The sequence below is a fragment of the Ramlibacter sp. genome, from assembly GCF_035548915.1.
Classification (GTDB): domain Bacteria; phylum Pseudomonadota; class Gammaproteobacteria; order Burkholderiales; family Burkholderiaceae_C; genus Ramlibacter.
On record NZ_DASZSE010000008.1, the window covers coordinates 1 to 54,415 of the forward strand.

General features: G+C 68.0%; 54 protein-coding genes (1 of these 54 cut by a window edge). 24 read left to right on the top strand and 30 right to left on the bottom strand.

Translation table 11 applies throughout. The annotated features are described in order from the left end of the window. Positions 1–56 precede the first annotated feature (56 nt). Both clsB and VHA82_RS01885 read right to left on the bottom strand, forming a co-directional pair. Entirely contained in the window at positions 57–1,322 is a 1,266-nt protein-coding gene (gene clsB, locus VHA82_RS01880; protein WP_325539689.1) for a cardiolipin synthase ClsB, read from the bottom strand. Then, positions 1,319–2,086, bottom strand: coding sequence for an endonuclease/exonuclease/phosphatase family protein (locus tag VHA82_RS01885; protein ID WP_325539691.1), 768 nt, complete (start codon positions 2,084–2,086; stop codon positions 1,319–1,321). Before VHA82_RS01885 ends, clsB begins: the two co-directional genes overlap by 4 nt. Positions 2,087–2,243: 157 nt before the next feature. Between VHA82_RS01885 and VHA82_RS01890 the strand changes: the two genes are divergently transcribed. Both VHA82_RS01890 and VHA82_RS01895 read left to right on the top strand, forming a co-directional pair. Then, a complete protein-coding gene (locus VHA82_RS01890; protein WP_325539693.1) occupies positions 2,244–2,798 on the top strand; it encodes an acyloxyacyl hydrolase in 555 nt (184 codons plus the stop codon). Between the two features lie 130 nt (positions 2,799–2,928). Continuing rightward, positions 2,929–3,339, top strand: coding sequence for a hypothetical protein (locus tag VHA82_RS01895; RefSeq protein ID WP_325539695.1), 411 nt, complete (start codon positions 2,929–2,931; stop codon positions 3,337–3,339). 90 nt (positions 3,340–3,429) lie between these two features. Here the strand turns inward: VHA82_RS01895 and VHA82_RS01900 are convergent, their stop codons facing one another. Beyond that, positions 3,430–3,936, bottom strand: coding sequence for a Spy/CpxP family protein refolding chaperone (locus VHA82_RS01900; RefSeq protein ID WP_325539697.1), 507 nt, complete (start codon positions 3,934–3,936; stop codon positions 3,430–3,432). A gap of 200 nt (positions 3,937–4,136) precedes the next feature. Between VHA82_RS01900 and VHA82_RS01905 the strand changes: the two genes are divergently transcribed. After that, positions 4,137–4,517 carry a hypothetical protein gene (locus VHA82_RS01905; RefSeq protein ID WP_325539699.1) on the top strand — a complete coding sequence of 127 codons (381 nt, stop codon included), beginning with the start codon at positions 4,137–4,139 and terminating at the stop codon, positions 4,515–4,517. Positions 4,518–4,570: 53 nt separating this feature from the next. Here VHA82_RS01905 and VHA82_RS01910 read toward each other — a convergent pair whose 3' ends face one another. Together VHA82_RS01910 and VHA82_RS01915 are read right to left on the bottom strand one after the other, a co-directional pair. Beyond that, a complete protein-coding gene (locus VHA82_RS01910) occupies positions 4,571–5,434 on the bottom strand; it encodes a glycosyltransferase family 2 protein (RefSeq protein WP_325539701.1) in 864 nt (287 codons plus the stop codon). A 73-nt stretch (positions 5,435–5,507) separates the two neighbouring features. Beyond that, positions 5,508–5,705: a heavy-metal-associated domain-containing protein gene (locus tag VHA82_RS01915; protein WP_325539703.1), complete on the bottom strand. Its 198-nt coding sequence runs from the start codon at positions 5,703–5,705 to the stop codon at positions 5,508–5,510. Positions 5,706–5,800: 95 nt separating this feature from the next. Here VHA82_RS01915 and VHA82_RS01920 point away from each other — a divergent pair, with 95 nt between their 5' ends. Together VHA82_RS01920 and VHA82_RS01925 are read left to right on the top strand one after the other, a co-directional pair. Continuing rightward, a complete protein-coding gene (locus tag VHA82_RS01920) occupies positions 5,801–7,990 on the top strand; it encodes a heavy metal translocating P-type ATPase (protein WP_325539705.1) in 2,190 nt (729 codons plus the stop codon). Positions 7,991–8,047: 57 nt separating this feature from the next. Further along, positions 8,048–8,650 carry a hemerythrin domain-containing protein gene (locus VHA82_RS01925; RefSeq protein ID WP_325539707.1) on the top strand — a complete coding sequence of 201 codons (603 nt, stop codon included), beginning with the start codon at positions 8,048–8,050 and terminating at the stop codon, positions 8,648–8,650. Here VHA82_RS01925 and VHA82_RS01930 read toward each other — a convergent pair. Together VHA82_RS01930 and gstA are read right to left on the bottom strand one after the other, a co-directional pair. Further along, a complete protein-coding gene (locus VHA82_RS01930; protein WP_325539709.1) occupies positions 8,632–9,738 on the bottom strand; it encodes an alkene reductase in 1,107 nt (368 codons plus the stop codon). The two genes, VHA82_RS01925 and VHA82_RS01930, sit on opposite strands and share 19 nt — an antisense overlap. A gap of 33 nt (positions 9,739–9,771) precedes the next feature. Further along, the gene (gene gstA, locus VHA82_RS01935) at positions 9,772–10,383 is read right to left on the bottom strand and encodes a glutathione transferase GstA (RefSeq protein WP_325539711.1); all 612 of its coding nucleotides are present in this window, start codon (positions 10,381–10,383) and stop codon (positions 9,772–9,774) included. A 112-nt stretch (positions 10,384–10,495) separates the two neighbouring features. On the opposite strand from gstA, the gene VHA82_RS01940 reads away from it, so the two are divergent. Beyond that, positions 10,496–11,767: a hypothetical protein gene (locus VHA82_RS01940; protein ID WP_325539713.1), complete on the top strand. Its 1,272-nt coding sequence runs from the start codon at positions 10,496–10,498 to the stop codon at positions 11,765–11,767. Positions 11,768–11,788: 21 nt separating this feature from the next. Here VHA82_RS01940 and VHA82_RS01945 read toward each other — a convergent pair whose 3' ends face one another. Together VHA82_RS01945 and VHA82_RS01950 are read right to left on the bottom strand one after the other, a co-directional pair. Further along, positions 11,789–12,544: a class II aldolase/adducin family protein gene (locus tag VHA82_RS01945; protein WP_325539715.1), complete on the bottom strand. Its 756-nt coding sequence runs from the start codon at positions 12,542–12,544 to the stop codon at positions 11,789–11,791. A gap of 94 nt (positions 12,545–12,638) precedes the next feature. Continuing rightward, a complete protein-coding gene (locus tag VHA82_RS01950; RefSeq protein ID WP_325539717.1) occupies positions 12,639–12,890 on the bottom strand; it encodes a YkgJ family cysteine cluster protein in 252 nt (83 codons plus the stop codon). Between the two features lie 154 nt (positions 12,891–13,044). Between VHA82_RS01950 and mnmG the strand changes: the two genes are divergently transcribed. The 6 genes from mnmG to VHA82_RS01980 are packed head-to-tail and all read left to right on the top strand — an operon-like array spanning position 13,045 to position 18,671. Further along, entirely contained in the window at positions 13,045–14,988 is a 1,944-nt protein-coding gene (mnmG, locus tag VHA82_RS01955; RefSeq protein ID WP_325539719.1) for a tRNA uridine-5-carboxymethylaminomethyl(34) synthesis enzyme MnmG, read from the top strand. A 55-nt stretch (positions 14,989–15,043) separates the two neighbouring features. Next, positions 15,044–15,691: a 16S rRNA (guanine(527)-N(7))-methyltransferase RsmG gene (gene rsmG, locus VHA82_RS01960; RefSeq protein WP_325539721.1), complete on the top strand. Its 648-nt coding sequence runs from the start codon at positions 15,044–15,046 to the stop codon at positions 15,689–15,691. 31 nt (positions 15,692–15,722) lie between these two features. Then, positions 15,723–16,337, top strand: coding sequence for a LysE family transporter (locus VHA82_RS01965; RefSeq protein WP_325539724.1), 615 nt, complete (start codon positions 15,723–15,725; stop codon positions 16,335–16,337). A 4-nt stretch (positions 16,338–16,341) separates the two neighbouring features. Beyond that, complete coding sequence (locus tag VHA82_RS01970; RefSeq protein ID WP_325539726.1) at positions 16,342–17,112, top strand: AAA family ATPase; 771 nt, start codon at positions 16,342–16,344, stop codon at positions 17,110–17,112. 40 nt (positions 17,113–17,152) lie between these two features. Then, positions 17,153–17,692, top strand: a complete 540-nt coding sequence (locus VHA82_RS01975; RefSeq protein WP_325539728.1) for an RBBP9/YdeN family alpha/beta hydrolase — start codon at positions 17,153–17,155, stop codon at positions 17,690–17,692. Between the two features lie 52 nt (positions 17,693–17,744). Further along, positions 17,745–18,671, top strand: a complete 927-nt coding sequence (locus VHA82_RS01980) for a ParB/RepB/Spo0J family partition protein (protein WP_325539730.1) — start codon at positions 17,745–17,747, stop codon at positions 18,669–18,671. A gap of 72 nt (positions 18,672–18,743) precedes the next feature. On the opposite strand, the gene VHA82_RS01985 is transcribed toward VHA82_RS01980, so the two are convergent. From VHA82_RS01985 to VHA82_RS01995, 3 genes are read right to left on the bottom strand one after another with little or no spacing between them, the layout of a single operon-like run. Further along, complete coding sequence (locus VHA82_RS01985; RefSeq protein WP_325539732.1) at positions 18,744–20,171, bottom strand: FAD-binding oxidoreductase; 1,428 nt, start codon at positions 20,169–20,171, stop codon at positions 18,744–18,746. A 46-nt stretch (positions 20,172–20,217) separates the two neighbouring features. Continuing rightward, positions 20,218–20,577, bottom strand: a complete 360-nt coding sequence (locus VHA82_RS01990; protein WP_325539734.1) for an EF-hand domain-containing protein — start codon at positions 20,575–20,577, stop codon at positions 20,218–20,220. After that, complete coding sequence (locus tag VHA82_RS01995; protein ID WP_325539735.1) at positions 20,558–21,172, bottom strand: EF-hand domain-containing protein; 615 nt, start codon at positions 21,170–21,172, stop codon at positions 20,558–20,560. Before VHA82_RS01995 ends, VHA82_RS01990 begins: the two co-directional genes overlap by 20 nt. A gap of 160 nt (positions 21,173–21,332) precedes the next feature. On the opposite strand from VHA82_RS01995, the gene VHA82_RS02000 reads away from it, so the two are divergent. Then, positions 21,333–21,929: a cob(I)yrinic acid a,c-diamide adenosyltransferase gene (locus VHA82_RS02000; protein ID WP_325539737.1), complete on the top strand. Its 597-nt coding sequence runs from the start codon at positions 21,333–21,335 to the stop codon at positions 21,927–21,929. Here VHA82_RS02000 and VHA82_RS02005 read toward each other — a convergent pair. The 3 genes from VHA82_RS02005 to VHA82_RS02015 all read right to left on the bottom strand — a co-directional run bounded on the left by VHA82_RS02005 (position 21,926) and on the right by VHA82_RS02015 (position 25,086). Further along, positions 21,926–23,272 (bottom strand): solute carrier family 23 protein, encoded by a 1,347-nt coding sequence (locus VHA82_RS02005; protein ID WP_325539739.1) that lies wholly within the window; start codon positions 23,270–23,272, stop codon positions 21,926–21,928. The two genes, VHA82_RS02000 and VHA82_RS02005, sit on opposite strands and share 4 nt — an antisense overlap. 120 nt (positions 23,273–23,392) lie before the next feature. Further along, entirely contained in the window at positions 23,393–24,292 is a 900-nt protein-coding gene (locus tag VHA82_RS02010) for an alpha/beta fold hydrolase (RefSeq protein ID WP_325539741.1), read from the bottom strand. Positions 24,293–24,483: 191 nt separating this feature from the next. Continuing rightward, positions 24,484–25,086 (bottom strand): TetR/AcrR family transcriptional regulator, encoded by a 603-nt coding sequence (locus VHA82_RS02015; RefSeq protein ID WP_325539743.1) that lies wholly within the window; start codon positions 25,084–25,086, stop codon positions 24,484–24,486. Positions 25,087–25,247: 161 nt separating this feature from the next. On the opposite strand from VHA82_RS02015, the gene VHA82_RS02020 reads away from it, so the two are divergent. Continuing rightward, positions 25,248–27,266 (top strand): acetoacetate--CoA ligase, encoded by a 2,019-nt coding sequence (locus tag VHA82_RS02020; protein WP_325539745.1) that lies wholly within the window; start codon positions 25,248–25,250, stop codon positions 27,264–27,266. Positions 27,267–27,287: 21 nt separating this feature from the next. Here the strand turns inward: VHA82_RS02020 and VHA82_RS02025 are convergent, their stop codons facing one another. The 5 genes from VHA82_RS02025 to VHA82_RS02045 form a co-directional block, all read right to left on the bottom strand. After that, positions 27,288–28,193, bottom strand: coding sequence for a DMT family transporter (locus VHA82_RS02025; protein WP_325539747.1), 906 nt, complete (start codon positions 28,191–28,193; stop codon positions 27,288–27,290). A gap of 58 nt (positions 28,194–28,251) precedes the next feature. Further along, a complete protein-coding gene (locus tag VHA82_RS02030) occupies positions 28,252–29,379 on the bottom strand; it encodes a fatty acid desaturase family protein (protein ID WP_325539749.1) in 1,128 nt (375 codons plus the stop codon). Positions 29,380–29,390: 11 nt separating this feature from the next. Beyond that, complete coding sequence (locus VHA82_RS02035) at positions 29,391–30,218, bottom strand: hypothetical protein (RefSeq protein WP_325539751.1); 828 nt, start codon at positions 30,216–30,218, stop codon at positions 29,391–29,393. Positions 30,219–30,465: 247 nt separating this feature from the next. Continuing rightward, the gene (locus VHA82_RS02040; RefSeq protein WP_325539753.1) at positions 30,466–30,984 is read right to left on the bottom strand and encodes a MarR family transcriptional regulator; all 519 of its coding nucleotides are present in this window, start codon (positions 30,982–30,984) and stop codon (positions 30,466–30,468) included. Beyond that, positions 30,981–31,529 (bottom strand): flavin reductase family protein, encoded by a 549-nt coding sequence (locus VHA82_RS02045; RefSeq protein ID WP_325539755.1) that lies wholly within the window; start codon positions 31,527–31,529, stop codon positions 30,981–30,983. The genes VHA82_RS02040 and VHA82_RS02045 overlap by 4 nt, the downstream gene beginning before the upstream one ends. Positions 31,530–31,546: 17 nt before the next feature. On the opposite strand from VHA82_RS02045, the gene VHA82_RS02050 reads away from it, so the two are divergent. From VHA82_RS02050 to VHA82_RS02075, 6 genes are read left to right on the top strand one after another with little or no spacing between them, the layout of a single operon-like run. Beyond that, positions 31,547–32,584, top strand: coding sequence for a peptidase M29 (locus tag VHA82_RS02050; protein WP_325539757.1), 1,038 nt, complete (start codon positions 31,547–31,549; stop codon positions 32,582–32,584). After that, positions 32,581–33,366, top strand: a complete 786-nt coding sequence (locus tag VHA82_RS02055) for an alpha/beta hydrolase (RefSeq protein WP_325539759.1) — start codon at positions 32,581–32,583, stop codon at positions 33,364–33,366. The genes VHA82_RS02050 and VHA82_RS02055 overlap by 4 nt, the downstream gene beginning before the upstream one ends. Further along, positions 33,366–34,604: a serine hydrolase gene (locus VHA82_RS02060; protein WP_325539761.1), complete on the top strand. Its 1,239-nt coding sequence runs from the start codon at positions 33,366–33,368 to the stop codon at positions 34,602–34,604. Before VHA82_RS02055 ends, VHA82_RS02060 begins: the two co-directional genes overlap by 1 nt. 38 nt (positions 34,605–34,642) lie before the next feature. Then, a complete protein-coding gene (locus tag VHA82_RS02065) occupies positions 34,643–35,905 on the top strand; it encodes an acyl-CoA dehydrogenase family protein (protein ID WP_325539763.1) in 1,263 nt (420 codons plus the stop codon). Between the two features lie 9 nt (positions 35,906–35,914). Then, the gene (locus tag VHA82_RS02070; protein ID WP_325539765.1) at positions 35,915–36,799 is read left to right on the top strand and encodes a M14 family murein peptide amidase A; all 885 of its coding nucleotides are present in this window, start codon (positions 35,915–35,917) and stop codon (positions 36,797–36,799) included. Between the two features lie 36 nt (positions 36,800–36,835). Further along, complete coding sequence (locus tag VHA82_RS02075; RefSeq protein ID WP_325539767.1) at positions 36,836–39,175, top strand: xanthine dehydrogenase family protein molybdopterin-binding subunit; 2,340 nt, start codon at positions 36,836–36,838, stop codon at positions 39,173–39,175. Between the two features lie 27 nt (positions 39,176–39,202). On the opposite strand, the gene VHA82_RS02080 is transcribed toward VHA82_RS02075, so the two are convergent. Then, positions 39,203–40,531, bottom strand: a complete 1,329-nt coding sequence (locus tag VHA82_RS02080; protein ID WP_325539769.1) for a D-amino acid dehydrogenase — start codon at positions 40,529–40,531, stop codon at positions 39,203–39,205. 74 nt (positions 40,532–40,605) lie between these two features. Between VHA82_RS02080 and VHA82_RS02085 the strand changes: the two genes are divergently transcribed. Then, positions 40,606–41,520: a LysR family transcriptional regulator ArgP gene (locus VHA82_RS02085; protein ID WP_325539771.1), complete on the top strand. Its 915-nt coding sequence runs from the start codon at positions 40,606–40,608 to the stop codon at positions 41,518–41,520. A 1-nt stretch (position 41,521) separates the two neighbouring features. On the opposite strand, the gene VHA82_RS02090 is transcribed toward VHA82_RS02085, so the two are convergent. From VHA82_RS02090 to VHA82_RS02105, 4 genes are all read right to left on the bottom strand, one after another. Next, positions 41,522–41,662, bottom strand: a complete 141-nt coding sequence (locus tag VHA82_RS02090) for a hypothetical protein (protein WP_325539773.1) — start codon at positions 41,660–41,662, stop codon at positions 41,522–41,524. Between the two features lie 156 nt (positions 41,663–41,818). Further along, entirely contained in the window at positions 41,819–42,634 is an 816-nt protein-coding gene (locus tag VHA82_RS02095; RefSeq protein ID WP_325539775.1) for a metallophosphoesterase, read from the bottom strand. A 49-nt stretch (positions 42,635–42,683) separates the two neighbouring features. After that, the gene (locus VHA82_RS02100) at positions 42,684–44,624 is read right to left on the bottom strand and encodes a PAS domain S-box protein (protein WP_325539777.1); all 1,941 of its coding nucleotides are present in this window, start codon (positions 44,622–44,624) and stop codon (positions 42,684–42,686) included. Between the two features lie 22 nt (positions 44,625–44,646). Beyond that, positions 44,647–45,606, bottom strand: a complete 960-nt coding sequence (locus VHA82_RS02105) for a LysR family transcriptional regulator (protein ID WP_325539779.1) — start codon at positions 45,604–45,606, stop codon at positions 44,647–44,649. Positions 45,607–45,720: 114 nt separating this feature from the next. Here VHA82_RS02105 and VHA82_RS02110 point away from each other — a divergent pair, with 114 nt between their 5' ends. Then, a complete protein-coding gene (locus VHA82_RS02110) occupies positions 45,721–46,170 on the top strand; it encodes a hypothetical protein (protein ID WP_325539781.1) in 450 nt (149 codons plus the stop codon). A gap of 9 nt (positions 46,171–46,179) precedes the next feature. After that, positions 46,180–46,383 (top strand): hypothetical protein, encoded by a 204-nt coding sequence (locus VHA82_RS02115; RefSeq protein WP_325539783.1) that lies wholly within the window; start codon positions 46,180–46,182, stop codon positions 46,381–46,383. A 56-nt stretch (positions 46,384–46,439) separates the two neighbouring features. Here VHA82_RS02115 and VHA82_RS02120 read toward each other — a convergent pair whose 3' ends face one another. The 4 genes from VHA82_RS02120 to VHA82_RS02135 all read right to left on the bottom strand — a co-directional run bounded on the left by VHA82_RS02120 (position 46,440) and on the right by VHA82_RS02135 (position 50,355). Further along, on the bottom strand, positions 46,440–48,290 hold the full coding sequence (locus tag VHA82_RS02120; protein WP_325539785.1) for a phosphoenolpyruvate carboxykinase (GTP): 1,851 nt from the start codon (positions 48,288–48,290) through the stop codon (positions 46,440–46,442). Between the two features lie 235 nt (positions 48,291–48,525). Beyond that, the gene (locus VHA82_RS02125) at positions 48,526–48,699 is read right to left on the bottom strand and encodes a hypothetical protein (RefSeq protein WP_325539787.1); all 174 of its coding nucleotides are present in this window, start codon (positions 48,697–48,699) and stop codon (positions 48,526–48,528) included. A gap of 52 nt (positions 48,700–48,751) precedes the next feature. Next, the gene (locus tag VHA82_RS02130) at positions 48,752–49,159 is read right to left on the bottom strand and encodes a PaaI family thioesterase (RefSeq protein ID WP_325539789.1); all 408 of its coding nucleotides are present in this window, start codon (positions 49,157–49,159) and stop codon (positions 48,752–48,754) included. After that, a complete protein-coding gene (locus VHA82_RS02135; protein ID WP_325539791.1) occupies positions 49,156–50,355 on the bottom strand; it encodes a threonine ammonia-lyase in 1,200 nt (399 codons plus the stop codon). Before VHA82_RS02135 ends, VHA82_RS02130 begins: the two co-directional genes overlap by 4 nt. A gap of 140 nt (positions 50,356–50,495) precedes the next feature. On the opposite strand from VHA82_RS02135, the gene VHA82_RS02140 reads away from it, so the two are divergent. After that, positions 50,496–52,793, top strand: a complete 2,298-nt coding sequence (locus tag VHA82_RS02140) for an ATP-binding protein (RefSeq protein WP_325539793.1) — start codon at positions 50,496–50,498, stop codon at positions 52,791–52,793. Here the strand turns inward: VHA82_RS02140 and recQ are convergent. Next, positions 52,790–54,415 carry the 3' portion of a DNA helicase RecQ gene (gene recQ, locus VHA82_RS02145; protein WP_325539795.1) on the bottom strand. The gene runs 228 nt beyond the window's last position, so the window shows 1,626 of its 1,854 coding nt (coding positions 229–1,854); its start codon lies beyond the right edge, outside the window; its stop codon occupies positions 52,790–52,792. The genes VHA82_RS02140 and recQ overlap by 4 nt on opposite strands.

Here is a 54,415-nt window from a genome sequence, read left to right on the forward strand (position 1 = left end):
GGGCCGCACCGCGCGCGGCCGCGCCAGCGCGCTGCGCGCGAGGCTGCGCGTGCCCGTCATCGCCGGCCCTTCGCATCCGCCAGCGCTGGGCGCAACGCCCCCGGCACCGCCGGCAGGAGGCGCGGCGCGTGCTCGGGCAGCCACGCGGCCCACGTGGGATAGCGGCGCGTGAAGTGATAGGCGAGGAAGCTGCGCACGAGTCCCCAGCCCTTCAGGTCGGTGAGTTCCTCGAGCCTGACTTCGCGGCAGCTCGTGCGCATGAGGCGGTCCATGCGCTCGTGCAGCGCCCGGTTGAATTCGCGATCGCGGATGACGACGTTGGCTTCGAGGTTCAGCGCGAGGCTCAGCGGGTCGAGGTTGCTCGATCCGACCGTGGCCCACTCTTCGTCGGCGAGCGCGACCTTGCCGTGCAGCGGCCGCTTGCAGTATTCGAAGATGCGCACGCCGGCGCGCAGCAGGTGCGGGTAGAGCATGCTGCCGGCCGTCTTCACGATCGCCATGTCGGGCTGGCCCTGCAGGATCAGGCACACGTCGACGCCGCGGCGCGCGGCGCGTCTGAGCTCGTGCAGCAGGCGGTTGCCCGGAAAGAAGTAGGCATTGGCGATCACGATGCGCTTGCGCGCCGAGCGGATCGCAAGCCGGTAGTGCTGCTCGATGTCGTCCGTGTGATTGCGGTTGTCGCGCACGACGAGCATCGCCGCCGCACCGCCCGCGTGCGGCAGGTTTTCGGGCGGAGAGCGCAGCTGCGAGCGCGAACGCCACCAGCTGCGCTGCCCGCGCTGGTGGCGCTGGCCTTCGGCGAGGGCGGAATGGCAGAAGCGCTGGATGTCCGCCACGAGCGGGCCGCGGATTTCCACCGCGTAGTCCTGCTTGGCGGCCGGGCCCCAATCCTGCAGATGGTCTTCCGAATAGTTGATGCCCCCGACGAACGCGGTCGTGCCGTCGATCACCACGATCTTGCGGTGCATGCGGCGCAGCACCTTCGGCCGCCAGCCGAAGGGACGCGGCCCCGGATCGAACACGTGCACGCGCACGCCGGCTTCGGCGAGCGTCGTGAGAAAGCGCTCGGACAGATCGGGCGAGCCCCAGCCGTCGATGGTGACGTCCACCTGCACACCCCGCCGCGCGGCGGCGACCAGCGCCTCGTGCAGCTGCACGCCCACCTTGTCCTCGAACAGGATGAATGTCTCGAGGATCACCTCGCGCGTCGCGTTCGCGATGCACGCGAAGACGCGCGGAAAGAATTCCTCGCCGTTTTCGAGGATGCGGATGTCGTTGCCCTCGATCCAGCGGCCGGCGGGCGGACGGGCCATGAAAGTCATAGGTGAATCTCCGCCGCGAGCGGCGCGTGGTCCGAGAGGTGCGACCAGGGCCTGCGCGGCAGCACCACGGGCAGGTGCACCGAGCATGCGCGCACGTAGATGCGGTCGAGCGAGAGGAGCGGAAAGCGCGCCGGGAAGGTCTTGGCCGATTCGCCGTACGCCGTCACGAACACTTCGCGCAGCTGCACTTCGCGCCAGAGGAAGTCGTGCGCGCGGCCTCGCCAGTCGTTGAAGTCGCCCGCGACCACGAGCGGCGCGTTGTCAGGCACTTCGCTGCGCACCATCGCACAGAGCAAGTCGAGCTGCTGCTGCCGGTGGCTTTCGGCGAGCCCCAGGTGCACGCAGATCGCATGCACGTCCATCGCGTGCCCCGGCAGCCGCAGCACGCAGTGCAGCAGGCCGCGTTTTTCCGGACCGGCGATCGAAACGTCGTGATTCTGGTAGCGAACGATCGGGAACTTCGACAGGATCGCGTTGCCGTGATGGCCCTTCGGATACACCATGTTGCGGCCGTAGGCGAACTGCGGCCAGATGCTGTCGGCCAGAAACTCGTACTGCGGCGCGTCGGGCCAGTCCTCGTACTTCTCGCCATGCGCCTCGTGCGTGCCGAGCACCTCCTGCAGGAACACGACGTCGGCGCCCACCTTGCGCACCGCATCGCGCAGCTCCGGCAGGATGAAGCGGCGGTTGAAGCTCGTGAAGCCCTTGTGGGTGTTCACCGTCATCACGGTCAAGGGCGGTGCGGGGGCGGACAGGTCGCTCATGGACACTTCTTGTACGGCCCAGTTCGCGCCCGGGGTGTAGGACGGGGGAAAGAGTTCGTGTCTTCGGCGGACGGCTCGCGCGAGACATGCCTCACGTTTTGCCGCACACTCCGGCCTGCGCGGCAGTGGTTGGCGCGCGAGGACAACGACAAATTCCATGAAAAAAAAGGCAATCCCGCTCGCGGCGGCAGCCGCACTGTGCATCGGGGCCGCGCTGCCCGCCCGTGCCGAGGGGCTGAAGCCCGCCGGCTGGTTCGCCGAACTGGGCGCCGGCCGCGAAGCGACCGAGAGCGTCACGCTCGGCCTCACCTGGCCCTGGCACTGGCGAGCGCAATTCGCCGGCGGCGAGTTCACGGGGCTCACCGAAGCCTACGTGAGCGGCTGGAGCGCGCATGACTTCGGCGGCGGCCGGCAGACGCTGGGTCAGGTGGGCGTCGTGCCGATCTTTCGCCTGCGCCCGGCCGAGGGCCGTTCGGACTGGTTCGGGGAAATCGGCATCGGCCTCAGCTGGACGAGCCGGATGTTTCGCACGCCGGATCGGCAGTTCGGCAGCACGTTCAATTTCCACGACACGATCGGCTTCGGCTACAGCTTCGGCGCGAACCGTTCGCAGGAAGTCGGCTTGCGCGTGGTGCATTTCTCCAACGCCGGGTTCAAACACCCGAATCCCGGCATCGAGTTCGTGCAGCTGCGCTACGCGTCGAGCTTCTGAGAGCGTCCGCCGCGCGTGTCCGGCGCGCGCGCTCGCGCGCGTCCGCCTACGCCCGCCGTCGGGCGCGTCCGATACGGCTGCGCAGGCGCGCTCCTAAGGTGGTCCGTGAAGAGACCCAAAGGAGCAACTCATGAAGAAGACCTCTCTCATCCCCATTCTGTGCGCGGCGGGCCTCATGGCCGCGGGCGCGGCGGTGCGGGCTCAGACGTTCGATTCGCCGCAGCAAGCCGGCGAGGCGAGCACGATGACCCACGGCGTGCCCAACGCGCTCACCACGAACTCGCCCTTTCCGGACGGGACGCCGGTGTACGCCACGGTCGTGCCGGCCTACTCGTACGGCTACGGCTACGTGGCGCCCGCTGTGGTGGCAGCAGCGCCCGTCTACGGGTACATCGACGCGGTGCCGCCGCATGCGTACGACTACGGACGCGCGAACCTCACGAGCGACGTTCCCACGCGCGCCGGCGAAGCGAGCACCTATACGGGCGGCGTCCCGAACATGCTGACTTCGAATGCCGCGCGCTACGGGGCGCCCTACTAGTCACAGGAATTCAGGAAGCCAAGCGGGGACGCTCAGGCGGTCCAGGCGGTGGCGGGACTCGTCGCGAGTCCCGCCAGCGCGCGGCGTGCGTTAGCCGCGGTGATGTCCGCCCCGATGGCCGTGGGGGGCCATCATGCGTAGCGATTCGCGGTCGAAAAGCTTTCGCTGATCCGGCGACAGCGCCGCATAGAGCTGCTTGGTCGCATCGGCGCGTGCGTCCATGCGCGCCTCGCGCTCGGCTCGCATCGAGCGCAGACGGTCGATGCGCTCGGGCGTGGTGAGGTGCGCGAACTCTTCGCGACTCGCACGCTGGGCGGGCCGCGCGGGCGGCTTCAGCGCCTGCGTCCACGCGCTCCACGCGCCCTCCTGGGCGGGCGTGATGCCCAGCTTCTGCTTGAGCGCGTCTTCACGCCTGGCAATGCGCTCGTCGAAACGCTTGCGCATCTGTTCGCGGTCCATGGGGCTGTGGCGCTCGCGCATCTCATGGATCGGAGCCGGGGCCGCGGCAGGCGGCGCGGGAGGCTGCTGGGCCACTGCCGCGGCGGCGAGGCCCGCCAGCAGCACCGCACCCAGGTATCGGGGGTCGATCGGTTTCATGAAGTCCTTCCTTTCAGGGACGACTGGCAGTGTGGCCGGGCCTTGTGTCGGATGCGTTCCCCAGAGGTTGAGCCAAGGTAAAGACGGCTGACGCTGCAGCCGGTCGGCGTGCTCCTACACCATGACTCGCCCGTCGGGCACAGCCGGCGCGACCGCCCGGCAGCACGATCGGGGCGAGCTGAATCTTTCGAAAGAGCGCCATGAAGTCTTCGTCCACGATCTCGTTTGCAGCCTGGGTGCTGGCCTCGGCCCTGGCCGCGCCGCTCTCGATGGCCCAGTCCGCGCCCACACCGTCCGTCATGACCGACGTGGCGCCCCTTCCCGCGCAGGAGCGCGACAGCCTGGGCGCCATCGTCCTCGAAGACTCGATGGTCCCGGCCCAGCGGGTCGCGTTCCTGCGATCCGGCGGCGCCGAGCGTTATGCGTGGCTCACGCGCGGCTCGACGAGCGAGACCGCGCGGCTGCAGCGTGAAGTGGAACTCGCCGAATCGCGCGCAGCGGCGGATTCGACGCGCGTGATGGGTGGCCCGCCGTCGCCGGCAACGCCGTGGCCGAAGAAAAACCGGCGGCAGGTGGATTGACGCTCACCTGTCGAGGCCCGCGCTGACCGCGACGTGGCCGAGGATCACCTCGCTCAATCGCGTCCCGCCGCGGCAGGCGCGTCCTGCAGCGTGATCGTGAGCGCGAACAGCACGTCCGCCTTCATGCGGTAGGGCGCGGGAATCCATCGATCGCCGCCCATCCGGAAGTTGAGCACGAGCGGCTCGGTCCTGTCGCTTGTTCCCCATTCGCGCACGGCCGTCTTCACGTGCTCCATCAGGTCGACGCGTTCCTTGAGCGTCGGGTGCTCGCCCCGGCGAAAGTGCATGAGCTGGTATTTCGCCTGGATGTACGCCTGGTTCGCGATGAATTGCAGGCCCTTTTCCTTCACCTCGGCGAATCCCATCCGCTCGTCGTCGCCGTGGTGGATGACGTCGATGAAGTCCGCCGGGTAAGCCTGCATCGAGAGTCCGAGCGCACTCAGGCGCCGATAGAGGTCGGTGTCTTCGCCGCCCCAGCCGCGAAACGCCTCGTCGTAGCCCTCGATGCGCACGAAGGCGTCCCGCGGGCAGATCGCCGTGCCGAACGTCTCGGGCTCGCGCACTCCGTTCACGGAACCGGCGCGATAAAACGCGCCGCGCCTGAGCGACTGCGCCATCCAGGCGCACCACCCCGGCTTCACGCGCACGTCCGCATCGATGAAGAGAAGCCAGTCGGCGCGGGCCTGCGCCGCCCCGATGTTGCGGGCTCGCGCATGGTGAAAGCCTGGGTCGTCGTCCACGCGCACCAGCTTCACGTCCGGATGGTTCGCGCGCACCCACTCGGCCGTGCCCTGCGGACAGCCGTAGTCCACCACGATCACTTCGTCCGGCCGCTCGCTCAGCATGGTCGGAAGCGTCTCGCGCAGGTGGTGCAGCCTGCCTTTGCAGGTGGTGATGAAGGCGATGCGGCCGGTCATGGCGTCGTGGTCGAGCTCACCGGTTCAGTATAGGGAAGTCGGTGGACGCGCCGGGTGCGCACGCACGAAGCGGTCACGCGGCGACGGTGTAGCCTTCCTCCTGGATCGCCCCGGCGATCGCCGCGCGATCGCGGTCGGACTCGACCTCGACCTTGCCGCTCGCGAGATCGACTTTCACTTCGGCCTGCGGATCGACGGTCCTCACCGCCTGCGTGACGGCGTTCACGCAGTGTCCGCAGCTCATGCCTTGCACCTGGAATGTCTGGTTCATGCCGCCATCATGAATCGAATCGGCATGCCCGTGTTCGGCGCGGTGTTGATCCGGCGCAAATCCACCGCTTCGGCCGCAGCGATCATCATGCAACCATGGACACTTCGGCCCCGGCATTGCGCACGCTCGACCTCGGCGTGGGTGGGATGACCTGCGCATCCTGCGTGACGCGGGTGGAGCGAGCGCTCAGGAAGGTGCCCGGCGTCGCCGACGCGACGGTGAATCTCGCCACCGAATCGGCGCATGTGACCTATGCGTCCGGCAGCGGGATGGAAGCGCAGCTGCGCCGCGCCGTGCGCAACGCCGGATACGAACCGCGCGCGGCCGAGGAAGCGTTCGCCGAAGAGGCATCGCCGTGGGCCGGCTTCGCGCCGGTGGCCGTGGGTCTCGTGCTCTGCGCGCCGCTGCTCCTGCCGATGCTGGAAAGCTTCTTCGGTGGGGACTGGATGCTGCCCGCGTGGGTGCAATTCCTGCTCGCGACGCCCGTGCAGTTCGTGCTGGGCGCGCGGTTCTATCGCGCGGGCTGGCATGCCCTGAGGGCGGGCACCGGCAACATGGACCTCCTCGTGGCGCTCGGCACAAGCGCGGGCTGGGGCCTTTCCATGTGGCTGTGGCTCGTGCAAGGCAGCGAGCACCTGTACTTCGAAGCGTCCGCGGTGGTGATCACGCTGGTGCTGCTGGGCAAATGGCTCGAAGCCCGCGCCAAGCGGCAGACCACCGCCGCGATTCGCGCCTTGCATGCGCTCAGGCCGGACACGGCGCACGTCCTGCTGCCCTCGGGCAAGGAAGCCGACGTGCCGCTCGCCGAACTGATGACAGGCGACCGTGTCGTGGTGCGCCCGGGCGAGCGCGTGCCCGCCGACGGCGTGATCGAAGAGGGCGCGACGCACGCCGACGAATCGATGCTCACCGGCGAGCCGCTGCCCGTGGCCAAGACGCTGGGCGCGCACGTGACCGGCGGCAGCATGAACGCGGAGGGCCGCTTCGTGATGCGCACGACGGCCGTCGGCCGGGAGACCGTGCTCGCGCGCATCATCCGCCTCGTGCAGGACGCGCAGGCGGCCAAGGCGCCGATTCAGCGCCTCGTCGATCGGGTGTCGGCGGTCTTCGTGCCGGTGGTGCTCGCGATCGGGGCCCTCACGCTGGTGGGGTGGTGGCTCGCCGGTGCAAGCGCGCAGACGGCATGGATTCACGCGGTGGCGGTGCTCGTGATCGCCTGCCCATGCGCTCTGGGGCTCGCGACACCGGCTGCGATCATGGCGGGCACCGGCGTGGCGGCCCGGTTCGGCATCCTCATCAAGGATGCGCAAGCGCTCGAAATCGCGCACCGCGTCGACACGGTCGTTTTCGACAAGACCGGAACGCTCACGCTGGGGCGGCCGCGCCTTGTCGCCTTCGTCCCCGCGGCAGGTGAAGACGAGGCGGCGCAGCTCGCGCTCGCGGCGGCCGTGCAGGGTGGGAGCGACCATCCCCTGGCGCGCGCGGTCGTGCAGGCGGCAAGCGAACGCGGAGTCGAGGTGCACCCGCCCACGCAGGTCCGCGCGGTTGCGGGCCTCGGCACCGAAGCCGATGTCGATGGGCATCATCTGCTCGTAGGTAGCGTGCGATGGTTGAACGAACTGGGCATCGCGTGGGGCGCGCGGGACGCGCAGGTGCGGCAGTGGCAGGAAGACGGCGCGACCGTGTCCGCGCTTGCCGAACGTACGACGGATGGGTTGGCTTTGCGCGCGGTGATGGCCTTCTCGGACGAGGCCAAGCCCGGTGCGCGCGACGCAATCGAAGCCTTGCGCGCGCGCGGCTTGCGCCTTGCGATGCTCTCGGGCGACCATCGCGGCGCGGCGCTCGCGATGGCGCGAAGCGTCGGCCTGCGCGACGACGAAGTGATCGCGCAAGTGCTACCCGCCGACAAGGCGGCCGAGGTCGCGCGGATGAAGCAAGGCGCGCGGGTGGTCGCGATGGTGGGCGACGGAATCAACGATGCGCCTGCGCTCGCGGCGGCCGACGTCGGCATCGCGATGGGAACCGGCACGGATGTCGCGATGCATGCGGCGGGCATCACGCTCATGCGCGGCGACCTCGCGCTCGTCGCGGGCGCGCTCGACATCTCGCGCCGCACGGTCGCCAAGATCCGGCAGAACCTCTTCTGGGCGTTTCTCTACAACGTGGCGGGCATTCCGCTCGCGGCGTTCGGCTTCCTGAACCCGGTGTTTGCCGGTGCGGCGATGGCGCTGTCCAGTGTGAGCGTGATGACGAACGCTCTTCTTCTGAAGCGCTGGCACGTTTGACCTGCGTCAACGCTCGCGGCTGCGCCGGGTGACATGCTGCATGGCAGGAGACTTCCCATGCCCAAAGCCGCCCTTCAGATCATCCGTGATGAGCACGCCGCCGTCGCCGCGGTGCTGCGTTCGATGCTGGCGATGGTTGCAGCGGGGGAGGGCGACGAGCCCGAGCGCTTCTTCGACGTGCTGCGTGCGATGCTCTTCTACATCGACGAATTCCCCGAGCGCAGGCATCATCCCAAGGAGTCGGACCTGCTCTTTCCGAAGGTCGCGCGCGTGGCGCCCGAGCTGATGCCCGTGATCCGCCGGCTCGAGACCGACCACGTGAAAGGCGAGGGCAAGGTCCGCGAGCTGCAGCACCTGCTGCTCGCCTGGGAACTGCTGGGCGATGCCCGACGCGAAGACTTCGTGCGCGCCGCCGAGGAATACGTGCGGTTCTACCTCGACCACATGCATGCGGAAGAACAGCACATCATGCCCGCGGCGGTGAAGCTGCTTTCCGATGACGATTGGGCGCAGCTCGATGCGGCCTTCGAGCAGGAACGCGATCCGCTCGCGGGTGGCGAGCGCGATCCCGGCTACGACCGGCTATTCACCCGCATCGTGCTGAAGGCGCCCGCGCCGATCGGCGTGGGCGACGAGCTCCATCACGCAAGCGCCGGATAGTCCGTGTAGCCCTCGGCGCCGCCGCCGTAGAAGGTCGCGCGGTCGGGCGGATTGAGCTCGGTGCCCAGGCGCAGCCGCCGAACCAGGTCGGGGTTGGCGATGAAGGCCCGTCCGAAAGCGACCAGGTCCGCGCGCTCTTCGCTTACCGCGCTTTCCGCCAGGCCCTTGTCGTAGCCGTTGTTGACCATCCATGCGCCTTTGCCGCCGGCGCTCCGGTATGCATGCCTGAGGGCTTCGTAGTCGAACGGCCGGTCGGGGATGTCTCGCACGCCACCCGTTGCGCCTTCGATGATGTGCACATAGGCGAGGCCCAGCGGCGCGAGCTGGCGCACGACGTATTCGAACAGAGGCTGCGGCTCGGGATCGTGGATGTCGTTGGCCGGCGTCACCGGCGATAGGCGGATGCCCACGCGGCCGCCGCCCACCTCACCCGCGACCATGCGCATCACTTCCAGCATGAGCCGGGCGCGGTTTTCGATCGAGCCCCCGTAGTCGTCCTGGCGCTGGTTGGCGCCGCGCTTCAGGAACTGGTCGAGCAGGTAGCCGTTGGCCCCGTGCACTTCCACGCCGTCGAAGCCGGCGGACGCGATCGCATGCCGCGCGGCGTGGCGGTAGTCCTGCACGATGCCGGGAATTTCCTGTGCATCGAGCGCGCGTGGCATGGAAGTGGGCGCGAAGGTGCCCGCGCCGTTGTTGATGAGGTAGGTCTTCGTCCTGGCCGCGATCGCGGAGGGCGCGACTGGCGCGCGGCCCTCGGGCTGCAGGTCCACGTGCGACACGCGTCCCACGTGCCACAGCTGCGCCACCATGCGGCCCCCGCGGTCGTGCACGGCCCGGGTCACCCGCTTCCAGCCGTCGAGCTGCTCCGTGCTGTAGAGACCGGGCACGTCGGCGTAGCCCTGGCCTTGATGACTGATGGCGGTGGCTTCGGAGACGATGAGGCCGGCCGAAGCGCGTTGCGCGTAGTACTGCGCCATGAGCGCGTTCGGCACCGCGCCGGGTGCGCGATTGCGCGTGAGCGGCGCCATGACGATGCGATTGGCAAGCTGGAGCTCGCCGGCGCGGAGGGGGTCGAACAATGAGTGCATTCCTGGGGCCGCATTCGCGAGTGGATGTTCTTCCTATGTGGCCTGCAGGCCCTCGACTTTCAAGGCCTCCTGCACGGCCGCGCGTGCGCCCACGCGCTCGTGGTGCGCGCGAAGCGCCCGGTATTCGCTGAGGTCCACATCGAGCGGGCCAGCCCAGCGGGTCACCGCGAAGAGATACGCATCGGCCGCGCCGAAGCCGTTGCCCAGGAGATGATTGCGCTCGGCGAGTTGCGCGTCGAGCCACGCGAGGCGCTTCGCGAGCCGGTCGCGGAAGATCGTCTTGGCCTCCTGCGGCATCTGGGCATTGAAGAGCGGCGTGAGATTGCGATGCAGTTCCATGCCGATGAAAGTGAGCCACTCCTGCAGGCGGTAGCGCGTCAGCGTGCCTGCGGCGGGCGCGAGATTCTTGAGCGGCACCTGATCCGCGATGTATTGCAGGATCGCGGGCACTTCGCGCAGCCGCGTGCCGTCGTCCAGCTCCAGCAGGGGCACGTAGCCGAGCGGATTGACCTCGAAGTAGTCGCTGCCGTCGGGCAGCTTGTGCGTCTTCGTCGGCGCGGCCACCGGCTCGAACGCGAGACCTGCTTCGCGCAGGACGATGTGCGGCGCGAGCGAGCACGCGCCGGGCGAATAGTAGAGTTTCATGAGGAGTTCCTTTTCCTGTCGCGAAACGGGATGTCCCGTCTCGCACGATTCGTGGTTGAAGCCGATGCTAGCGCAATGTCCTTGCCGCAGCAGGGAGCGCACAATTGCCGCCATGATTCGTGCGTTGAAGTGGATCGGTCTGGCTTTCGCCTTGTGCGTGCTGTCGTTCGCGGCGGTGCTCTTCGCGCTGCATCGCTGGCTCGCAACCGACGATTTCAGGCAGCGGATGCAGCGCGAGGCTTCGCAAGTGCTCGGTGTTCCATTGCAAGCGGGCGCGTTGTCGATCGACGTGTGGCCGCTACCCGCGGTCGCGATCGACCGGCTCGAAATTGGCAGCCAGCCGCCGCTCACGCTCGCGCGCGTGGAACTGCGGCCCGAATGGCGGCCGCTTCTCGCCGGTCGGCTCGCGATCGCGACGCTCGTGGTGCGCGATGCGGTCTTGCCCGAGCAGGGCATCGCGGCGCTCGTGGCGGCCGCGCGGAAGGATGCCGCGCCACGCGCGGCGACGAGCGCTGAGGGCGCCGAGGGGGATGTTCTCGCGTGGCTGCCGCGCCGCATGCTCTTCGATCACGTCGCCTGGATCGACTCGCAGGGCGCGCGGATGCTCGTCGATGCGGAAGCCCGGCTCGACGACGCCGGGCTGCTCGAGAGCGCTTCGTTCAAGGTGCTCGAAGGGCGCTTCGCCGGCGCGAAGGGGCAAGTCGAGCGCGCGGCCGCCGCATGGCCCGTCCGGCTCGACGTGGGAGGCGGAAAGGTTTCGGGCACGCTGCAATTGAAGCCGGGGACGAAGAACGCGCGGCTCTTGCAAGGCGAGTTCGATACGGCCGGTGTGGAAGTGTCCGCGCTCACGGCGCCCAGCCGGACGCTCACCGGTAAGCTGGATGCGCACACCTCGCTGCACGCGGAGTTCCATGAGCCGGGACAGCTCGCCGATGCGATGCAGACGCAGACCCGCTTCACGATCCGCGACGCGGTGGTGCGGGGGCTCGATCTGGCCGAAGCCGTGAAGACGGTCGGCATGAGCCGCGGCGGCGCGACGAAGCTCGATACGCTCGCGGGGCAGGTCACGACGCAGGGCCGCGTCGTGCATCTCACGAATCTGGTCGCGAGCTCGGGCGCGCTCGCCGCAACCGGCAACGTGACGATGACGCCGGACAAGCGGCTGAACGGTCGAGTCGACGTGGCGCTCGCCGCGAGCCGAGGCACGGTCGGCGTGCCGCTTTCGGTGGGCGGCACGCTCGATGCGCCGAACGTCACGTTGAGCCGGGGCGCGCTCGTCGGCGCGGCCGTGGGGACATTGCTCGCGCCGGGCGTGGGCACCGGCGCGGGAGCCAGCGTGGGCGGCAAGATCGGGGACAGGTTGAAGGGCCTCTTCGGGCGCTGAGCCCGCGACCCCTTGTCGCGATCAGTTCCTGTAGGACGGATCGAGCCGGTCGAGCTTGCGCAGCAGCGCGGGCCACGCGATGTTCGCGCCCATGCCCGCGGTGACTTGCTGGAACACCTTCGCGAGGCCGTCGAGAATCTTCGGATCGATCCGCACCAGGTCGCCCCCCGACTGCGCATCGATCTGGATGCGGCAGGCGTTTTCGAACGTATACATGTGCAGGAATGCTTCGGGCACCGTCTTGCCCACCACGAGCAGTCCGTGGTTGCGCAGCATGAGGTAGGACTTGTCGCCCAGGTCGCGCTTCAGCCGCGGCCGCTCCTCGTCGCGCAGGGCCACGCCTTCGTAGTCGTGGTAGCCGAGCGAGGCCAGCACGAAGGTGCTTTGCTGGCTGATCGGCAGCAGCCCGCACTTCTGCGCGCTCACCGCGACGCCCGCGCGGCTATGCGTGTGCAGCACGCAGCCCGCGTCCTCGCGCGCTTCGTGAATGCAGCTGTGGATCACGAAGCCCGCCGGGTTCACGGGGAAGGGCGACGCGAGCAGCTTGTTGCATTCCTGGTCCACCTTCACGAGAGACGACGCCGTGATCTCGTCGAACATCATTCCGTAGGGGTTGATGAGGAAGTGATGCTCCGGGCCGGGAATGCGCGCGCTGATGTGCGTGAACACGAGGTCGCTCCAGCCGTAGAGCGCGACAAGACGGTAGGCGGCGGCGAGGTCCACGCGCAGCTGCCACTCCTGTTCGCTCACCAATTGCCTGAGGGAAGGGATTTCCATGGTTCGTCTCCTGCGAAGTCCGCGATGATGCGCTGTAGTTTGGCTTCGCGCTGTCGCGCATTCAACAGGGGCTGCCCAGGGCAACGCGCGTCATTCAGGAAGTCATCGCTTCGAGCCGGCGCAGGTAACGCAGCGCGTGCGTGCGCGAGTCGCCGCACATCTGCGCCGACGGCCGCAGGCTCGCGCACACTTTGGGCCGCTCGGGGCTTGCGAACAGCCGGCACCGGTCGGCCTCGTCCAGCTGCACGCAACGCACGCCCGCGGGCTTGCCGGCGGGCATGCCGGGGATGGCGGAGGAGATCGAGGGCGCGATGCAGCAGGCGCCGCAACCCGGCCTGCAGTTCATGGGTCGTTTGCTATGGAAAAGGTAGCGTAAGCGGCGCTGGCCGCCCGCCGATTGGAACATGCCCCGGGGAAGCCGGTGCACGAATCCATTCCACCACTTAAAATTGCCCGTTTCCAGCGGCAGACCGCCGCGCCGCGCCGAAGGCGCTCCATTCATGCTCTATCCGGAAGAATTCGACGTCATCGTGGTCGGCGGCGGCCATGCGGGCACCGAGGCCGCGCTGGCCTCCGCCCGCATGGGTTGCCGCACGCTGCTCATCACGCACAACATCGAAACGCTCGGCCAGATGAGCTGCAATCCGTCGATCGGTGGCATCGGCAAGGGCCATCTGGTGAAGGAAGTCGATGCGCTGGGCGGGGCCATGGCGCTCGCGACCGACGAGGCGGGCATTCAGTTTCGCATCCTCAATTCGAGCAAGGGCCCCGCCGTTCGCGCGACTCGGGCACAGGCCGACCGTGTTCTCTACAAGGCGGCGATCCGCCGGCGCCTGGAGAACCAGCCGAACCTCACGCTCTTCCAGCAGGCCATCGACGACCTCATGCTGGAGGGCGACCGCGTGGTCGGCGCGGTGACGCAGATCGGCATCCGCCTGCGCGCGCGTGCGGTGGTCCTGACCGCGGGGACGTTTCTCGACGGGAAGATCCATGTCGGCCTCGAACACTATGCCGCCGGCCGGGCGGGCGATCCGCCGGCCGCCACTTTGTCCGCGCGCCTGAAGGAGCTGAAGCTGCCGCAGGGCCGGCTGAAGACCGGCACGCCGCCTCGGATCGATGGGCGAACGATCGATTTTTCGAAGTGCGAGGAACAAGCCGGCGACCTCGACCCGGTTCCGGTCTTCAGCTTCATGGGCCATGCCCGGATGCATCCGCGTCAGGTGCCTTGCTGGATCACCCACACCAACGAGCGGACGCACGAGATCGTCCGGTCCGGCTTCGACCGCAGCCCCATGTTCACTGGGCGGATCGAGGGGGTCGGTCCGCGCTACTGCCCGAGCGTCGAGGACAAGATCAACCGCTTCGCGGACAAGGACAGCCACCAGGTGTTCCTCGAGCCCGAGGGGCTTGCCACGCACGAGATCTACCCGAACGGCATCTCGACCAGCCTGCCGTTCGACATCCAGTACGCCCTCGTACGCACCCTGCCTGGACTGGAGAAAGCGCACATCCTGCGTCCGGGCTATGCGATCGAGTACGACTACTTCGATCCGCGATCGCTGAAATCGAGCTTCGAGAGCAGGGCGATCGCGGGCCTCTTCCTGGCGGGCCAGATCAACGGCACGACCGGGTATGAGGAAGCCGCGGCTCAGGGCTTGTTCGCCGGAATCAATGCCGCGCTGCTGTGCCGCGGTGAGGCGGCGTGGCTGCCGCGCCGCGATCAGGCGTACCTGGGCGTTCTGGTCGACGACCTCATCACCAAGGGCGTGACCGAGCCGTATCGCATGTTCACGAGCCGGGCCGAGTTCCGGCTGCAGCTGCGGGAAGACAACGCAGACATGCGGTTGACGGAAGCCGGGCGACGCCTGGGGCTGGTGGATGACGCGCAGTGGGATTCGTTCAACCGGAAGCGGGACGCTGTTTCACGTGAAACAGAACGGCTCAAGTCCACCTGGGTGAACCCGCGTAGCCTCGAGGCGGCGGAGTCGCAACGCGTGCTCGGCAAGCCGATCGAGCACGAATACAGCCTGGGCGAACTGCTGCGGCGACCGGGAGTCGGCTACGAGGCATTGATGAGCCTCGATGGCGGCAAGTACGCCAGTCCGTCGATCTCCGCGGAGACGCTCGATGAGCTGCATGCGCCGGTCGTGGAGCAGATCGAAATCGCGGCCAAGTATTCGGGCTACATCGAGCGGCAGAAGGACGAGGTGGAGCGAGCCGTCCACTACGAAAGCCTTCGCCTGCCGCCCGAGCTGGACTATATGCAGGTCGCGGCCCTCAGCATCGAAGTGCGGCAGAAGCTGAGCAAGCATCGGCCCGAAACCCTGGGCCTCGCGTCGCGAATTTCCGGGGTCACGCCCGCGGCGATCTCTCTCTTGCTGGTTCATCTGAAGAAGCACCGATTCAGCGGATTCGCTGCGCAGTCGGACAAGAGGGCGGCATGATGCGAGGCGGCTGGGCGCCAGGCAGCGGACAGGGCACGATCATTCGAGCCTTCGCGTGAGCCTTGCAGCCAACTTGCGGCGAGGTGCCGAAGCGCTGGGCTTGCCGTTGGCTGACGCCCAGGTCGATGCGCTGCTGACCTACCTCGATCTCATCCTCAAGTGGAACCGGGTCTATAACCTGACCTCGCTCCGCGATCCGCAGCAGATACTCACGCATCACCTGCTCGACAGTTTGGCCAGCGTGCCGCCATTGATGCGGCACGTCGACGGCCGAGGTGTGCGATTGCTTGACGTCGGCTCCGGCGCCGGCCTTCCAGGCGTCGTCATCGCCATCTGCCGACCCGAGCTCCCGGTGGATTGCCTCGATGCGGTCGCGAAGAAGGCGGCGTTCATTCAGCAGGTCGCTTCCGAACTGAAGATGACCCATTTGCGCGGCTTGCACCAGCGAGTCGAGCAGATCACGGACCGCTACGACGTCGTGTGCTCCCGTGCATTCGCCTCACTGGCTGACTTCACTAGATGGTCCGGTGGTGCCTTGAAGGAGGGCGGCGTGTGGCTGGCGATGAAGGGCAAGCGCCCCGAAGACGAGATCGCCGCGCTTCCTCCGGAGGTCGAAGTGTTTCACGTGGAACAGCTCCAGGTGCCGGGGCTCGATGCCGAACGATGCATCGTCTGGATGCGGCGGGCCGCCGCCATCGCCTAACGTACACTCCAGCTTCACCCCGGAGGAATCCATGTTCGGCGTAGCAGACTACGGCGCCTTCGTCGCAGCGATCCTGATTTTTCTGGCGATTCCCGGCCCGGGCAATCTGGCGCTGATCACATCCACCAGCAAGGGCGGGGTGAGCGGTGGCCTGGGTGCGACGCTGGGCGTGATTGCCGGCGACCAGGTGCTCATGTGGGCCGCCGTCGCGGGTGTCGCGGGCCTCCTGATCGCCTATCCCGCCGCCTTTCACATCGTGCAGTGGCTCGGCGCGGCCTATCTGGCGTGGCTGGGGTTTCGCATGCTTCTTGCCAAACCCGGCGCGAAGCCCGTGCTGAACATCGAGCCGCGACACTACTTCCGCCAGGCCGGACTCATCACTCTGCTGAACCCGAAGGCCATCGTCTTCTACATGGCATTCTTCCCGCTCTTCATCGATCCGGCCCAGCACCCGAGCGCGGTCACCTTTGCCGTGATGGCCGCGACCATCGCGACGCTCACCTTCCTGTACGGCCTCGCGGTCGTGCTGCTCACGCACTTTCTTGCCGAGCGCATGCGCGCCAACCCGGTGATCGGACGCGTGCTCCACAAGCTGGCCGGCACGGTCCTGATCGGCTTCGGCCTGAAGCTCGCGGCGACGAAGTAAATCAGTGGCTCGAATCTTCTGCATCGCCAACCAGAAAGGCGGCGTCGGCAAGACCACGACGACCGTCAACCTCGCCGCCGGCCTGGCCAAGGTGGGCCAGCGCGTGCTGATGGTGGACCTCGATCCCCAAGGCAACGCCACGATGGGGTCGGGCATCGACAAGCGCAAGCTCGAGCTCTCGGTGTACGACGTACTGCTCGAGTCGGCGGCGGTCGCGGAAGCACGTATCCGATCGGACAAGTGCGGCTACGACGTGCTCGGTGCCAACCGGGAGCTCGCGGGCGCCGAAGTCGAACTGGTCGACGTCGAACGTCGCGAGCGGCGGCTGAAGCAGGCCCTGGCTCCCGTCGGGAAGGACTACGACTTCATCCTCGTGGATTGCCCGCCGTCGCTTTCGCTGCTCACGCTCAACGGCTTGTGTGCCGCGCACGGCGTGATCGTCCCGATGCAGTGCGAGTACTTCGCGCTCGAAGGCCTGTCGGATCTCGTGAACACCATCAAGCAGGTGCATGCGAACCTGAACAAGGACCTGCAGATCATCGGGCTCCTGCGCGTGATGTTCGATCCCCGCATCACGCTGCAGCAGCAGGTGAGCGATCAGCTCAAGGCGCATTTCGCCGAGAAGGTGTTCGACACCGTGATCCCGCGCAACGTGCGCCTCGCCGAGGCACCCAGCTACGGCCTGCCCGGCGTGGTGTTCGATCCGGCGGCGCGCGGCAGCATTGCGTTCGTGGACTTCGCCAACGAGATGGTCGAACGGATCAAGAAGCTGTGACCCGCGCCCACACTCATTCTTTTGCTCTGGATTCGGTAGCATGAAGCCTTCGAACGTGCTCCTGCTGCCCGGCTGGCAGGACAGCGGCCCGCAGCACTGGCAGTCGCTCTGGGGCGAGCGCTACGGCTACCTGCGCGTGACGCAGCATGAGTGGATGCGCCCCTTGCGAGGCGACTGGATCGCGCGCCTGGAGGAAGTGCTGCTGACGCGCGACGAACCGGCGGTGCTCGTCGCCCACAGCCTGGGCTGCATGCTCGCTGTCGCATGGGCGGCCCATTCGCGCAACACGCATCGCGTGAAGGCCGCGCTGCTGGTCGCCCCGGGCGACACCGAGCGGCCCGACCTGCGCGAGCTGCTCGCAAGCTGGTCGCCGATCCCGCTGCAGGCACTGCCCTTTCCGAGCGTGATGGTGGCCAGCCGCGACGACCCCTATTGCGAGTTCGAGCGCGCGCGATTGTTCGCGTATGCCTGGGGTTCGCAGCTGATCGACTACGGGCCGTGCGGGCACATCAACGCGGATTCGGGCCTCGCGAGCTGGCCGGAAGGCCACGTCCTGCTGCAGGACCTCATGAAAGACTGATCGAGCCCGCGCGCTGCGCGCGAAGGGGCAACTGAACGACACAAGGCGACGGATGGTCACAAGAAAACCGAAGGGACTCGGCCGCGGCCTCGAGGCGCTGCTCGGCCCCAACGTGGAAGAGCGCGGCAACGACGCGGGCGCCGGCGCGCATGCGGGCTTGCCGGCCTCGCTCATGCTCGCAGACATCGTGCCCGGCCAGTACCAGCCGCGGACCCGAATGGACGAAGGGGCGCTCTACGAGCTTGCCGAGTCGATCAAGGCGCAGGGGATCATGCAGCCGATCCTCGTTCGCCAACTCGGTGAGGGGACGAACGCCGGCAAGTACGAAATCATCGCCGGGGAACGCCGGTATCGCGCCGCGAAGCTCGCGGGTCTCGACAGCGTGCCGGTGCTGGTGCGCGACGTGCCGGACGAAGCCGCGGCGGCCATGTCGCTCATCGAGAACATTCAGCGCGAGGACCTGAATCCGCTGGAAGAAGCGCACGGCCTTCAGCGCCTCGTCAAGGAATTCGGCTTGACGCACGAGCAAGCCGCGCAGGCGGTGGGACGCTCGCGCAGCGCGGCGAGCAACCTGCTGCGGCTTCTGAACCTCGCGGATGCCGTGCAAGGGATGCTGATGGCCGGCGACATCGACATGGGCCACGCGCGCGCGCTGCTCGCGCTGGAACGCGCGGCGCAGGTGACGGCCGCGCAGCAGATCTCGCAGAAGAAGCTCTCCGTGCGCGAGGCCGAGAATCTCGTGAAGCGCCTGGGCGCGGAATTCACGCTCGTCGCGCCGAAGCCGAAGGCCGAGAAATCGCGCGACGTGCGGCGGCTCGAAGAGGAGCTCTCCGACTTGCTGACCGCGGCCGTGGAAGTGCGCGTGAAGAAGCGCGCGAAGCGCCATGGCCGTGTCGACGAGATCGGCGAAGTCGCGATCCAGTTCGGTTCGCTGGATGAATTGAACGGGCTGATCGATCGACTGCGCGGGGCGGGCTGATCCGGCGGAGCGGCCGAAGGCGCAGCGAGGGGCGCAGCGAGGGGCGCGTCGCTCACCCCAAGCGCCAATTCCTCAGACCGTGAAGATCTTCCCCGGATTCATGATGTTCTTCGGATCGAGCGCGCGCTTGATCGTGCGCATCATCTCGACCGCGCCATCACCCGCTTCGTCGAGCAGGAAGCCCATCTTGTGCAGGCCCACGCCGTGCTCGCCGGTGCACGTGCCGCCCAGGCGCAAGGCCCGCGCGACCAGTTGATGATTGAGCCGCTCCGCGACTTCGCGCTCCTTCGGATCGTTGGGGTCGAGCAGGTAGCCGAAGTGGAAGTTGCCGTCGCCGACGTGGCCCACCAGGAAGTAGGGCAGCCCGCTCGCATCGGCTTCCCGCACCGAGTCGAGCAGGCAATCCGCAAGCCGCGAGATCGGCACGCAGGTGTCGGTGGAGATGGCACGGCACCCGGGCCTCGACTGGATCGCCGCGAAGTAGGCGTTGTGCCGCGCGGTCCACAGGCGCGTGCGCTCTTCGGGCGTGGTCGCCCACTCGAAGGCCTGGCCGCCATGCTCGGCCGCGATCTCCTGCACGGTGCGCGCCTGCTCCTTCACGCCCTCCGGCGAGCCGTGAAACTCCATCAGCAGCATCGGCTCCTCGCGAAGCCCGAGCTTGCTGTGCGCGTTGACCATGCGCACGGTGTTCGCATCGATCAGCTCCACGCGCGCGATGGGCACGCCGAGCTGGATGATCTCGATCACGCTGCGCACCGCCGCTTCGATGCTCGGGAAGGAGCAGATCGCCGCCGAGATCGCTTCGGGGATCGGATAGATGCGCAGCGTCACTTCGGTGATCACGCCGAGCGTGCCTTCGCTGCCGACGATGAGCCGGGTGAGGTCGTAGCCGGCGGATGATTTCTTCGCGCGCGTGCCGGTGCGGATCACCTCGCCGCTCGCGGTGACGAGCTCGAGCGCGAGCACGTTCTCGCGCATCGTTCCGTAGCGCACCGCGTTCGTGCCGGAAGCGCGCGTGGCCGCCATCCCGCCGAGCGACGCATCGGCGCCCGGATCGATCGGGAAGAAAAGGCCCGTGTCCTTGATGAACTCGTTCAACTGCTTGCGCGTGACGCCCGGCTGCACGGTGACAGTCAGGTCCTCGGCGTTCACGGACAGCACGCGGTTCATGCGGTTCACATCGATGCTGATGCCGCCTTCGACGGCCAGAAGGTGGCCTTCCAGAGAAGAGCCGACCGCGAACGGAATCACCGGCACGTCGTATTCGCCGGCGAGCTTCACCGCATCGGCGACGTCCTGCGTGGACTCGGCGAACACCACGGCCGCGGGCGGCGGGATCGTGACGAAAGCGGATTCGTCGCGCCCGTGCTGCTCGCGCACCGCGAGCGCGGTGGAGCAGTTGCTGCCGAAGCGCGACTTCAACGCCGCGATGAGCGCTGCCGGCACGTCGCGCTGGCGCACCTCGGGCACGAGATGGGTGGGACGGTCGGGCGCGTTCATGCTTTGTCTCCTCGCAGACGCACCAGTGTAAGACCGCGCGGGCGGCTCAGCGAGCGAGGATGCTTTCGTATTCAACCCGCGACAGCACGCCGTCGTGGTTGGCGTCCAGCTCCTCGAACGTGCGCGGCAGGATGATGAGCTGCTGTGCCTCGGCGCGAGAGAGCTCGCCGTTGCGGTTGGCGTCGGCGAGGTCGAACGATTGCCGCAGCTGCGCGACGTTCCATCGCACGCTGGCCGGCAGCGGCACATCTACGCCGATGGAAGGGGAGGGGAGCACGGTCACCCCAGGTGCGGCGGCGCGCGAGGCGGGCTGTTGCTGAGTGGCCTGTTGGGGGACGGGTGCCGAGTTCGCGAGGAGCGGCAGCGCCAGCGCCAGTAACAGCCAGCTACCGAACCGCGGCTTCATATTCCGACCTCGTGAGGATGTCGTCGTGGTTCGCATCCATTTCCTCGAACGTGAGCGGCAGCAGGGACAGCCGGGCCGCTTCGCCACGCGTGAGCTCGCCGTCGTGATCGGTGTCCGCGTTCAGGAAGGACCGCGCGATGTCCACGTCGTTGATCGGGCCCGCCGGCATCGGCCGCACCGCACCGCGCGAGCCGTAAGCGCCCGCGCCCGTCACGGCCACGCTCGAGGAGGGCGGCGTTTCGATGACGGTGGCGCCGGCCGTCCCGGCGACCGCGGGCGCCGTTGCGGTGCCGTTCATGCCCGTGCTCTCCCCCACGGCGGCGCCGCCGGCCGTCGACGTGCCCGGCACGGAAGGCGGCGTGACACTCGGCGGGAACGGCGACGCGAGCCCGTTGGCGCTCGGCGCCCCGGGCAGGACAGGACGCGAGATCGGCGCGACGGACTGTGCCGTGCGAGGCGGAGGCGCGGCGCGCACGCCTGCACGCTGTTGCGCATGAGCGGCAGGGGTGGCGAGCAGCGAAAGGAAAGCGGCACACAGCCAAAGCGGCGTGCGCTGCAAGGTCGACGACAAACTCGAAGACAGGCGGCGTTTCATGGACAATCTCCTGGACGTGCGCGCGGCCGTGCGCCGATGAGCCAGTCCGTTTCCATACTCTCCCGGCTCGCCCGAACGGCAGAGCCGAATGGCACGGCAAAGCCTGTAGGAGCGAGGCGGCACAATGCGAAGAGCCGTCCCACACCACCAGGAGCCTTCAATGGGAAAGCGTCTCACGCAGATCGCCACGCGCACGGGCGACAACGGCACCACCGGCCTTGGCGACAACACGCGGGTGTCCAAGGACAACCTGCGCGTGCATGCGATGGGCGATGTCGATGAACTCAACTCCCACATCGGCTTGCTGCTGTGCGAGGAGATGCCAGGCGACGTGCGCGACGAGCTGGTGGAGATCCAGCACCAGCTCTTCAACCTCGGCGGCGAACTCTCGATTCCCGGCTTCGAGCTGCTGAAGGCGAAGGCCGTCGCCTCCCTCGACGAGGCGCTCGCCCGCTACAACGCGCAATTGCCCCGGCTGCAGGAATTCATCCTGCCCGCGGGCAACCGGGCCGCCTCGCAGGCGCACGTTTGCCGCACCGTGGCGCGCCGCGCGGAACGCGCGGTCGTCGCGCTCGGCGGTTCCGAGACGCTGCGCGAAACGCCGCGCCAGTATCTCAATCGCCTGTCCGACCTGCTGTTCGTGCTCGCGCGCGTGCTCAATCGCATGCACGGCGGCGACGACGTGTACTGGAAGAGCGAGCGGCTCGCCCGCGAGGCGAGCGCGGCGAGCGCGGCCGAAGGCGATGAAGCCGCCTAGCGTATCCAGGGACGTGTGGCCTGCGAGTCCGGATCGTCGGCCACGAGCACCTTGCGCGAGCCGCGGCGCTCATGATTGAGCAGAGCGTACAGGATGATCGCGCCAAAGGTCGCCGTGCCGATCCCGCCGAGCGCGAAGCCGCCGAACTTCAGCGTGAAGTCCCCCGTGCCGAGCACGAGCGTGATCGCCGCGACGATGAGATTGCGGTTCTGCGAAAAATCGACGGCGTTGTCCACCCAGATCTTCGCGCCCGCGGTCGCGATGAGACCGAACACCACGATGCTCACGCCGCCCATCACCGGCAGGGGGATCGCCTGGATCACCGCGCCGAATTTCGGCGAGAAGCCGAGGACGATCGCAAAGAGCGCCGCGAACACGAAAGCCGCGGTGGAATAGATCTTCGTCGCGGCCATGACGCCGATATTCTCCGCGTAGGTCGTGACGCCCGTGCCGCCCGCCGCGCCGCTCACCATCGTCGCGACGCCGTCGCCGATGAACGCGCGGCCCATGTACTTGTCGAGGTTTCGGCCCGTCATCGCCGTCACGGCCTTGATGTGGCCGAGGTTTTCGGCGACGAGGATCACCGCCACCGGCGCGATGAGCAGCATCGCCGCACCGCTGAATTCCGGTGACGTGAAGGCCGGGGCGCCGATCCATGCGGCGTTTGCGATGCCCGAGAAATCGATCGGCTTGCCCCAGCCGAGTCCGTTCGTGAGGATGCCGTAGATGACGCTCGCGAGCAGCAGCCCGACGAGGATCAGAAGCCGCTGCACCATGCCGGTCGTCATCACGGCGACGAGCCCGACGCAGACGAAGGTCACGGCCTGCATCCACGAATCGAAGTTGCTCGCGGCCATGTTCTTCACCGGAATACTCGCGAGGTTGAGGCCGATCACGGCCACCACCGCACCGGTCACGACGGGGGGCATCAGCCGTTCGATCCAGCTCGTGCCGATCGCGTGTACCACCGCACCGATGATGGCGTACACGAGCCCGCACACGATGATCCCCCCGAGCGCCACCGCGATGTTCGCGTTCGGGCCCTTGCCGGCATAGGCGGTGGCCGCGATCACGACGCCGATGAAGGAAAAGCTCGAGCCGAGGTAGCTCGGCACCTTGCCGCTCGTGACGAGAAAGAAGATGAGCGTGCCGATGCCGCTCATCAGAATGGCGATGTTGGGATCGAACCCCATGAGGATGGGCGCGAGCACCGTGGCGCCGAACATCGCGATCACGTGCTGCACCCCCATCGCAGCCGTCTGCGGCCAGGGAAGCCTCTCGTGGGGGGCGATCACGCCGCCTTGCCGCAGGACTTCGGGGGACTTCAGTGTCCAGTCGAACATCGCGCTTCTCCTTCTCGGGCTCGCGCGATGCTATGAGGATTGCCCCGGAGGCGCAACCCGTGGGCGCACCGGTGGGCGCATCCGCGGCGCGGTGCCGCGGGCGGCTCGCCCTCCGCGGCTTCACCGGCTGAAGAGCGCGACGCGCGCCAATACGCGGGCGTCCTTCAGGATTCTGCGGTGCCCGAGCCCTTCGGTCGCAAGCAGTTGGGCGCCGCGGATCGTGTGCGCGTAGGCCTGGCCGTCGGCGAACCGGTTCACGTTGTCGCCGCGGTCGTGCACGACGAGCGTGGGCACGCGCACGCGCGGACCGACCGATGCGGGCTCGAGTTGATGCAGCAGGATCGCCTCGCGCGTTTCGATGCGCTCCTGCATCGCGGCACGCGTCGATTCGGTGAGGCCGAACACGTGTGCGAAATAGCGCGTGAAGGCGCGCGGCGATGCCGGGGGCGCGAGCAGCACGAGGCGCTCGACGCCCAGGCCGCGCGCGGCCGCGAAAGCCGCGGCATTGGCGGCGAGCGAATGGGCCGCGAGCGTGTGCACGCGGCTGCCTTCCTGGGCGAGGCGGCCGCAGGCGTATTCGATCGCGCGCACGAACTGAGGCAGGTTGCTCACGAGGCCGCGGCTTGCGCCGTGCGCCGGCATCTCGAGCAGCACCGGCCTGAACCCGTGCTGCGCGAGCGCGTCCGCAAGCGGCAGCATGTGCGCGGCATTGCCGCCCCAGCCGTGCACGAGGAGCGCGACCGGCCCCTCAGGATGCGAGGCGGCGTGGTACACCGTGATGCTCGCGTCTTCGAAGACCCAGCGATGCCAACGCCAGCCCGCCTGCCAGGCGCCACCCCGGCCGGACCACTTGAGTGGCAGGGGCGTGCCGAACACGCGATACGCGGCGCGAACGGCGAGTGCGGGCCACACGCGTTGCGCGGCGCGCATGGCGAGGCGCACGAGGCGAATGCCCGGACTCGCGCCGTAGAACGACGAGGCCGCGTCGAGCGGACCGCTGCGGGAGAGTTGCGCTTCCATCAGAAAAGCGCCATGTCCTCATTGCGGCGCGGCAGCCGGCGCAACGCGTCGATGGCGGAAATCGCGATCCGGAGAGCGGCAACGGCCGTCGCGATGGCGAGGAGTGTCAGCATGGGTGGATCCTTTCTTCGCACGGGTGTGCGAAATATGGGTGCGGCAAGGCGCGGAGGATTTTCATGTCCGCGGCGGCTTCAGGCGAGATAGGTACCGAGCAGGCGCTGCCAGGTGAGGACGGCCCGCTCGGCGGCGCGTGCGTCGCGCAGGAACCGGATGTCGTGCAGCGCGCCCATGATGAGCGAGCAAATCTCGCCCACGAGCTGCTCGGCCACCGTGTCGCGCCTCAGGTGGCCCTGGTCGACCGCCTGCAGCACGGTGCGCCGCAACGCGGCGCGCCAGCGCACCACTTCGTCCTGCAGGAATTCGCGCAGCGGCCCATCGCGATCGTCGTATTCGAATGCGCCGGCGGTATAGATGCAGCCTTGGCTCGCCTCGACGTCGCGAATGCGGCCGATCCAGCGGCGAACGATCTCGTTCAGCCGCGGCAGCCCCTTGGGCTGCTGCATCGCGGGGACGAAGACTTCGGCGAGGAAACGCCGTCCGAATTCCTCGATCACCGCCTTCTGCAAGGCCTCGCGTGAACCGACGCGCGAGAAGACGCCGCTCTTGGAAAGGCCCACGCGATCCGCCACGACCTGCAGCGAAATCGACTCGAGCCCTTCGGCCGCGGCGAGGTCGAGCGCCGCGCCCACGATGGCGGCGCGGGTGAGTTCGCTGCGGGCAGTGCGGGCTTCCATGCGAGGCAATTTAGCACACTCGTGCGAAATTGCAAGCCCACGGCCGACCGCCCGCCAGGCTCGAAGCCGACCGGCTTCCCGGTCATTCCGGGCGGCCATCCTCCGCGGCCACCTCGGCGGCCACCATTGGCGAGAACCCGGGCAGGTGCTAGTCTTTCAGAATGGCGCCGCCGTTTCGACCCCAGATTCGCCTGTATCAGGAGTGGCTTCGCGCCGAGCGCGGCCTGTCGTTCGATTCGTACGACGCGCTCTGGCGCTGGTCGGTGGAGGATCTCCCCGCCTTCTGGCAAAGCATATGGGACTATTTCCGGCTCGTGTCGCCGACGCCGCCCACCTCGGTGCTCGCCGATGCGTCCATGCCGGGTGCTCGCTGGTTCGAAGGCACACGCGTGAACTACGTGCGGCAGGTGATGCGCCACGTGGAACCGGCCGATGCCGCGGGCCTGCCCGCCATCGTGAGCTGCAACGAGCGCGGAAATCTTCGCGAGCTGCGCTGGCCCGATCTGCGGCGGCAAGTGGCCGCGCTCGCGCTGCATCTGCGCGCGCAGGGCGTGCGCCCCGGCGACCGGGTCGCGGCTTATCTGCCCAACATCCCGGAGGCGATCATCGCTTTCCTCGCCACGGCAAGCATCGGAGCGGTGTGGAGCGTCTGCGCACCCGACATGGGAACGAATGCCGTGCTCGACCGGTTCCGGCAGATCGAGCCCAAGGTGCTGATCGCGTGCGACGGCGTGACGTACGGCGGCCGCGATCACGATCGCATCGACGTGGTGGGCCGGCTGCGCGCCGAGCTGCGTTCCGTGCAGCACCTCCTCGTGTGCCGCAACCTCGAAGCCGATGAAGCGCGCCTCGATTCGCTCCGGCCCTGGCACGACCTCGCGCAGGTGCTCACGCGCGACGATGGCGAAGTGCGGGGCTTTGAGCCCGAATGGGTCGGCTTCGACCATCCGCTGTGGATCGTCTATTCGAGCGGCACGACGGGACTGCCCAAGCCGATCGTGCACGGACACGGCGGAACGATCATCGTGGGACTTGCGCTGAAGGTGCTGCACAACGACATCGGCTGCAGCTACGAGCCGAACAGTTTCGGCGAACGCTTCCACTGGTACAGCTCCACCGGCTGGGTGATGTGGAACGCGCAGGCCGCGGGGCTCCTGCACGGCACGACGATCTGCATCTTCGACGGCAATCCGGGCGGCAGCAAGGACGAACCCGACTGGGGTGTGCTCTGGCGTTTCGCGGCGGAGACGGGCGTGACCTTCTTCGGCGCCGGCGCGGCGTTTTTCGCGAACTGCATGAAAGCCGGTCTCGAAATCGGAAAGTGCGGCAACCTCTCGCGCGTGCGCGCGCTCGGCACGACCGGCTCGCCTCTGTCGGAGGATGTCCAGAGCTGGGGCACACGGCAGTTCGAGGCGATCGGCACGCCCGGCATGTGGTGGGCCAACATCTCCGGCGGCACGGATTTCGCGGGCGCTTTCATCGGCGGCAATCGCGAGCTGCCGCAAGTGCCCGGCGAGATGCAGTGCCGCCTGCTCGGCTGCTCGGTTCACGCCTGGAACGAGCGCGGTGAGCCGGTGATCGACGAAGTGGGCGAGCTCGTGTGCACGCGCCCCATCCCGTCGATGCCGCTTTGCTTCTGGGGCGACGAAGGCAACAAGCGCTACATCGCCTCGTACTTCGACACCTGGCCCGGCGTGTGGCGCCATGGCGACTGGCTGAAGATCACTTCGCGCGGCAGCTGCATCATCTATGGCAGAAGCGACGCGACGATCAACCGTCATGGCCTGCGCATGGGCACGAGCGAGATCTATCGCGCGGTCGAGGCCCTGCCGGAAGTGATCGACTCGATGGTGGTGGACCTGGAGTACCTGGGGCGCGACAGCTACATGCCGCTCTTCGTGGTGCTGCGCGAGGGCGTCGCGCTCGACGACGACTTGCGCGCGCGCATCGGCGGCGGCATCCGCAAGGCGCTCTCGCCGCGCTTCGTCCCCGACGAGATACTTCAGGTGCCGGAGATTCCGCGCACGCTCTCCGGCAAGAAGCAGGAACTGCCGATCAAGAAGCTCCTGCTGGGCCAGCCGATCGAAAAAGTCGTGAACCAGGACGCGATGGCCAACCCGGCGTGCCTGGACTGGTACGTGGCGTTCGCCGCGCGGCGCGCGGCCGCACGCGCTGCCTGACGGCTCGCCGCATTCACGAGGTTACCGGGCCATCCGCGCTCGGCGGTTCACGAGCACGATGCCCGCGGCCACGCCCACGAGCGCGAGCACGAGGCGCGGCGTCAACGGCTCGCTCAGGAGGGCCACGCCGAACACGAGCGCGAACACCGGCGTGAGAAAGCTGAACGACGACATGTGCGTGGCCGGGTAGTGCCGCAGCAGCCACATCCACGCGAGAAAGCTCGCGAAGCCACCGATCGCGATCTGCACGGCGATCGAGGTCCACGCGTAAGCGGAATAGTCGAGCGACCACCTTTCGCCCAGCGCGAGCGACAAGAGCGGCGCCACCGCCGAGGCCACGGCCACCTGGTAGAAGAGCGTCTTTTCCGCGCTCGAGCTTGCCATGGCCGACGTGCGGATCACGACTGTCGTGAAGCCCCACAGCGTGCCGGCCGCGAGCGCCAGCGCGTCACCGCGCAGCTGCCGCGCCGTGACTGCGCCCGCGAAGGCCTCGCTGAAGGCGAACGCAACGGCCGCGAACGCGATCACGAGCCCAGTCCACTGCATGCCGCTCAGGCGCTCGGAGACTGCGAAGCGCGGCAGAACGAGAGCCACCACGAAAGGCGCCGTATACAGGAACACGGTGAGCCGCGAGGCCGTCGTGTCCCGCAGCCCGAGATAGACGCAGGCGAATTCCGCGGCGAACAGCGCTCCGGCGAGCAGCCCCGCGCGCAGCGTGCCGTCGCGCTCGAAGAGGGGAATGCCGCGCATCGCGCACCACAGCCACAAGAGCAGCGTGGCGCCCCCGAAGCGCATCGCCGCCTGCCAGAGCGGCGGCACCTCGGAGACGGTCGTCTTCACGAGCACCTGCTGGAACCCCCAGAAGAGGCAGCAGGCAAGCAGCACCGAAGCGGCGAGCGTGTCGAGGCGTTCCTTGCGCTGGATCATCGCCCGATGGTAGCGGCGAATCGCCGCGGCCTCGACCGCGGCGCGCGGCGCGCCCCGCTCAGGCGGCGATCTCCATGAGGTCGCCGAACTTCGAGCGGTTGGCCGCCTGCGGGTAGCTCACGAGGCGCGGGGAGGTCGGCCGCCCGTCGAAGTCGATCCAGTGGTGATGCTCGTAGTCGTACAGCTTGCAGCGGGCCGCCACGTCGATCAGCGTGCGCAGGCGAAACGGTACGGTCACGCTCGCTTCGCCCATACGAGCGGCGAGTTCCCGTTGCGCGTCGTAGAGGCGGTAGCAAGGGATGCTCGGGCACACGTGATGCGCGGCATGGCAGAAGGCGTGGTGGAAAAGCGAGCTCACCCAGCGCGGCATGTCCACATGCACCGACAGCTCCTCGGAGCCGTGTTCCACGTGGCGCGCGTCGCCTTCGCCGAACCATGGGACGCGGGGGTCGGTGTGCTGGAAGTAGACCGTGAAGCCCATGTTGGCCTGAAACACGAGAAAGGGCACCACGAGCGTGAAGAACAGGTTCACGGCGAACTGCGCAATCGAAAACGCACCCGCATGGACGCTCGCGTACGCGATGGCCGCGAGCAGCACGCTCACGTAGACGCCCAGCACGGCCGCGAAACCCCACGCGCCGCGCCGCACGTTGGCGGGCATGGTCTTCTTCGGAAACGTCTCGGACTTCAGCATGCGCATCACCGCGCCGTAGGCCATCCAGGACAGGGGATTGCCCGAACGGATGAAGCGTTCCCAGGCGCGCCGCCAGGCCGGCATCGCTTCGTACTGCGCGAGCGACAGCGGCCGGTAGGCGTCCGGCTGCGGGCCGTTCACCATCGGGTGGTGGCGCAGCAGATGGTCGTACAGGCGCAGCCGGTAGTTGTAGAAGCCCGTCATGTACGAGATCGCGCCGATCACCTTGTTCAGGCGCTTCGAGGCGGTGAGGGTGTTGTGCGCGGCGTCGTGCGCGATCGCGTAGAGCGTGCTCATGCGCCAGCCGGCGAGGAAGCCGCCCGCGACTCGCAACGCAAGGTTCGTGGCGAGGAGCGCCACCGCCGTGCCCGCGAGGAAGAGCGCGTAGTCGGCCGCGAAGCGCAGCACGCCTTGCAGCGTGTCCGGCTTCGCGTACGGCAGGAGCGCCTTCACGAGCTGCGGCCGGGACTGAATGCGAACGATGGAAGTCATTCGAAGTCTCCTCAGGCGGCGGTGGCGGTGGATTCGGCGAAATTGCCCTGGGCAGCCGTGCGCGCGTGCCTCGCCAGCACGGCGGGCGCGGAGCTGTCGTCGTGCGGGCGCAGCCACGGCACGACGAGCCCGAGCTCCAGGTAGCGCAGTTCGAGCGCGTACAGCGCGGCGAGTTCGTCGATGCTGCTGTAGGAGAGGTACATCTTCACGTCCTTGTCGAGGGCGGCGAGGTAGCCTTCCAGAACCTTGTCGACGTGCATGTGGTGCCAGCAGCCGGCGCGCAGGTTGAGGCCGGCCTGGTACATCGGGTCGAACGTCATGCACGTGAGCCAGGCGAGGCCGCGCTTCGAACGCAGGGCCGCTTCGTCGTTGATGATGCGCGCGAGGTAGCCCGACAGGCCGTGTCCCCGCCAGCGGCGATGCACCCAGCCCGCCCCGAGATAGCCGAAGCGAGCGCCGGGCGCGAGCCGGCAGCCGGTGCCGCGGATGTACGGTTCGATCTTCTCGCCCTGCTGGGGGTACAGGCCCCCATCGGCGAAGAAGTCGGCCGCGTGCTGGCCTTCATCGCCGTTGGTCATGACGCGCAGCCCCGCCATCGCCACGATGTCGGGGCCGTCGCTCAGGCTGACCCAGAAGTGCGGGCTCGGCACCCCCACCGGGCGCTCCAGCATGAAGGGCAACTGGACGTAGCCGGTCTCGGTGAGCGCCGAATAGGTGCTCACGAGATCCAGCATGTCGTCGCTGATGCGCGCCTGAAGCCCGAGCTCACGCTCGAGCCGGCGCATGAGCAGTTGCTGGTGGTGTGCGAAGAGAGTGTCTTCGATGCGGATGTCCGCCATGGTCATATCTCCGGGGAGGTGGGCAGGCAAGGGACAGCCGCGCACGCGGCCCACCGGCGCGCGCGAGTCTGGAAGCCGTCGATCCGGCAGTGGCAATGGAGTCGCAGCAATGTGGTGCCCAGAGCCGTCTCCTGCAGTCGGACTGCACGGGGCAAATAGTGCACCGAGGCGAGCCGGTTGGGGCAAGCCCTTAAGCGCGATGCCTAGAGGTTGACAGCCTAATCCTGTGTGTGGTTAAGCAAAATGCTTAAGCCGGGTAGGCGCTTTGCTTAGAACTCGGCCGTGCGAGCGCGAGGCTGGCCAGCAGGCGCTTGAGTGCGGCCTTGTCTCTCGCCGACAACATGCGAAGCAGTTCGGCCTCCTGTTGGCGAGCCCTTTCCACCAGGGGCTGCACGAGCCGCCGGCCCCCGGGCGTCGCGGCGACGAGCGTGCGGCGCTGGTCGGCGGGATCGGCCTCGAGCCGCAGCCACCCCTGGTCGGCCATTCGCCGCGCGAGCTTGGTCACGGTGGGCTGCTTGGAAAGCACCTCGTGCGCGAGGCGGCTCACGGTGAGCGGCTCGCTGTCGTGCAGCGTGGCGAGCACGCGCCATTCGATGGAGCTGAGCCCCGCCGCGCGCACGTGGGCATCGAACTCCTTGTAGAGCGCGTGGTTCGCCTGGCCGAGAAGGTAGCCGAGGTAGCCGTCGACGAATCGGCGCGGCGCGGCCGCCCCTCCGAGGGCAGGCGCGTCGGATGGCGAGCGCGGTGTGGCGGGCCGGCGCTTCACAGCGGATGCTCGGTGAAGTAGCGCCCGCCATGGAAGAGGAGGGGCGATGCCCCGGCGCGGACCGTGCAGCGCTCCACCTCGCCGACGAAGATCACGTGGTCGCCTTCCTCGTAGCGGCTCCTGTTGAAGCATTCGAAGGTCGCCGCCGCGCCGTGCAGGAGCGGAGCGCCGCCCGCGCCTTCGTCGAACGTGACGCCGCGCCAGCGGTCCGCGCCGCGCCCGGCGAAGCGCTCGGCGAGCGGCTTCTGATCGGCCGCGAGCACGTTGATCGCGTAGTGCGAGCCTGCGCTGAATACGGACAGCGAGGCGGCCGATCTCGCGAGGCTCCAGAGCACGAGCGGGGGCTCGAGCGACACCGAATTGAACGAGTTGGCCGTGAGACCGATCACCCGCGCATCCCCGGTGCGGGCCGTGACGATCGTCACGCCGGTGGCGAACATGCCGAGTGCCGCGCGGAACTGGGGCGCGGAAAAACTCGGAGGCTGGGCCTTGCGTGGCGGGCTCACGTACGGTTCGAAGGAAGAGCAGTTTGCATGAAATTTCATGTATTATGGTCCAGACCATGCTGAGAGAAACCCTGGAGCCCGCATGGCTGGACGCTTTCGAGAACGTCCTGCGGCGCTCGGCGCTTCGGCCGGGCGACACGGTCGCGGTGCTCTCCGAAAGCCAGAGCCGCAGGGTGCTGGTGGAACTCGCGCGGCTCGCCGCGCACCGCCTGGGCGCGCGGGTGTTCGAGCTCACGCTGCCCAGCGTGTTCTCGCACGACGTGCCGGTGCAGCGTTCGACCGGCGCGTCGCCCGTGCTGGCCGGCATCGCCCCCGTTGTCTCGGCGCTCGCTTCGAGCACGCTGGTCGTCGACTGCACCGTCGAGGGCCTCATGCACGCGCCGGAGCTGCCGCGCATCCTGCAAGGCGGCGCGCGTGTCGTCTACGTGAGCAACGAGCACCCGGAAGCCCTCGCGCGGCTGGTGCCCGACGACACGCTCGAGCCGCTCGTGAAGGACCACCTGAAGCGGCTGCGGGCCGCCACGCGAATGCACGTCACGTCGCGCGCGGGCACCGACCTGCACGTTTCGCTCGCGGGTGCGACCTGCGGGGGAAACTGGGGCTTCACGACTCGGCCCGGCACGCTCACGCACTGGCCGGGCGGCCTCGCCCTCGCCTTTCCGGCGGCAGGGAGCGTGAACGGCACGCTCGTGCTCGCCGAAGGAGACGTCAACCTCACTTTCAAGCGCTACCTCGAGCGGCCGGTCGCGCTGCGCATCGAAGACGACTTCGTGACGCGCATCGAAGGCGAGGGCGTCGATGCGCAACTGCTGCGCAGCTACTTCGCCGCCTGGGGCGACCGCGAAGCCTATTCCGTGAGCCACGTGGGGTGGGGACTCAACGCGCGGGCCCGCTGGGACAGCATGGCGCTTTACGACAAGCGCGATTTCAACGGCACGGAACTGCGCGCGTTCGCCGGCAACTTCCTCTACAGCACGGGCGCCAACGAAGTGGCCCGGCGCCACACGCTCGGGCATTTCGACCTGCCGGCGACGGGCTGCACCGTCACGCTCGATGGCGTCCCGGTGGTGCAGGACGGACAATTGCAGCCATGACGGCCATCCCCTCCTTCACCGTGCTGGGCGGCGGCCCCACGGTGCTGATGCTGCACGGCATCGGCGGCGGGCACCTCGCCTTCGCGCCGCAAGTGGAGGCGCTCGCTTCGGCCGGGTATCGCGCGGTGGCCTGGGACATGCCCGGCTATGGCCACAGCGCGCCGATCGAGCCCTATACCTTCAAGGGGCTCGCGCAAAGCTGCATCGCGCTCATCGAAAGCCTCAAGTGCGGCGAAGTCGTGCTGCTCGGCCACAGCATGGGCGGCATGGTGGCGCAGGAAGTCGTCGCGCGCCGGCCGGAACTCGTGGCGAAGCTCGTGCTGTGCGGCACCTCGCCCTCGTTCGGCAAGCCGGACGGCGACTGGCAGCGCGAATTCGTCGCCGAGCGCACGGCACCGCTCGATGCGGGCCGCAGCATGGCCGAACTCGCCGAGGAACTGGTGCCGCGCATGGTGGGCCCGGCGTCGCTGCCCGAAGGCGTGCGCCTCGCCACGCATTGCATGAGCCTGGTGCCCGAGTGCACCTATCGCCGCGCGCTCGAATGCCTCGTCACATTCGACCGGCGCGCGAGTCTGCCTCGAATCCAGGTGCCCACGCTCCTCGTTTCGGGGCAATACGACCGCAATGCGCCGCCTTCGATGATGAAGCGCATGGCCGACGCGATCGCGGGCAGCACGTACCGGGAGATGCGCGGCGTGGGCCACCTGCAGAACCTCGAGGCGCCGGACGATTTCGACGGCGCCTTGCTCGACTTCCTCGCGCTGCCGCGCATGCTGCATTGATGGCAACGGCACGCTCGCTGTGGCTCGCTCTCCTGTGCGCCTGCGCGTTCGCCCACGCCGAGCCCGACGAGCTCGCATTGGGCCGGGCGCGCGGCTATCCGGCGGCCGAATCCGCAGCGGGCATGGCGGCGCCGCAGTATCGCGTCGGCTCCTGGTCGGCGCTCGACACGGTCCCCGGCGTGCAGGTGCACCGGGTCGCCGCGTCGCCGTCGGCGCGGCCGTTGCCGCGCGCAGCCCATCCGCCGCCGATCCGCTACCGCCTGCGCAACGCCGCTTACACGCTCGACGACTATCTCGAGCGGCAGCGCATCACCGCGCTCATGATCCTGAAGAACGGCGAGATCGTCGCCGAGCGCTACCGGTACGGGCGCGCCGAGCATGCGCGCTTCCTCGGCTTTTCGATGAGCAAGAGCATCGTGTCGCTGCTGGTGGGCGTCGCCGCGGCGAACGGATCGATCGCGTCGCTCGACGACCCCGCGTCGAAATACGCGAAGGAGCTCGCGGGCTCGGCCTATGGCGATGTCACGATCCGCGAGCTGCTTCGCATGTCCTCGGGCCTCACGTTCACCGAGCGGTACGACGGCCGCGACGACGTGGCGCGGATGTCGCGTGCATTCGCGGGCCCCGAGGGCACGGTGCCCGTGCTGCGTTCCATCGTGGAGCGCCATTCGCCGCCGGGAGAAAAGTTCGTCTATGCGAGCGCGGAAAGCGAGGCGCTCGGCCGCGTGCTGCACGGCGCGAGCGGCCGGAGCCTGGCCGAGCTCACCGAGAAGTGGCTGTGGCAGCCGCTCGGCGCGGGAGACGACGCGTTCTGGCGCGTGGGCGGCGACGGCATGGAAGGGGCGTGGGGCTACTTCAACGCGTCGCTTGCCGACTGGGCGCGGGTCGGACTTCTGCTTGTGCACGACGGCAGGGTCGGTGAAAGGCAGGTCGTGCCGCGCGACTACCTGCTCGATGCCACCGATACCGAGCGCGAGCCCGAAGCGTTCCGTCCGAGGCGCGCAACGCCGTACACGGGCTACGGCTACCAGTTCTGGCTGATGCCGATGCGCGAACGCACGTTCGCGCTTCAAGGCGTGTACGGCCAGGCCATCTTCGTGCAGCCGGCCAGCGGCATCGTGCTCGTGCAGCTCGCGGTCTACGATCCGGCGAGCGCGAAAACCGATCCGGTGCCTTTCCGCGAACGCGACGCCTTCTGGCGCGGTGTGCTGCAATCGCTGGGCGGCAGCACGGAATAGGATGCCGGCAATAGGATGCCGGCGGGAGGACCGAATCGATGCAATCCGAAGCAACGCAAGCCCTCAGCTTCGCTCCTGCGGTCGGCGACCACGCTTTCACCGACCGGCAGCGCATGCTCCTCGCGCTCGTGCACGAACTCGGACGCACGAAGTTCGCGCCCCGCGCGGCGCGGTGGGACGAGGAGGCGAGCTTTCCTCACGCGAACTACGACGATATGCGCGAAGCCGGCCTGCTCGCGCTGTGCGTGCCGCAGGCGCACGGCGGGCTCGGTGCCGACTATCCCACGTACATGATGCTCGCGGCCGAGCTGGGCCGCTTCTGCGGCGCGACGGCGCTCACGTGGAACATGCACATCTGCTCCACGCTCTGGACCGGCGTGCTGGCCGACGCCATCCCCATGGAGTCGGCGCAGCGCGCCGAGCACGAGCGGCGCAGGCAACTGCATTTCCGCCGTGTCGTCGAGGACGGGGCGATCTACGCGCAACCGTTTTCGGAAGGCAGCGCCGCCGCGGCCGGGCGCGCGCCATTCGGCACCACGGCGCGCAAGGTGGAAGGCGGCTGGATTGTGAACGGGCGCAAGATCTTCGCCTCGCTTTCCGGTGCCGCCGACTACTACGGCGTGCTGTGCACCGAGGACAAGGGCGACCAGCATCCCGACGTGCGCGACACGCTGTACCTGGCCGTGCCCGCGCGCGCGGAAGGGTTCGCGGTGAGCGGCGAGTGGAACCCGCTCGGCATGCGCGGCACGGTGAGCCGCAATCTCACCTTCCGCGAGGTGTTCGTCGGCGACGACGAGCAGCTCATGCCGCGCGGCATCTACTGGACGGGCGCGCAGACATGGCCGGCGATGTTCTTCACGCTCGCACCCACTTACCTCGGCATCGCGAACGCCGCCTATGACTTCACCGTGCAATACCTGCGCGGCGAAGTCCCCGGTGAGCCGCCGGTGAAGCGGCGCATGTATCCGACCAAGCAGGTGGCGGTGGCGCAGATGCGCATCCAGCTCGAGCAGATGCGCAGCATCTTCCTGCGCGCCGCGCTCGAGGCGCGGGCGAACCCGTCGAAGGACGAACGCATGCGCCTCTATGCCGCGCAATATACGGTCATGGAAGGCGCCAACGACGTGGCACGGCTTGCGATCCGCACCTGCGGCGGGCAGAGCATGATGAAGCACCTGCCGCTGGAGCGCCTGTACCGCGACAGCCGCTGCGGCTCGCTGATGCTGCCCTGGACGGCCGAGCTCGTGCTCGACCGGATGGGCCGCGAAACGCTGTACGAGCCGGGAGAAAGAGACGAATGAGGGGGACGCATGGATGAACGAATGAAGGCACGGGTGCGCGCACCGATGAAGACGGCGCTCGTTGCCGCATTGCTCGCGGCGGCAGCCGCGCAAGCTGCCCCGCCGGGTGCGGCGCTGCCGCGCGCGCCGTGCGACGAGCTGTCCCACCGCCTGCCCAACGTCACGCGCAAGCTGTGCGAGTCGGCTGCGCTCGCCGACAGCGGCGCCCGCTCCGTGAAGGGCGCGCCGATCTGGCGCAGCGACGTGTCGGTCGACAAGGCGCAGTTGCGCGTGCTCGTGATCGGTGCGATCCACGGCGACGAGCTGTCGTCCGCGTCGCTCGCCCTGCATTGGCTGCAGCTGGCTCGCACCGAACCGACCGAGCTCGCGCAACCGGTGCACTGGCGCTTCGTGCCGCTCGTCAATCCGGACGGGATGCTCGCTCGGCCGCCCCAGCGCGGCAATGCCAACGGAGTCGACCTGAACCGCAATTTTCCGACGCCGGGATGGGAGCGCGAAGCGGCGTCCTACTGGGACAAACGCACGCACAAGGATCCGCGCCGGTGGCCGGGCAAAAAGCCGCTGTCGGAGCCGGAGACGAAGTTCATCTTCGAGCAGATGCAAAGCTTCCGGCCCCATCTCATCGTGTCGATTCACGCGCCCTACGGGATTCTCGACTTCGACGGCCCGACGGTGCCGCCGTCGAAACTCGGCCGGCTCTATCTCGACCAGATCGGCATCTTTCCCGGCTCGCTCGGCAACTACGGTGGGGTGCACAAGGGCATTCCCGTCGTGACGATCGAGCTGCCGAATGCGCAGCGCACGCCGCTCGACGCGGAGATGCGGCAGATGTGGCTCGACCTGCTGCGCTGGATGAGCGAGAAAGGACCGGCGCTCGCGTCGTCGGCGCGCTGAAGCGCTCTCGCCCGAAATCGGCGAGACTTCGGCCCCATGGACCTCACCACACCCACCGGCGCCGGCGTGGCGCGTTTCGGCAGCGGACAGGCCGTGCGCCGGATCGAAGACGAAGGCCTGCTGAGGGGCGAAGGCCGCTACACGGACGACCTCGTGCCGCAGGGCCAGTTGCGCGTGGTCTTCGTGCGCTCGCCTTATCCGCATGCGCGCATCGTCTCGGTCGATATCGAGGCGGCCCGGGGCATGCCCGGCGTCGTGCACGTCGCGACCGGCGCCGAGCTGCATGCGGCCGGCGCGAAACCGATCCCGGGCAATCCTGCGTTCCGCCGTGCGGATGGGCCGGGCGTGACTTCGCCTCGCCGAGTGCTCGCGCACGAGCGCGTGCGGTTCGTGGGCGAACCCGTGGCGGCCGTCGTCGCCGAAACGCTGCAACAAGCGCGCGATGCCGCAGAAGCGGTGTTTGTCGACTATGAAGAGCTGCCGCACGTGACCGACATGGCCGACGCGGTCTCGGGCAAGGCCGTGCTGGCCGAGGGCGCGCCGGACAACATCGCGGCCGAGATGCGCTATGGCGACGCGAAGGCCACGGCGGCCGCGTTCGACCGTGCCCGGCATCGTGTGGCGATGCGCATCGAAAACCAGCGTGTGGTGGCGTTGTCGATCGAGCCGCGTTCGGTGCTCGCCTGGGTGGCCGAAGATGGGCGGCTCACCCTTCGGATGAGCTCGCAGATGCCCTCGGGCGTGCGCAATTCGCTGTGCAACGACATCTTCGGCTGGCCGCGCGAGTCCGTGCGCGTGACGGTGGGCGACGTGGGCGGCGGCTTCGGCATGAAGACCGGCATCTATCCGGAAGACGCCGTCGTCGCGTGGTGCGCGCGCACGCTGCGGCGCCCGGTGAAGTGGATCGCCGACCGGAGCGAAGAATTCGTGAGTTCGGCGCACGGCCGCGACCAGGTGGCCGAGGCCGAGATGGCGCTCGACGGCGAGGGGCGCATTCTGGCCTTGCGCCTGCGCACGCAGGCCAACGTCGGCGCGTACGCGACCGGCAGCGGCATGGTGATCCCGATGGTGGTGGGCCCCTGGGTCACGACGAGCGTGTACGACATCCCCCTCATCGACTTCCACTTCCAGTGCGTGATGACCAACCGAACGCCGACCGGCGCGTATCGCGGCGCGGGACGTCCCGAGGCGATCTTCCTCATCGAGCGCATGATGGACGAAGCGGCCCGCGCGAGCGGGATCGACCGCATCGAACTCAGGCGCCGCAACTTCGTGCAGCCGCAGCAGATGCCTTATAAGAATGCGATGGGCCAGGTCTACGACGTCGGCGACTTCGGACGGATCATGGAAAAGGCCCTGGCGCTTGCCGACTGGTCGGGCTTCCCGGCGCGCGCGGAGCAAAGCCGCCGGCGCGGGAAGCTTCGCGGGCTGGGCATCGCCACGTTCCTCGAGTGGACGAGCGGCAATACGTTCGAGGAACGGGTGACCGTGAGCGTGCAGGCCGACGGAACGATCGAAGTGTTCTCCGCCGTGAACCAGATGGGCCAGGGCATCGCGACGTCGCTCGCGCAACTCGTGGTCGACGTATTCGGCGTGCCGATCGATCGCGTGAAGGTGGTGCTCGGCGACACCGATCGCGGCGACGGCTTCGGCAGCGCCGGCTCGCGCTCGATCTACATCGGCGGCTCGGCCCTGAGCGAGGGCGCGCGAAAGACGCTCGAGCGCACGCGCGAGCTCGCCGCGGAGGCGCTCGAAGCATCGGCACAGGATGTCGACTATCGCGAAGGGCGCTTCACCGTGCGCGGAACGGATCTGTCGATCGAACTCGGCGACGTGGCCACGCGACAGCCGCAGCAGCGCATCTTTCTCGAAAGCACGACGGCCGTGGCCGGCCCGAGCTGGCCGAACGGCTGCCACGTGAGCGAAGTGGAGATCGATCCGGCCACGGGAGAAGTGCAGGTCGTGTCGTATTCGAGCGTGAACGACGTGGGACGCGTCGTGAATCCGATGATCGTGCAGGGGCAGCTCGACGGCGGAGCGGTGCAGGGCATCGGGCAGGCGCTGGCGGAGCTCATGGCGTATGACCCGCAAAGCGGTCAGCCGATTTCCGGCAGCCTGATGGACTACGCCGCGCCTCGCGCCGGCGTGGTCGCGTGCGAATTCCGCACCGAGACCGACGAGACGATCCCGTGCAAGAACAATCCGCTGGGCATCAAGGGCGTGGGCGAGCTCGGGACCATCGGCGCCACGCCGTGCATCGTGAACGCCGTCGCGGACGCGCTGGCTCGCGCCGGCCGGCGCGAAGCAGCGCGCACGATCCAGATGCCGCTCACGGCGGCCAAGGTGTGGGATGCGCTCGCCACGCCTGCCGTGTGAGGGCGGCCCCGCCCGGAAACGCGCGATTTACGCCGGTTGCACTTCCAGTCCGCGTTGCGGCTTCTTCTCGAAGCCATGGAAGTCGAAGCCGATGCGCGGCTGCCGGCCGCTCAGCAGCTCGGCCATGGCCTTGCCCGAGCCGGCGCCGTGGGTCCATCCGAGTGTGCCGTGGCCCGCGTTCACCCAGAGCCGCCCGACTCTCGTGCGGCCGATGTAGGGCACATTGGTCGGCGTCGAAGGCCTGAGACCGGTCCAGAAACGCGGCTCGCCGCCTTCTTCCGGCAGGCGCGTGTCCACCGCGCCCGGCAGGACTTCCTCGATGCGCCTGGCAAGCATGCGACAACGCGCTTGCGCCACCGCAGAGTCGAGGTCGAGGTTGAAGCCGGAGAGTTCGATGGTGCCCGCGACGCGAAGCTCGTCGCCCAGGCGGCTCATCGCAATCTTCAGCTCGTCGTCGATCGCGCTCACGAAGGGCGCGGCCTCGGGCTTTCTCACCTTGAACGTCGCGCTGTAGCCCTTGCCCGGATAGATCGGCAGGCGGATGCCGACGCTTCGCAGCAGCGGGGCCGAATAGGAGCCGCACGCCACCACGACCTCGTCGGCCACGATGCGCTCGGTCTTGCCGCCGATGCGGTCGCGCACGATGACGCCGGTGATCTCGCCGCCGGTCTTTTCGAGCCGCAGGATGTCGTGATTGAACCGGAAGTCCGCGCCGCGGGCGGCCGCGAGCATCGCGAGCTGCTCGGTGAATGCGCGCGCGTCGCCGCTTTCGTCGCTGGCGGTGTAGGTGCCGCCGACGATGCGGTGCGCGAAGCTCGCGAATGCGGGCTCGATGCGCAGCAGCTCTTCTTTCGTCACGACCTTGCGGTTCACCCCGTACTTCTGCATGAGGCGCGCCGCCTCGCCGGCCGATTCGAACGCTGCCGGGTCGGTGTAGTAGTGGGCGATGCCGCGCTTCAGGCGCTTGTATTCAACGCCGGTCGCGCGAACCACGTCCTTCAGCGCCGCGTGGCTGTAGTTGCCAAGCGCCACGAGTTGAGCCACGTTGCGTTCGAAGGCGCGGTCGTTGCATTGCGCGAGAAACTCGAGTCCCCAGCGCCACTGCTGCCAGTCGAGCTGCGGGCGAAAGAGGAGCGGGGCGTCGTTGCGCAGCATCCACTTCAGCAGCTTGGCGGGCGCATGCCTGTTCGCCCACGGCTCGCAATAGCTCACCGAAATCTGCGCGGCGTTCGCGAAGCTCGTTTCGCGCGCCGCCGCCGCCTGGCGGTCGATCACGATGACGTCGTGGCCGCGCTCGAGCAGGTGCCACGCGGTGGAAGTGCCGATGATGCCGGCGCCGAGGACGAGGATTTTCATGCCCGCCAGTGTGCGGGGAATTGCCTCGCTGCAAAAGAGAAATTAAACTTTCTCGGAAAACATCAGAATACCTTATGAATACCTTCGACCCGGACGCCCTCGAGTGCCTGGCCGCCATCGTCGAGGAGGGAGGCTTCGAGCGCGCGGCGCAGCGCCTGGCCATCACGCAGTCCGCGGTGTCCCAGCGGCTGCGCGCGCTGGAGCACCAAGTCGGCACCATCCTCATCGTGCGCAGCCGCCCGCTGAAGCCCACGGCAGCGGGGCAGTTGCTGCTGAAGCACACGAAACAGATGAGATTGTTGCGCGCCGACCTGGAGCGCGACTTGAAGGAACTCGCCCCGAGCTCGATGCACGGCACGCGCGAGGAGGAACGAGTCTCGATCGCGATCAACGCCGACAGCATCGCCACGTGGGCGCTGCCGGCGCTGGACGGCCTCGCGAAACAGGCGCTGCCGCTGGAGGTGATCGCGGACGATCAGGACTTCACGCACGAGTGGCTGCGCGAAGGCGAGGTGCTCGGCTGCGTCACGACATTGAAGCAAGCCCTGCGAGGCTGCAAGGTGGTGCCTCTTGGTGCGATGCGCTACGTCGCCATCGCCGCCGCGGACTACGTCGCCATGAAGTGTCCGCAGGGACTCACGGCGCACAATTTCCGCGACATCGCGTTCGTCGCCTTCAACCGCAAGGACGACATGCAAAGCGAGTTTGTCGGCAAGGCGTTCGGGCTGAAGCGCGTCACGCTCAACCAGATCTTCGTGCCCAGCTCGGAAGGCCAGGTGCGCGCCGTGCTGGCGGGCTGGGGCGCGAGTGTGGTGCCGGAGCTGCTCGTGCGCGGATTGATCGCGCAGGGACGGCTCGTGAACCTCGCGCCGGAATTCTCACTGCCGATCCAGCTGTACTGGCACTGCTGGAACCTGGAGTCGGAAGTGCTGGACCAGTTGACGGCGGCCCTCACGCACGCTGCGGGTGAATCGCTGCAGCAGAAGTGAATCAGCGCGGTGCGGTGGCGCCTTGGGGCAACGGCTCGGACAGGTTGGGGTCTCCGCTGTCGGGCCCCGCGAGGGCGAGCAGCACCGCGATCGCAATGGCTGCGATCCATGCGAGCATTTTCGTCCACAGCGGTTTCATCATGGCGACCCCCTGGTCTTTGTTCTTGCACTGAAGTGTCGCAAGACGCGCGCCCGAGCGAATGACGCGAATGTAAAGTTCGGCGCGCGAGTGTGCGCGCTCGTAACCTTCTTCGAGCAAAAGCGTAGCGCCCGGGGCATCCCCCTGCTGCGGTCGCGGTCACACGTCGAGTGTGAAGTCTTCCCGGAAACCTGCCTGTTCACCCTTGGACGCGTAGCCAAAGGTATTGGCGACCACGCGACAGCCGCGTTCCACGTAGTCGTGCTGGCAATGAAGATGGCCATGCAGCCAGTAGCGTGCGAGCGGCAGCAGATCGTCCAGCGAATTGCAAAATCCCGCGGTGCCCGGCGTCATGCCGTAGCGAGGGTCGGCGCTGCGCAGACTGGGTGCGAAGTGCGTCACAACCACCGTGGTTCCGTCGAAAGGCTGCGCGAGATGGGTGCGCAGCCATTCCTGGCATTGCAGCGCGAGCTCGCGCCAGCCTTCGGCGAGCATCGGCTCACCGCCCCGAAGCGCGGCGAAGCGTTCCAGGTAGAAGTTCGCGGCGCGAAACGCCTTGTGCCGCTGCTTCAGCGCGCTGGCCGTGTCGGCGATCGTGTGGCCGGGACGGCGCGACAACGCATCGAAGTCGGCCCAGAGCGTGGTGCCCACGAAGCGCACGCCGCCGATCACCAGCACTTCGCGCTCCAGCCACGTGATGCCGAGGCGTTCGCAGGTTTCGCGCAGCCGCGCGTGGGTGTCGTCGAAATCGAGGTGGTCGTATTCGTGATTGCCGGGAACGTAGAGCACCGGGACCGGCCAGCCTCGCTTCGGCGCGAAGCGCTCCAGCCCGAAGTCGCTGCCGCGCAGCCGCGAGCCTCGTTGATAGGAGCCGACGTCGCCCGACAGTATCAGCATGTCCGCGCCCGGCGCCGGGCGCGCCCGGAAGTCGGGATGCGACTCCAGGTGCAGGTCGGACATCAGCTGAATCTTCACCCGCCGATGGTAAGGGCCCGCGCGCCCGGCTCAGCCTGCCGGGCTGCCATCAGTGACCTGCCGCGCGAGGGGCGCTCAGCCGGACGTGGAAGACCGTGCCGCGCCCGGACTCGCTTTCCACATCGATCCTGCCGCCGTGCAGGTCCACGCATTCCTTCACGATGTGCAGGCCGATGCCCGTGCCCTGGATGCTGCCGACGTTCGTGCCGCGATGGAACGTCTCGAAAAGGCGTGGCAGGTCTTCGGCCGGGATGCCGATGCCGCGGTCGGACACCGAAAAGAGCAGCCCATCGTCACGTTCGGCGGCGACTCGGCATTCGACGGCGCTGTCAGGCGCCGAATACTTGAGCGCGTTGGACAGCAGATTCATGAGGATGTGACGCAGCAGCCGTGGATCGAGCAGGCGGCTTTCGTCGAGTCCGTCGCAGCGCATCGCGATGCGGGACGCCTGCGGCAGCGCCTGGTCCATCTCGGCGGCGAGCTGCACGAGAAGCTGCGGCACCGACAGCGGCCGCGGCTCGAAGGTGAAGTGGCCCGACTCCAGTTTGCTCGTGAGAAGCACCTGCTCCACGAGGCCATTCATGCGCGTGACCGCCGTGCGAATCTGCTCGACGATTTCGCTGCGCTCGGACGCCGGCAGGCGCGCGCCGTAGGTGTCGAGCAGCTCCACGGAGGAGAGGATCCCTGCAAGGGGCGTGCGGAACTCGTGCGACGCGACCGCGACGAAGCGCGATTTCAGCTCGGACAGTTCGCGCTCGCGCATGAGGGCACCGCGCATGTCCTCCTCGGCCTGGCGGCGTTCGGTCACGTCGACCAGGAAGTTGAGCGTCGCAGCCTCCCCCTGCCAGTCGAAGCGCACGCCCGAGATTTCGAGCCAGCGCACACGGCCGTCGACGTGCAGCACACGGAACTGGTAATTGTTCTCGACGGCCTCGCCCCTCAGCCGCCGCATGTGGTTGCCGAGGACGCGCTCGCGATCGTCGGGGTGGATGAACTCGATGAACGGCCTCGACATCGCCGACTCGAGGGTCTGTCCGGTGAGCGCGAGCGCCTTCGGGTTGGAGTAGAGAATGCGCCCGCCCGCGGTGACGAGGATGCCCTCGTTGACGTTCTCCACGACCTGGCGGTACTTCGCCTCGGATTCCGCGAGCGCGCGCGCCGCGGCCTTGCGACGCGAAATGTCGCGCACGAAGGAGCTGAACGTATAGCCCGAGGCCGTGCGGACCGGCCAGACCGAGAGTTCCACGTCGAACTCTTCGCCGCTTCGGCGCACGGCGCGCGTTTCGACTCGCTTGTTGAAGATCTGCGCGGAGCCGTCCGCGAGGAAGCGCCGGATGCCCGCGAGGTGCTGCTCGCGGTGCGCCGGGGGCACGATCAGCTCCGACAGCACCTGTCCGATCGCTTCCTCGCGCGCCCAGCCGAATACGCGCTCGGCGGCATTGTTCCAGTCCACGACGCGGCTTCGCTCGTCGATCGAGATCACCGGGTCGTTGGCGGTGGCGAGCATCGCCTCGAGTCGTGCATTCGCCTCGCTCAGGCTGCGCTCGGCATCGGCGCGGCGGCTCATTTCCGCGTGCAGTTGCGCCGTCGTGTCGAACTGCCACGAGATGTCGCGCGCCACGTGCGTCACCCAACGCTCGCCGTTCGGTCCGAAACTGGCAAACGCCTGCTCGCGCAGGCGCGCCACGCGGGCCCTTTCGCCACGTCGTGCGGGCTGGGTGAGCCGGTACTCGAGCGTGTAGCCCGTGCCGGGCAGGTGCTCGCGAGCTTCGCGCAAAGGCGCGGCGTCCTCTTGCGAAACGCGTTCCAAAAGAAGGCGGCGGCCGACAGGTGCGGCGCTCTCGCGGCCGAGGAGGCGCAGCAGTGCGGCGTTGGCGTGCAGCACGCGCCCGCTTGCCGCGTCCCACACCCACACCATCTCGTCGAGCGCATCGGCGAAGCGGCGCACCCAGTCGAGGCCGTCCTTCGGTGAGCGCTCGCCCGCGATCATCCGCGCAGCATAGCTCAGCCGCTCAATCGGACAAGAACGCCTTCTTCGCGGCCGCCGCAACGGCGAGGCGCAGCCAGGCGTGATCGCTGCGCCGTTCCTGCCGTCGCTGCCAGAGCGCCTCGACGTGCACTGGCGGGGTATCGAACGGCAGCTCGCGGATCGCGAGCCTCTCCGCCACGCCGGTGATGCCGATGAAATGCCGGGGCAGCACAGTCAGCAGGTCGGAGGTCGTGACGATGCGCGCGGCCGTGAAGAACTGGTTGACCGTCATCACGATGCGCCGCGTTTGACCGAGCGCGGCCAGCGCCTCGTCGACGAAGCCGAAGGGACGTCCGGAGAAGCTCACGAGAAGGTGGTGCGCCGCGCAATACCGCTTGAGCGTGAACGGGCCACTCGCAAGAGCGTGGTCCTTTCTCATCACGCACACGTACTCGCCCTTGTGCAGGCGCTGATGTTCGAAGGGCGCGAGGCGGCCGGCTTGCGCCTGTGCGGTGAGGTCGGCGATCACGGCGGGGAAAAAGCCGACGGCAAGGTCCACCTGCGCCTCCTCGAACAAGAGCCGCGGGTCGCGCGTGGTGAGCGGCACCGTGCGCATGGAAACTCCGGGCGCGTCGCGCTCGATGATTTCCACGAGGCCCGGCATCAGCTCGGCCGCCGTGGAGTCGGCCATGCCGAGCACGAACGTGTTGTCCGCCTCGGACGCCACGAAATCGCCGGGGACCAGCGATTTTTCGAGTTGCCTCAGCGCGTCGCTGACCGCGGGCCACAGCGCCAGCGCGCGCGGCGTCGGCTCCACCCCGTAGCCGCTGCGGCTCACCAGCCGGTCCCCGAGCGCATCTCTCAGGCGTGCGAGCGCGTTGCTCACCGAAGGCTGCGTCATCGCCAGGTGCCGCGCCGCCCGCGTGAGGTTGCGGTCGACCATCACCTGGTCGAACACACGCAGCAAATTGAGGTCCAGCGTGCGGAAGTTCGTGGATTTCATCAGATCTGTGAATGGTAGACATCACAGAACTAAACTTGCCACATATCAGGGAAAACCCTAGAATGGCGTCGAATCTCCACTGACGCGCCATCCGACAAGAAAGAAGGGAAGAACATGAGCCGCTTCGTCCACATCGACTATTCGCCCGTGCACCCTGGCGAGTCCCGCCTGCAGGGCGTTGCCGGTGCGATCCGGGTTGCCGCGAGGCATGCACGCGGCGCGCACGGCGCCCGCGGCGTTGGGACGCTGCTGTTGGCCGGTGTCGTCTCGGCATTGCTCGTGGCGGCCAATGAATGGGTCGATGCCTGGAGCGCGGGCCATCTGCTGGCGGCCTGGATGCTGCTTTGGGCCGTCGGCTTCGCCGCGCTGGCATTGTTCGCGGCGCCGGCTCGTCGCATCGGGGCACGACTGCGTTCGCGCTGGCTGGCCGTGCGCGCCTGGCGCAGGCAGGCCCGCGCAGACGAGCAACTCTGGAAGATCGCGCTCACCGATGCCCGTGTCATGGCCGACCTGAGCCGCGCAATGAGCGCCGCCGCCGAACGCGATGTTCGCACCTACTCCTGAGATAACACCATGCTAGTCACACTCTTACTCGTCGGCACCCGTCGCATCGCCCGCTCGCTGCCGCATCCTCTGCGCGCGGCTCTGGACAATTGGTCGCATCGCAAAGCGCTCGATCGCCGTGAGGCGCGACGCCACATGGGCGATCGCAGCGCCGTGCCGCTGCCGCCCGTGGTGAGCGGTCGTCCGAGCCTGCCGCATCCGTTTCGCGGCTGATCACAGAGGGGCAACCAACCCCCGGGTGGGTCCGCCTTCCCGGAACTCAGCCGAGATCAGGCGGCCAGCCGCTGCTCGATGTGGGCCTTGGTGTCCTTCAGCTCCTGCGGCAGCCCGTACGCCAGCTGGCGGAACAACTCGGCGTGCAGTTCGAGTTCCCTTTCCCAATCCGCACGGTCGATGGACATCACCTGGTCGAACTTCGCTTCACTGAAGTCGAGCCCGGTCCAGTTCATTTCCTCGTAGCGCGGGCTCACGCCGAACGCATGGCGCTGCCCGTCGACCTTGCCTTCGATGCGGTCGATCATCCACTTGAGCACGCGCATGTTCTCGCCGTAGCCCGGCCAGACGAACTTGCCGTCCTCGCCCTTGCGGAACCAGTTCGTCGTATAGATCTTCGGCAGCTTCGCGCCGCTTTGCTTCAGCTTCCGGCCGAGCTCGAGCCAGTGACGGAAGTAGTCGCTCATGTTGTAGCCGGTGAAGGGCAGCATCGCGAACGGATCGCGTCGCACCACGCCGACCTGCCCGACGATCGCGGCAGTGGTCTCGGAGCCCATGGTTGCGGCCATGTAGACGCCTTCCACCCAGTCGTTGGCTTCGGTCACTAGCGGCACGGTGGTCGAGCGGCGCCCGCCGAAGATGAACGCATCGATCGGCACACCCGCGGGGTCGTCCCATGCGGGATCGAGCGCCGGATTGTTGACGGCCGCTACGGTGAACCGCGCATTGGGGTGCGCCGCCTTCGCACCTGTTTCCTTCGCGATCTGCGGGGTCCAGTCACGGCCCTGCCAGTCGATGCAGTGCGCGGGCGGCTCGCCCATGCCTTCCCACCACACGTCGCCGTCGTCGGTGAGCGCGACGTTGGTGAAGATGACGTTGCGGCCGAGGCTCGCCATGCAGTTCGGGTTGGTCAGCGTATTGGTGCCGGGGGCCACGCCGAAGTAGCCGGCCTCCGGGTTGATCGCGTAGAGGCGGCCATCCTCCCCGGGCTTGATCCACGCGATGTCATCGCCGATGGTCGTGACTTGCCAGCCCTCGAAGCCCTTCGGTGGGATCAGCATCGCGAAGTTGGTCTTGCCGCAGGCCGAGGGGAACGCGGCGGCGACGTGATACTTCCTGCCGTCGGGATTGGTCACGCCGAGGATGAGCATGTGCTCGGCGAGCCACCCCTCGTCGCGCCCCATGGTGGAGGCGATTCGCAGGGCGAAGCACTTCTTGCCGAGCAGGGCATTGCCGCCATACCCGGAGCCATAGGACCAGATCTCGCGCGTTTGCGGGAAATGCACGATGTACTTGGTCTTGTTGCAGGGCCAGGCGACATCCTGCTGGCCGGGCTCGAGCGGCGCGCCCACGGTGTGCACGCACGGCACGAACTCGCCATCCACGCCCAGCACGTCATACACCGCGCGGCCCATGCGGGTCATGATGCGCATGTTCACGGCTACGTAGGCGCTGTCGGACAGCTCGATGCCGATGTGCGCGATGGGCGAGCCGAGCGGCCCCATCGAGAAAGGCACCACGTACATCGTGCGGCCGCGCATGCAGCCGTCGAAGAGCGGATGCAGCGTCGAGCGCATCTCGGCCGGGTCCATCCAGTTGTTGGTGGGTCCGGCGTCCTCCTTGCGGTCCGTGCAGATGAAAGTTCGGTCTTCGACACGGGCCACGTCGCCCGGGTCGGACCAGGCTAAATAGGAGTCGGGGCGCTTCTGCGCATTCAGCCGGCGGAAAGTCCCCGCCTCGACGAGCTGGGCGCACAGGCGGTCGTATTCCGCCTGGCTGCCATCGCACCAGTGGACGCGGGCGGGCTTGCAAAGCGCCACCATGTCGGCCACCCAGGCGATCAGGCGGGCGTTCTTCACGTACGAGGGCGCCTGCAGGTCGAGGCCCTGCATCACGGGTGAATTCATCGAATGCTCCTAATGTGAAAGCCGGATTGCAGAAAGGAGCGTTCTTCACCCTTCTGCAATCGGACTCATCGGGCCGAGCCGGGGGCCGCATGCAGGACGATTTTATGAAAGCACCCCTCGGCGGCGCGCGAGAACGGCGGCAAATCCATGCAAAGGATGCATGAGATTATGCGCAGCCGTGTGGCCGGCGCAAAAAAGCCCGCCGAGCAGCGGGCGCCCGCGACGTGGGGGTCGATCAGGCCATATAGATCGCGATGAAGGCCAGCAGGAACATCAGCACACCGCCCGCGATGGGCAGCACAAGAGGAACGGCGTGCACGACGTCCTCGATGGGGTCGTGCGGCTGCGTGCTGCCGGGGTTATCGCCATGGCTATGGCTATGGCTATGGCGCGCTTCGGAAGTGGACATGGTCGGGTACCTGGATTTTGCGTCGTCGTCCCGATTTTACAGGCGCCTTGCGCTACAGCAGCGCGTACGTGGTCGTCGCCCGGCAGGCGCTTCTGCCATCCGCTGCGCCGCGCACGTCGATCTCGCCGAAAGCAAGCGTCTTGCCCGCGCGCAGCACTCGCGCTTCCACCAGAGCATCCTGGCGTGAAAGCGGCTTCAGAAAGCTCGTGCTCATCTGCACCGTCGTGCATGGACGGAACTCGCCGAACTGCGTCATGAGCGCAAGCACCATCGCCGTGTCGGCCGCCGCCATCATGGCCTGGCCGCACAGCATGCCGCCGACGCGCGAGAGCTGGTCGCTCTGCGGCAGCCGCAGCGCGACTCGGCCCTCATCGAAACTCTCCACCGTGAGGCCGAGCGCCTGCACCCAGGGCGCGAAATAGTCGGGCAGCGCCCGTTGCAGCAGATCTCTTTCGATCATTGTTCCTCCGCTTCGAAGCCGGCCGCGCGCAGCGCCGTGAGCACCTGCCGGATGTGTTCGCGCCCGCGCGTCTGGATCACAAGTTCGATCTCCACGTTCTGCGCGGCGAGCAGGGTGAAGGCGCGCTGGTGATGCACCTCGTCGATATTGCCGCCCGCCTCGCCGATGATCGAAGTGATGCGCGCGAGCGACCCCGGCACGTCGCGCGCGCACACGCGCAGCCGGGCAAGCCGGCCCGCGCGCACCAGGCCGCGCTGGATGATGGCAGCCAGCAGCATCGGATCGATGTTGCCACCGCCCAGAACGAGGCCCACCTTGCGGCCCCGCCAGCGCTCAGGATATTTCAGGAGCGCCGCGAGCCCGGCCGCGCCGGCGCCCTCGACCAGCGTCTTCTCGATTTCGAGCAGCATCACGATCGCCTGCTCGATGTCGCCCTCGTCCACCAGCACGAGATCGTCCACGTGGCGTTCGATGAGCGCCTGCGTGATGTGGCCGGGCGCCCCCACCGCGATCCCTTCGGCGATTGTCGAGACGCCCTGGGGCAGGTGTTCGTGCTTCACCGCGTTGAACATGTTCGGAAAGCGCAGCGTCTGCACCCCGATCACTTCGATTCCGGGCACGAGCGCCTTCGCCGCCGTCGCGATGCCGGCGACCAGGCCCCCGCCGCCGACCGCGACGATCAGCGTTTCGAGCTCCGGCACGGCCTGCAGCATTTCGATGCCGACCGTGCCCTGCCCGGCAATGATGGCGTCGTCGTCATAGGGGTGGACGAACGTGAGCCGCTCGCGCCCCGCCAGTTCCAGCGCATGAGCGCGCGCCTCCTCGAGCGTGTCGCCGTGCAGCACCACTTCGGCGCCGAAGCTGCGCGTGCGCTCGACCTTCACGCCCGGCGTGAAGCGCGGCATGACGATCACGGCGCGCAGTCCCAGGCGTTGCGCGTGGTAGGCCACGCCCTGCGCATGATTGCCGGCGCTCATGGCGATCACGCCGTGGCGCCGCTCCTCGTCGCTCAGGCGGGAAAGCTTGTTGCAGGCGCCGCGCTCCTTGAACGAAGCCGTGAACTGGAGGTTCTCGAACTTCAGGAACACCTGGCAGCCGGTGATCTGCGAGAGCGTGCGCGATTCGACGCAGGGCGTGTCCAGCACCTGGCCGTGCAGGCGGCCGGCGGCGTCGCGGATGTCCGATAGGGCGATCATTCCGGTGATTCTGCACGCCCCGCGCCCGGGGCTTGCGGGGTTTCCCCACGATCAGGTTCTTCCATGTAGCATCAACTCGCGTTATCGTAGGCCCGCAAAGTCGTGGGATACGTCTCGACGCGCCACAACCGGAGGTGCGATTGGCCAAGCGTTCGCCGGATGCGCAGGTGCTGCCGTCGCCGGGGCTGAAGGATGCCCCGGTGCTGGACCTGATGTGCTCGCATTTCGTGTTGACGCTCGCGGCCAAGCAGGGGGCGAAGTTCAACGTCCGGCGCGACCTGAACGGACTGCTGTCGCTCGCCGGCCGCCACCTCGTCTGGCCGGCGCCCGCGCTTGGCCGCCTGCGCGAATTCCTCACGCGCCGATGCAAGGAAAACGAGTTCTGGCGTGGCCACGAGTCGCTCGCCACGCGTGAGTTCCTGGACCGCCACGGCGTCTGGCGGGGCCCGTACGAGGAAGGCACGCTCTTTTTCTATCTCGACGAATACGCGAAGGACCAGCCGAAGGATCTCCTGTCGGTGCTCGCGGTCACGGGCGACTGGCTCACGCACGCGTTGAAGAAGCACTCGACGCTCGTCGAGAAGAACATCGATTCGCTTTCCAGCCTGCTGCAGTTGAACAAGGCCGAGCGGGCACTTCTTTTGTACGGCACGCTCGCGCGCTACCAGCGCGACCTGCGCAGCCTGCTCGTGGAATTCAAGGTGAACAACGCGCCGGAGGCCTATGCGGCCATTGCCGAGGTCGCCGGCGTGAATGCCACGGAAGTCGGCGAAGCGCTGCGGGCCGGCTCGCGGCTCGAACGCATCGGGCTGGTCGAGAATCTCATTTCCGAACACAACATCACCGACCTCGCCGATCTCATGAAGGTGAGCGAGAAGCTGCCGCCCGTGCTGATGCGCGAATACCGCGACCAGAACGAGCTGATGGCGGTGTTCACGCGGCCGTCGGCGAAAAGCGAGCTCGTGCTCGGCGACTTCGCGTTCGTGGAGGACGACGCGCAGGTGCTGTGCGCACTTCTGCGCAATGCCGTGGCGCGCAAGGAGCCCGGCGTGAACGTGTTGCTGTACGGCCCCCCCGGCACCGGCAAGACCGAGCTCGCCAAGGTCGTGGCGCAGGCCGCGGGCCTGGAACTTTTCGAAGTCGAATACGCGGACCGCGACGGCAATTCGCTATCGGGCCGGGACCGCTACAGGTCGCTGCAGATCGCGCAGGTCTTCCTGAAGGGAAGCGCCCAGGCGGCGCTCCTCTTCGACGAAGTGGAGGACGTGTTTCCGCCGATCTCCACGGAGGCCGCGCAGATGATGGCGCGGGCCGAGCAGGTGGTGGCACCCGCGTCGGGCAGTGTGAGCGGCAAGGCGTGGGTCAACCAGATTCTCGAATCCAATCCGGTGCCGACCTTGTGGGTCACCAACCGCATCGAGCAGATCGACCCCGCCTTCCGGCGCCGCTTCGCGTATCACCTGGAACTGAAGTCGCCGCCGCCCGGCGCGCGCGAAGGACTCGTGCGCAAGACGCTCGAAGGCGTCGCGGTCGGCGATGCCTTCATTGCCAAGCTCACCGAACGCAAGGGACTCACGCCCGCGCAGATTCGCACCGCCGTACGCTTCGCGGGCCTCGCGCATGCCGAGGGGGCGGAGATGGAAAAGCTCATCGAGCGCCAGCTGCGCAACGCCGACCAGGCGCTCGGCACGCGCGCCTACGACGCCGGTGGGCGCCGCTGCGTCACGACCTACGATCTCGACATGCTGAATGTGGAATGCCGCTACGACATCGGGCGCATCGTGAACGCCTTGAAGGCGCGCGGCCATGGGACGCTCTGCTTCTACGGCGCTCCGGGCACCGGCAAGACCGCGCTGGCCGAGCACATCGCGCGCACGCTCGACCGGCCGCTTCTCATCCGGCAGGCGAGCGACCTCATGAGCAAATTCGTGGGCGAGACCGAACAGAACATGGCGGCCATGTTCCGCGAGGCCGAGGCCGAGCAGGCGGTGCTGCTGCTGGACGAAGCCGACAGCTTCCTGCAGGACCGCCGAGGCGCGCAGCGCACGTACGAAGTGACCGAAGTGAACGAGATGCTGCAGGGCATGGAGCGTTTCGCCGGGATCTTCGTCTGCACGACGAACCTCATGGACCGCATCGACCAGGCGGCGCTTCGGCGCTTCACCTTCAAGATCAAGTTCAAGCCGCTCGCCGCGGCGCAGCGCGAGAAGATGTTCGTGACCGAGGTGCTCGAGGGCGACGTGGGCGGCCTCACGCAGGAAGTGCGCGCGCGGCTCGAGCGCCTCGAGCATTTGTGTCCCGGCGACTTCGCGGCCGTGAAGCGCCAGGTCGACATCCTCGCCACCGCATTCGGTCCGGATGAATTCCTCGAGCAGCTCGAGGCCGAGCACCGCATCAAGCCCGAGGTGCGCGAGAACAAGCCGATCGGCTTCGTCTAGGCCGTTTCGGCCACCACACGCAGCACCTCGCTTCCGTACGCTTCGAGCTTCTTCGCCCCGATGCCGCTGATGCCCTCGAGCTCGGCGAGCGATCGCGGCGCTCTCGCCGCGATGGCAGCCAGTGTCGCATCGTGGAAGATCACGTACGCGGGCAGGTTGTGCTCACGCGCGACCTCCGAACGCCACGACTTGAGCGCGGCGAACCGCTCCTGCGCAGACCCCGTCAATCCGGCCGCCACGACGGGCGTGCCCCGCCCGGTCTTCTCGCGGCGCTTGCCGCCCGGGCCCGGCTGCGCGACCGACTCGCGCAGCAGCACCGCCTGTTCCCCGCGCAGCACGGCGCGCGAGGCGGGCGTGAGCTGCAGCGTGTTGTAGGCCTCGCTGTTCACCGCCACGGCGCCCGTCGCGACGAGCTGCCTGAGCACGCTGCGCAGCTGCGTCTCGCTGAACTCCGCGCCGATGCCCCACGTGGAGAGTTTCTCGTGCGCGAACTGCGCGGCCTTGGGCGTCGGCTTGCCGCGCACGATGTCCATGATGTGACCCGGGCCGAAGCTGATGCCGCTTTGCTGCTGCACGCGATAGATCGTGGAAAGCAGCTTGCGCGCCGCCTCCGTGCCGTCCCATACGTGCGGAGGCGAAAGACAGTTGTCGCAATTGCCGCAGGCCCGCGAATCCTCACCGAAGTACGCGAGCAGTCGCACGCGGCGGCAATCCGTGGCTTCGGCCAGCGCGAGCAGCGCCTCGAGCTTGCCGCGCAGCACCTGCTTGAATTCGTCGGGCGCGGTGCTCTCGTCGATCATCCGGCGCTGGTTCACGACGTCCTGCAGCCCGTACGCCATCCAGGCGTCGGCGGGCAGGCCGTCGCGGCCTGCGCGGCCCGTTTCCTGGTAGTAGCCCTCGATGTTCTTCGGCAGATCGAGATGCGCCACGAAGCGCACGTCGGGCTTGTCGATGCCCATGCCGAAGGCGATGGTCGCGACCATGACGACGCCTTCGTCGCGCAGGAACCGATCCTGGTGGCGCTGGCGCATCTGCGCATCGAGCCCGGCGTGGTAAGGCAGCGCATCGAGGCCGTGCGAGCACAGGCTTTGCGCGACTTCTTCCACGCGCTTGCGGGACTGGCAGTACACGATGCCGGCTTCGCCCTCGTGTTCGCGCTCGATGAAGCGCAGCAGCTGCGCGACGGGGTCTTTCTTCTCGACGATCGAATAGCGGATGTTGGGCCGGTCGAAGCTCGCGATGAAGCGGCGGGCTTCCTGCAGCCGCAGGTGCTGCACGATGTCCTCGCGCGTGAGCGCATCCGCCGTCGCGGTGAGCGCGATGCGCGGCACGCCGGGAAACTGCTCGTGCAGCACCGTGAGCGCGCGGTATTCCGGCCGGAAGTCGTGGCCCCACTGGCTCACGCAGTGCGCCTCGTCGATGGCAAAGAGAGCGAGCTTGCCGCGCTCGTACAGTGCGGCAAGCTGGGCCTGAAAGCGAGGCGTGGTGACGCGTTCGGGCGCCGCGTAGAGCAGCGTGAGCTCGCCCTTTCGCATGCGCTGCTCCACCGCCTGGGCTTGTGCGCCGCTCAGCGTCGAATTCAGGAATGCGGCCTCCACGCCGGCCTCGTGCAGCGCGCCCAC

What these genes read in the sequence shown, in the direction of transcription:
- clsB (WP_325539689.1), bottom strand. Translation starts at nt 1,322, where the DNA reads ATGACTTTCATGGCCCGTCCGCCCGCCGGCCGCTGGATCGAGGGCAAC.
- VHA82_RS01885 (WP_325539691.1), bottom strand. Translation starts at nt 2,086, where the DNA reads ATGAGCGACCTGTCCGCCCCCGCACCGCCCTTGACCGTGATGACGGTG.
- VHA82_RS01890 (WP_325539693.1), top strand. Translation starts at nt 2,244, where the DNA reads ATGAAAAAAAAGGCAATCCCGCTCGCGGCGGCAGCCGCACTGTGCATC.
- VHA82_RS01895 (WP_325539695.1), top strand. Translation starts at nt 2,929, where the DNA reads ATGAAGAAGACCTCTCTCATCCCCATTCTGTGCGCGGCGGGCCTCATG.
- VHA82_RS01900 (WP_325539697.1), bottom strand. Translation starts at nt 3,936, where the DNA reads ATGAAACCGATCGACCCCCGATACCTGGGTGCGGTGCTGCTGGCGGGC.
- VHA82_RS01905 (WP_325539699.1), top strand. Translation starts at nt 4,137, where the DNA reads ATGAAGTCTTCGTCCACGATCTCGTTTGCAGCCTGGGTGCTGGCCTCG.
- VHA82_RS01910 (WP_325539701.1), bottom strand. Translation starts at nt 5,434, where the DNA reads ATGACCGGCCGCATCGCCTTCATCACCACCTGCAAAGGCAGGCTGCAC.
- VHA82_RS01915 (WP_325539703.1), bottom strand. Translation starts at nt 5,705, where the DNA reads ATGAACCAGACATTCCAGGTGCAAGGCATGAGCTGCGGACACTGCGTG.
- VHA82_RS01920 (WP_325539705.1), top strand. Translation starts at nt 5,801, where the DNA reads ATGGACACTTCGGCCCCGGCATTGCGCACGCTCGACCTCGGCGTGGGT.
- VHA82_RS01925 (WP_325539707.1), top strand. Translation starts at nt 8,048, where the DNA reads ATGCCCAAAGCCGCCCTTCAGATCATCCGTGATGAGCACGCCGCCGTC.
- VHA82_RS01930 (WP_325539709.1), bottom strand. Translation starts at nt 9,738, where the DNA reads ATGCACTCATTGTTCGACCCCCTCCGCGCCGGCGAGCTCCAGCTTGCC.
- gstA (WP_325539711.1), bottom strand. Translation starts at nt 10,383, where the DNA reads ATGAAACTCTACTATTCGCCCGGCGCGTGCTCGCTCGCGCCGCACATC.
- VHA82_RS01940 (WP_325539713.1), top strand. Translation starts at nt 10,496, where the DNA reads ATGATTCGTGCGTTGAAGTGGATCGGTCTGGCTTTCGCCTTGTGCGTG.
- VHA82_RS01945 (WP_325539715.1), bottom strand. Translation starts at nt 12,544, where the DNA reads ATGGAAATCCCTTCCCTCAGGCAATTGGTGAGCGAACAGGAGTGGCAG.
- VHA82_RS01950 (WP_325539717.1), bottom strand. Translation starts at nt 12,890, where the DNA reads ATGAACTGCAGGCCGGGTTGCGGCGCCTGCTGCATCGCGCCCTCGATC.
- mnmG (WP_325539719.1), top strand. Translation starts at nt 13,045, where the DNA reads ATGCTCTATCCGGAAGAATTCGACGTCATCGTGGTCGGCGGCGGCCAT.
- VHA82_RS01965 (WP_325539724.1), top strand. Translation starts at nt 15,723, where the DNA reads ATGTTCGGCGTAGCAGACTACGGCGCCTTCGTCGCAGCGATCCTGATT.
- VHA82_RS01975 (WP_325539728.1), top strand. Translation starts at nt 17,153, where the DNA reads ATGAAGCCTTCGAACGTGCTCCTGCTGCCCGGCTGGCAGGACAGCGGC.
- VHA82_RS01980 (WP_325539730.1), top strand. Translation starts at nt 17,745, where the DNA reads ATGGTCACAAGAAAACCGAAGGGACTCGGCCGCGGCCTCGAGGCGCTG.
- VHA82_RS01985 (WP_325539732.1), bottom strand. Translation starts at nt 20,171, where the DNA reads ATGAACGCGCCCGACCGTCCCACCCATCTCGTGCCCGAGGTGCGCCAG.
- VHA82_RS01990 (WP_325539734.1), bottom strand. Translation starts at nt 20,577, where the DNA reads ATGAAGCCGCGGTTCGGTAGCTGGCTGTTACTGGCGCTGGCGCTGCCG.
- VHA82_RS01995 (WP_325539735.1), bottom strand. Translation starts at nt 21,172, where the DNA reads ATGAAACGCCGCCTGTCTTCGAGTTTGTCGTCGACCTTGCAGCGCACG.
- VHA82_RS02000 (WP_325539737.1), top strand. Translation starts at nt 21,333, where the DNA reads ATGGGAAAGCGTCTCACGCAGATCGCCACGCGCACGGGCGACAACGGC.
- VHA82_RS02005 (WP_325539739.1), bottom strand. Translation starts at nt 23,272, where the DNA reads ATGTTCGACTGGACACTGAAGTCCCCCGAAGTCCTGCGGCAAGGCGGC.
- VHA82_RS02010 (WP_325539741.1), bottom strand. Translation starts at nt 24,292, where the DNA reads ATGGAAGCGCAACTCTCCCGCAGCGGTCCGCTCGACGCGGCCTCGTCG.
- VHA82_RS02015 (WP_325539743.1), bottom strand. Translation starts at nt 25,086, where the DNA reads ATGGAAGCCCGCACTGCCCGCAGCGAACTCACCCGCGCCGCCATCGTG.
- VHA82_RS02020 (WP_325539745.1), top strand. Translation starts at nt 25,248, where the DNA reads ATGGCGCCGCCGTTTCGACCCCAGATTCGCCTGTATCAGGAGTGGCTT.
- VHA82_RS02025 (WP_325539747.1), bottom strand. Translation starts at nt 28,193, where the DNA reads ATGATCCAGCGCAAGGAACGCCTCGACACGCTCGCCGCTTCGGTGCTG.
- VHA82_RS02030 (WP_325539749.1), bottom strand. Translation starts at nt 29,379, where the DNA reads ATGACTTCCATCGTTCGCATTCAGTCCCGGCCGCAGCTCGTGAAGGCG.
- VHA82_RS02035 (WP_325539751.1), bottom strand. Translation starts at nt 30,218, where the DNA reads ATGGCGGACATCCGCATCGAAGACACTCTCTTCGCACACCACCAGCAA.
- VHA82_RS02045 (WP_325539755.1), bottom strand. Translation starts at nt 31,529, where the DNA reads ATGAAATTTCATGCAAACTGCTCTTCCTTCGAACCGTACGTGAGCCCG.
- VHA82_RS02050 (WP_325539757.1), top strand. Translation starts at nt 31,547, where the DNA reads ATGCTGAGAGAAACCCTGGAGCCCGCATGGCTGGACGCTTTCGAGAAC.
- VHA82_RS02055 (WP_325539759.1), top strand. Translation starts at nt 32,581, where the DNA reads ATGACGGCCATCCCCTCCTTCACCGTGCTGGGCGGCGGCCCCACGGTG.
- VHA82_RS02060 (WP_325539761.1), top strand. Translation starts at nt 33,366, where the DNA reads ATGGCAACGGCACGCTCGCTGTGGCTCGCTCTCCTGTGCGCCTGCGCG.
- VHA82_RS02065 (WP_325539763.1), top strand. Translation starts at nt 34,643, where the DNA reads ATGCAATCCGAAGCAACGCAAGCCCTCAGCTTCGCTCCTGCGGTCGGC.
- VHA82_RS02070 (WP_325539765.1), top strand. Translation starts at nt 35,915, where the DNA reads ATGGATGAACGAATGAAGGCACGGGTGCGCGCACCGATGAAGACGGCG.
- VHA82_RS02075 (WP_325539767.1), top strand. Translation starts at nt 36,836, where the DNA reads ATGGACCTCACCACACCCACCGGCGCCGGCGTGGCGCGTTTCGGCAGC.
- VHA82_RS02080 (WP_325539769.1), bottom strand. Translation starts at nt 40,531, where the DNA reads ATGAAAATCCTCGTCCTCGGCGCCGGCATCATCGGCACTTCCACCGCG.
- VHA82_RS02085 (WP_325539771.1), top strand. Translation starts at nt 40,606, where the DNA reads ATGAATACCTTCGACCCGGACGCCCTCGAGTGCCTGGCCGCCATCGTC.
- VHA82_RS02090 (WP_325539773.1), bottom strand. Translation starts at nt 41,662, where the DNA reads ATGATGAAACCGCTGTGGACGAAAATGCTCGCATGGATCGCAGCCATT.
- VHA82_RS02100 (WP_325539777.1), bottom strand. Translation starts at nt 44,624, where the DNA reads ATGATCGCGGGCGAGCGCTCACCGAAGGACGGCCTCGACTGGGTGCGC.
- VHA82_RS02105 (WP_325539779.1), bottom strand. Translation starts at nt 45,606, where the DNA reads ATGAAATCCACGAACTTCCGCACGCTGGACCTCAATTTGCTGCGTGTG.
- VHA82_RS02110 (WP_325539781.1), top strand. Translation starts at nt 45,721, where the DNA reads ATGAGCCGCTTCGTCCACATCGACTATTCGCCCGTGCACCCTGGCGAG.
- VHA82_RS02115 (WP_325539783.1), top strand. Translation starts at nt 46,180, where the DNA reads ATGCTAGTCACACTCTTACTCGTCGGCACCCGTCGCATCGCCCGCTCG.
- VHA82_RS02120 (WP_325539785.1), bottom strand. Translation starts at nt 48,290, where the DNA reads ATGAATTCACCCGTGATGCAGGGCCTCGACCTGCAGGCGCCCTCGTAC.
- VHA82_RS02125 (WP_325539787.1), bottom strand. Translation starts at nt 48,699, where the DNA reads ATGTCCACTTCCGAAGCGCGCCATAGCCATAGCCATAGCCATGGCGAT.
- VHA82_RS02130 (WP_325539789.1), bottom strand. Translation starts at nt 49,159, where the DNA reads ATGATCGAAAGAGATCTGCTGCAACGGGCGCTGCCCGACTATTTCGCG.
- VHA82_RS02135 (WP_325539791.1), bottom strand. Translation starts at nt 50,355, where the DNA reads ATGATCGCCCTATCGGACATCCGCGACGCCGCCGGCCGCCTGCACGGC.